Source organism: Duganella sp. Root198D2 (assembly GCF_001428585.1).
In the GTDB taxonomy this organism is placed as follows: Bacteria; Pseudomonadota; Gammaproteobacteria; order Burkholderiales; family Burkholderiaceae_D; genus Rugamonas.
The window spans coordinates 113410-170052 of the sequence record NZ_LMIC01000044.1 but is presented as its reverse complement, the minus strand read 5'-3'; the positions used below and the strand labels follow the sequence as shown (position 1 = coordinate 170052).

49 protein-coding genes and 1 riboswitch (2 of these 50 cut by a window edge) are annotated in these 56643 nt (G+C 61.7%); of the genes, 22 read left to right on the top strand and 27 right to left on the bottom strand.

Annotated elements, in window-relative coordinates; translation table 11 throughout:
* The 6 genes in view from fliJ to ASE26_RS22640 are tightly spaced (at most 36 nt apart) and all read right to left on the bottom strand, a layout consistent with a single transcriptional unit that may run on beyond the window.
* Positions 1-48, bottom strand: the 5' portion of a protein-coding gene (gene fliJ, locus ASE26_RS22665) for a flagellar export protein FliJ (RefSeq protein ID WP_055924575.1). Its footprint begins 384 nt before the window's first position; the window shows 48 of its 432 coding nt (coding positions 1-48); the start codon lies at positions 46-48; its stop codon lies beyond the left edge, outside the window.
* Positions 45-1355: a flagellar protein export ATPase FliI gene (gene fliI, locus ASE26_RS22660; protein ID WP_055924572.1), complete on the bottom strand. Its 1311-nt coding sequence runs from the start codon at positions 1353-1355 to the stop codon at positions 45-47. Before fliI ends, fliJ begins: the two co-directional genes overlap by 4 nt.
* On the bottom strand, positions 1352-2062 hold the full coding sequence (gene fliH, locus ASE26_RS22655) for a flagellar assembly protein FliH (protein ID WP_055924569.1): 711 nt from the start codon (positions 2060-2062) through the stop codon (positions 1352-1354). Before fliH ends, fliI begins: the two co-directional genes overlap by 4 nt.
* Positions 2062-3084: a flagellar motor switch protein FliG gene (locus tag ASE26_RS22650; RefSeq protein WP_055924567.1), complete on the bottom strand. Its 1023-nt coding sequence runs from the start codon at positions 3082-3084 to the stop codon at positions 2062-2064. Before ASE26_RS22650 ends, fliH begins: the two co-directional genes overlap by 1 nt.
* Entirely contained in the window at positions 3065-4834 is a 1770-nt protein-coding gene (gene fliF / locus ASE26_RS22645; protein WP_055924564.1) for a flagellar basal-body MS-ring/collar protein FliF, read from the bottom strand. The genes ASE26_RS22650 and fliF overlap by 20 nt, the downstream gene beginning before the upstream one ends.
* Positions 4835-4870: 36 nt before the next feature.
* Positions 4871-5221 (bottom strand): flagellar hook-basal body complex protein FliE, encoded by a 351-nt coding sequence (locus ASE26_RS22640; protein WP_055924561.1) that lies wholly within the window; start codon positions 5219-5221, stop codon positions 4871-4873.
* A gap of 389 nt (positions 5222-5610) precedes the next feature.
* Here ASE26_RS22640 and ASE26_RS22635 point away from each other — a divergent pair, with 389 nt between their 5' ends.
* The 10 genes from ASE26_RS22635 (at position 5611) to ASE26_RS22590 (ending at position 15250) form a co-directional block, all read left to right on the top strand.
* Entirely contained in the window at positions 5611-6465 is an 855-nt protein-coding gene (locus tag ASE26_RS22635) for a hypothetical protein (RefSeq protein WP_229207026.1), read from the top strand.
* A 2-nt stretch (positions 6466-6467) separates the two neighbouring features.
* The gene (locus ASE26_RS22630; protein ID WP_055925283.1) at positions 6468-6842 is read left to right on the top strand and encodes a FliM/FliN family flagellar motor switch protein; all 375 of its coding nucleotides are present in this window, start codon (positions 6468-6470) and stop codon (positions 6840-6842) included.
* Positions 6839-7585: a flagellar type III secretion system pore protein FliP gene (gene fliP / locus ASE26_RS22625; protein ID WP_057246989.1), complete on the top strand. Its 747-nt coding sequence runs from the start codon at positions 6839-6841 to the stop codon at positions 7583-7585. Before ASE26_RS22630 ends, fliP begins: the two co-directional genes overlap by 4 nt.
* A gap of 8 nt (positions 7586-7593) precedes the next feature.
* Entirely contained in the window at positions 7594-7866 is a 273-nt protein-coding gene (gene fliQ, locus ASE26_RS22620) for a flagellar biosynthesis protein FliQ (protein WP_055924555.1), read from the top strand.
* Positions 7867-7872: 6 nt separating this feature from the next.
* Complete coding sequence (locus tag ASE26_RS22615; RefSeq protein WP_057246988.1) at positions 7873-8655, top strand: flagellar biosynthetic protein FliR; 783 nt, start codon at positions 7873-7875, stop codon at positions 8653-8655.
* Positions 8648-9793, top strand: coding sequence for a flagellar type III secretion system protein FlhB (flhB, locus tag ASE26_RS22610; RefSeq protein WP_055924550.1), 1146 nt, complete (start codon positions 8648-8650; stop codon positions 9791-9793). The genes ASE26_RS22615 and flhB overlap by 8 nt, the downstream gene beginning before the upstream one ends.
* Positions 9790-11883, top strand: a complete 2094-nt coding sequence (locus tag ASE26_RS22605) for a flagellar biosynthesis protein FlhA (RefSeq protein WP_055924547.1) — start codon at positions 9790-9792, stop codon at positions 11881-11883. The genes flhB and ASE26_RS22605 overlap by 4 nt, the downstream gene beginning before the upstream one ends.
* Before the next feature lie 117 nt (positions 11884-12000).
* Positions 12001-12151: riboswitch (FMN riboswitch) on the top strand.
* 102 nt (positions 12152-12253) lie between these two features.
* Positions 12254-12895, top strand: coding sequence for a 3,4-dihydroxy-2-butanone-4-phosphate synthase (gene ribB / locus ASE26_RS22600; RefSeq protein ID WP_055924544.1), 642 nt, complete (start codon positions 12254-12256; stop codon positions 12893-12895).
* Between the two features lie 267 nt (positions 12896-13162).
* Positions 13163-14230, top strand: coding sequence for an NAD-dependent epimerase/dehydratase family protein (locus tag ASE26_RS22595; protein WP_057246987.1), 1068 nt, complete (start codon positions 13163-13165; stop codon positions 14228-14230).
* 3 nt (positions 14231-14233) lie between these two features.
* Positions 14234-15250, top strand: a complete 1017-nt coding sequence (locus ASE26_RS22590) for an AraC family transcriptional regulator (protein WP_057246986.1) — start codon at positions 14234-14236, stop codon at positions 15248-15250.
* Here ASE26_RS22590 and ASE26_RS22585 read toward each other — a convergent pair.
* The 6 genes from ASE26_RS22585 to ASE26_RS22560 all read right to left on the bottom strand — a co-directional run bounded on the left by ASE26_RS22585 (position 15180) and on the right by ASE26_RS22560 (position 23994).
* Positions 15180-15881: an aquaporin gene (locus ASE26_RS22585; RefSeq protein ID WP_057246985.1), complete on the bottom strand. Its 702-nt coding sequence runs from the start codon at positions 15879-15881 to the stop codon at positions 15180-15182. The two genes, ASE26_RS22590 and ASE26_RS22585, sit on opposite strands and share 71 nt — an antisense overlap.
* A 2-nt stretch (positions 15882-15883) precedes the next feature.
* A complete protein-coding gene (gene xdhB / locus ASE26_RS22580) occupies positions 15884-18229 on the bottom strand; it encodes a xanthine dehydrogenase molybdopterin binding subunit (RefSeq protein WP_055924533.1) in 2346 nt (781 codons plus the stop codon).
* Entirely contained in the window at positions 18226-19713 is a 1488-nt protein-coding gene (xdhA, locus tag ASE26_RS22575; protein WP_055924529.1) for a xanthine dehydrogenase small subunit, read from the bottom strand. The genes xdhB and xdhA overlap by 4 nt, the downstream gene beginning before the upstream one ends.
* A 17-nt stretch (positions 19714-19730) precedes the next feature.
* Positions 19731-21032: an NCS2 family permease gene (locus tag ASE26_RS22570; RefSeq protein ID WP_055924526.1), complete on the bottom strand. Its 1302-nt coding sequence runs from the start codon at positions 21030-21032 to the stop codon at positions 19731-19733.
* A gap of 144 nt (positions 21033-21176) precedes the next feature.
* Positions 21177-22928, bottom strand: coding sequence for an allantoate amidohydrolase (locus ASE26_RS22565; protein WP_057246984.1), 1752 nt, complete (start codon positions 22926-22928; stop codon positions 21177-21179).
* A gap of 130 nt (positions 22929-23058) precedes the next feature.
* Complete coding sequence (locus ASE26_RS22560) at positions 23059-23994, bottom strand: LysR family transcriptional regulator (RefSeq protein WP_055924519.1); 936 nt, start codon at positions 23992-23994, stop codon at positions 23059-23061.
* 232 nt (positions 23995-24226) lie between these two features.
* Here ASE26_RS22560 and ASE26_RS22555 point away from each other — a divergent pair, with 232 nt between their 5' ends.
* The 3 genes from ASE26_RS22555 to ASE26_RS22545 all read left to right on the top strand — a co-directional run bounded on the left by ASE26_RS22555 (position 24227) and on the right by ASE26_RS22545 (position 28455).
* Positions 24227-25507: a urate hydroxylase PuuD gene (locus tag ASE26_RS22555; RefSeq protein WP_055924515.1), complete on the top strand. Its 1281-nt coding sequence runs from the start codon at positions 24227-24229 to the stop codon at positions 25505-25507.
* An 11-nt stretch (positions 25508-25518) separates the two neighbouring features.
* Positions 25519-27141 carry a histidine ammonia-lyase gene (gene hutH, locus ASE26_RS22550; protein ID WP_055924512.1) on the top strand — a complete coding sequence of 541 codons (1623 nt, stop codon included), beginning with the start codon at positions 25519-25521 and terminating at the stop codon, positions 27139-27141.
* A 78-nt stretch (positions 27142-27219) separates the two neighbouring features.
* Positions 27220-28455: a hypothetical protein gene (locus ASE26_RS22545; protein ID WP_055924509.1), complete on the top strand. Its 1236-nt coding sequence runs from the start codon at positions 27220-27222 to the stop codon at positions 28453-28455.
* Positions 28456-28832: 377 nt separating this feature from the next.
* On the opposite strand, the gene ASE26_RS22540 is transcribed toward ASE26_RS22545, so the two are convergent.
* Both ASE26_RS22540 and ASE26_RS22535 read right to left on the bottom strand, forming a co-directional pair.
* Positions 28833-31301, bottom strand: a complete 2469-nt coding sequence (locus tag ASE26_RS22540) for a hypothetical protein (protein ID WP_156409995.1) — start codon at positions 31299-31301, stop codon at positions 28833-28835.
* A 175-nt stretch (positions 31302-31476) separates the two neighbouring features.
* Entirely contained in the window at positions 31477-31926 is a 450-nt protein-coding gene (locus ASE26_RS22535; RefSeq protein ID WP_055924503.1) for a DUF6130 family protein, read from the bottom strand.
* On the opposite strand from ASE26_RS22535, the gene ASE26_RS22530 reads away from it, so the two are divergent.
* From ASE26_RS22530 to ASE26_RS22520, 3 genes are all read left to right on the top strand, one after another.
* Complete coding sequence (locus ASE26_RS22530; RefSeq protein WP_200953742.1) at positions 31925-33673, top strand: esterase family protein; 1749 nt, start codon at positions 31925-31927, stop codon at positions 33671-33673. The genes ASE26_RS22535 and ASE26_RS22530 overlap by 2 nt on opposite strands.
* A 142-nt stretch (positions 33674-33815) precedes the next feature.
* A complete protein-coding gene (locus ASE26_RS22525; protein WP_055924500.1) occupies positions 33816-34742 on the top strand; it encodes a hypothetical protein in 927 nt (308 codons plus the stop codon).
* 124 nt (positions 34743-34866) lie between these two features.
* The gene (locus tag ASE26_RS22520; protein WP_055924496.1) at positions 34867-35232 is read left to right on the top strand and encodes a DUF3060 domain-containing protein; all 366 of its coding nucleotides are present in this window, start codon (positions 34867-34869) and stop codon (positions 35230-35232) included.
* A 31-nt stretch (positions 35233-35263) separates the two neighbouring features.
* On the opposite strand, the gene ASE26_RS22515 is transcribed toward ASE26_RS22520, so the two are convergent.
* From ASE26_RS22515 to ASE26_RS22505, 3 genes are all read right to left on the bottom strand, one after another.
* A complete protein-coding gene (locus ASE26_RS22515) occupies positions 35264-36643 on the bottom strand; it encodes an 8-oxoguanine deaminase (RefSeq protein WP_055924493.1) in 1380 nt (459 codons plus the stop codon).
* Between the two features lie 112 nt (positions 36644-36755).
* Positions 36756-38108, bottom strand: a complete 1353-nt coding sequence (locus ASE26_RS22510) for a uracil-xanthine permease family protein (RefSeq protein WP_057246982.1) — start codon at positions 38106-38108, stop codon at positions 36756-36758.
* A 107-nt stretch (positions 38109-38215) separates the two neighbouring features.
* Positions 38216-39037, bottom strand: a complete 822-nt coding sequence (locus tag ASE26_RS22505) for a hypothetical protein (protein ID WP_057246981.1) — start codon at positions 39035-39037, stop codon at positions 38216-38218.
* A 129-nt stretch (positions 39038-39166) separates the two neighbouring features.
* Between ASE26_RS22505 and uraH the strand changes: the two genes are divergently transcribed.
* Together uraH and guaD are read left to right on the top strand one after the other, a co-directional pair.
* Complete coding sequence (gene uraH / locus ASE26_RS22500) at positions 39167-39520, top strand: hydroxyisourate hydrolase (protein ID WP_055924484.1); 354 nt, start codon at positions 39167-39169, stop codon at positions 39518-39520.
* A 9-nt stretch (positions 39521-39529) separates the two neighbouring features.
* Positions 39530-40831, top strand: coding sequence for a guanine deaminase (guaD, locus tag ASE26_RS22495; RefSeq protein ID WP_057246980.1), 1302 nt, complete (start codon positions 39530-39532; stop codon positions 40829-40831).
* A gap of 178 nt (positions 40832-41009) precedes the next feature.
* Here guaD and pyk read toward each other — a convergent pair whose 3' ends face one another.
* From pyk to gcl, 5 genes are read right to left on the bottom strand one after another with little or no spacing between them, the layout of a single operon-like run.
* On the bottom strand, positions 41010-42431 hold the full coding sequence (gene pyk / locus ASE26_RS22490; protein ID WP_055924478.1) for a pyruvate kinase: 1422 nt from the start codon (positions 42429-42431) through the stop codon (positions 41010-41012).
* A gap of 28 nt (positions 42432-42459) precedes the next feature.
* Complete coding sequence (locus tag ASE26_RS22485; RefSeq protein WP_057246979.1) at positions 42460-43731, bottom strand: glycerate kinase; 1272 nt, start codon at positions 43729-43731, stop codon at positions 42460-42462.
* A 1-nt stretch (position 43732) separates the two neighbouring features.
* The gene (gene glxR / locus ASE26_RS22480) at positions 43733-44620 is read right to left on the bottom strand and encodes a 2-hydroxy-3-oxopropionate reductase (protein WP_055924472.1); all 888 of its coding nucleotides are present in this window, start codon (positions 44618-44620) and stop codon (positions 43733-43735) included.
* A 17-nt stretch (positions 44621-44637) separates the two neighbouring features.
* On the bottom strand, positions 44638-45417 hold the full coding sequence (gene hyi / locus ASE26_RS22475; RefSeq protein ID WP_055924469.1) for a hydroxypyruvate isomerase: 780 nt from the start codon (positions 45415-45417) through the stop codon (positions 44638-44640).
* A gap of 11 nt (positions 45418-45428) precedes the next feature.
* Complete coding sequence (gene gcl, locus ASE26_RS22470) at positions 45429-47171, bottom strand: glyoxylate carboligase (RefSeq protein ID WP_055924466.1); 1743 nt, start codon at positions 47169-47171, stop codon at positions 45429-45431.
* A 124-nt stretch (positions 47172-47295) separates the two neighbouring features.
* On the opposite strand from gcl, the gene ASE26_RS22465 reads away from it, so the two are divergent.
* Complete coding sequence (locus tag ASE26_RS22465; protein WP_055924463.1) at positions 47296-48264, top strand: LysR family transcriptional regulator; 969 nt, start codon at positions 47296-47298, stop codon at positions 48262-48264.
* Here the strand turns inward: ASE26_RS22465 and ASE26_RS22460 are convergent.
* The 3 genes from ASE26_RS22460 to ASE26_RS22450 form a co-directional block, all read right to left on the bottom strand.
* Complete coding sequence (locus ASE26_RS22460) at positions 48194-49153, bottom strand: hypothetical protein (RefSeq protein WP_055924460.1); 960 nt, start codon at positions 49151-49153, stop codon at positions 48194-48196. The genes ASE26_RS22465 and ASE26_RS22460 overlap by 71 nt on opposite strands.
* 74 nt (positions 49154-49227) lie before the next feature.
* Entirely contained in the window at positions 49228-50109 is an 882-nt protein-coding gene (locus ASE26_RS22455; RefSeq protein ID WP_055924457.1) for a flagellin, read from the bottom strand.
* A 175-nt stretch (positions 50110-50284) separates the two neighbouring features.
* Positions 50285-51901 (bottom strand): electron transfer flavoprotein-ubiquinone oxidoreductase, encoded by a 1617-nt coding sequence (locus ASE26_RS22450; protein ID WP_055925277.1) that lies wholly within the window; start codon positions 51899-51901, stop codon positions 50285-50287.
* 211 nt (positions 51902-52112) lie between these two features.
* On the opposite strand from ASE26_RS22450, the gene ASE26_RS22445 reads away from it, so the two are divergent.
* Positions 52113-52889 (top strand): SDR family oxidoreductase, encoded by a 777-nt coding sequence (locus ASE26_RS22445; protein WP_055924453.1) that lies wholly within the window; start codon positions 52113-52115, stop codon positions 52887-52889.
* A gap of 7 nt (positions 52890-52896) precedes the next feature.
* Here ASE26_RS22445 and ASE26_RS22440 read toward each other — a convergent pair whose 3' ends face one another.
* Positions 52897-53442 carry a PAS and helix-turn-helix domain-containing protein gene (locus ASE26_RS22440; protein ID WP_055924450.1) on the bottom strand — a complete coding sequence of 182 codons (546 nt, stop codon included), beginning with the start codon at positions 53440-53442 and terminating at the stop codon, positions 52897-52899.
* Positions 53443-53524: 82 nt separating this feature from the next.
* Here ASE26_RS22440 and ASE26_RS22435 point away from each other — a divergent pair, with 82 nt between their 5' ends.
* Together ASE26_RS22435 and ASE26_RS22430 are read left to right on the top strand one after the other, a co-directional pair.
* Positions 53525-54223, top strand: coding sequence for a CoA transferase subunit A (locus tag ASE26_RS22435; RefSeq protein ID WP_055924447.1), 699 nt, complete (start codon positions 53525-53527; stop codon positions 54221-54223).
* Positions 54224-54235: 12 nt separating this feature from the next.
* Positions 54236-54880: a 3-oxoacid CoA-transferase subunit B gene (locus ASE26_RS22430; RefSeq protein ID WP_082591453.1), complete on the top strand. Its 645-nt coding sequence runs from the start codon at positions 54236-54238 to the stop codon at positions 54878-54880.
* A 94-nt stretch (positions 54881-54974) separates the two neighbouring features.
* Here ASE26_RS22430 and ASE26_RS22425 read toward each other — a convergent pair whose 3' ends face one another.
* Positions 54975-56643, bottom strand: partial view of a pilus assembly protein gene (locus ASE26_RS22425; protein ID WP_057246977.1) — the 3' end only. It continues 1685 nt past the right edge of the window; the window shows 1669 of its 3354 coding nt (coding positions 1686-3354); its start codon lies off the right edge, out of view; it ends in the stop codon at positions 54975-54977.

Genomic DNA, 56643 nt, shown 5'->3' with positions numbered 1-56643 from the left:
GCGCATGTCGACCAGGGTCGACAGGCTGCGAATCGTGGTAGTCGTCATGCCATCAACCTTTCAAGTTGGTCTATGCAATTGGCGTAGGGGGCCGGTTCCTTGGTTCCCTGGCACAGGAATTCTTCGATATGCGGATGCAGGTTGACTGCCTTGTCGGTGACCGGGTCGGCGCCGGGCACGTAGGCGCCCAGCGGGATCAGGTCGCGCACCCTTTCGTGGCGCGCCATCGAGGCTTTCAAGGCGCGCGATGCCAGCATGTGCTCGCGCGTGATCACGTGGTTCATGCAGCGGCTGATCGAAGCGGCAATATTGATCGCCGGGTAGTGGCCGCGTTCGGCCAGTTCGCGCGTCAGCACGATGTGGCCGTCCAGGATCGCACGCGCGGTGTCGACCACCGGGTCCTGCTGGTCGTCGCCTTCGGCCAGCACGGTGTAGATCGCACTCATGCTGCCGTAAGGATTCTCGCCATTGCCGGCCGATTCGACCAGCTGGGGCAGGGCGGAAAACACCGATGGCGGATAGCCTTTGGTGGCCGGCGGTTCGCCCAGTGCCAGCGCCACTTCGCGCAGCGCCATCGCATAGCGGGTCAGCGAGTCCACCAGCAGCAGCACGTTCTTGCCCTGGTCGCGGTAATGGGCCGCGATCGAATGGCACAGTTCGGTGGCCATGATGCGCATCAGCGGCGACTCATCGGCCGGCGCGATCACCAGCACGGCCTTCTTCAAGCCTTCCGGTCCCAGCGACATTTCGATGAACTCGCGCACTTCGCGCGAACGTTCGCCGATCAGTCCGACCACGACCACGTCGGCCACGGTCTGGCGCGTGATCAGGCCCAGCAGCACGGACTTGCCAACGCCGGAGCCGGCCATCAGGCCGACGCGCTGGCCCTTGCCCAGCGTCAACATGGAATTGATGGCGCGTACGCCGACGTCGAGGGCATCGACCACCGGTTGCTTCTTGAGCGGGTTGATGCGCGGCGGCTGGGTGTCGAGCGGGTAATCGCCGCCCAGCTTGCCCAGGCCATCGATGGCTTCGCCGATGCCATTCACCATGCGTCCCAGCCAGCTGTCGCCGATCTGCAGGCTCGACTTTTCGGCCGACGGCAGCACGCGCGCGCCGGTGGTCAAGCCGGCCGCTTTCTTGAACGGCATCAGGAAAGTCAGCTTTTCGCGGAAGCCCACCACTTGCGCGTCGAGCCATTCGCCATCGACTGTCTCGATCTGGCAACGCTGGCCGGTATGCAGCTTGCAACCCGTGGCCTCCAGCAGCAGGCCGGATGCGCCCACCAGCCGCCCGGTCGGGGTGGCCAGCGGTACGTCATCGAGTTCCAGTTTGCGCAGTGCGTCGGCAATCATTCTTCACTCTCGGCGTCGTCACCGCCATCGGCGGCCTGCAACTGATTATCGACCTGTTCCATGACAGCAGCAAGACGCTGATGGCAGCCGGCATCGACTTCGCTGTCGCCGGCACGGATGCGGCATTCGCCAAGGTCGAGGCGGGCGTCGCCGATCAGGTTCCAGCGCTTGGCGCGCTTGGGATCGACTTCCATGATGCGCTTGACTTCTTCCGGGTTGAGGAAGACATCGATCTCGTCGCGCGTCGGCGGCATCGAGGCCAGGGTCTCGTCGACCAGGGCCATGATCTGCACCGGCTGCAGCGCCAGTTCGGCGCGGATCACGTTGCGCGCCACTTTTGCCACCAGGTCCACCACTTCCTTGCGCTGCGCCGCGCGGTAGTCGGTGCGCAGCTTCTTCAGCGATTTCAGCATGCCGTCGACCGGGCGCGCCAGGTGGTCGAAGCCGACCAGGGTTTCCTGGCGGCCTTCTTCACGGCCCAGTTCAACGCCCTGCTGGCGGCCGGCTTCGAAGCCGTCCTCCTGGCCGCGCTGCAAGCCGATTTCATAACCGTCGCGCTGGCCCTGCTCGAAGCCTTCGCTGACCGAAGCCTGCCACTGGGCGGCGTCGGCCATGTGGCCCTGCCCGGTAACGCGCTGGCCGTTGGCGCCGTGCGAATGCACGTACTGCTGCAAGGGCGGGAAGCGGTAGGGGCGGAACTGTTTCATCATTCCACCACCGTCTCGGCGAACAGCTGCACTTCGACTTCGCCGGCATCGGCCAGCGCTTTGACGGTGGCCATGATTTCCTGGCGCGTCGCTTCGATGCGCGACATCGGCACCGGACCGGCGCGCCGCATCATGTCCTCGAAGGCCTGCGCCTGGCGTTTCGGCATGGTCTTCAGCACCGCGTCGCGGATCGCCTGCTCGGCGCCCTTGAGCGCGATGGCCCACTGCTCGAGCGGCACTTCTTCGATGATGCGGGTGAGGGTGACTTCGGTCTGGGTCGACAGGATCAGGAAGTCGTACATCTGCATCTCGATCTGCTGCACCACCTCCGGATCGTGGGCGCGCAGCAGTTCGACGATCTGGGCCCGGTTGCTGGGCAGTCGGTTCAGGATCTCAGCCACCTGGCGCACCCCTTCCACGCTGGTCGACTGCGAGTCGAACGAGGACAGGCAGCGGTTCACCAGCTCATCGAGTTCCAGCAGCAGGTCGCGGTCGATCTCGTCCAGGCGCGCCATGTTCAGCAGCACCAGGTCGCGCCCCTCCAGCGGCAGCGCGTCGAGGATCTGGCCGGCCAGCGCCGGCGGCAGGAAGGCCAGGAACACCGCCTGCATCTGCACGTGCTCGTTGGCGATATAGTCGGCCAGCCATTTGGGCGACGCCCACTGCAGGCGCGCCATCTTCGGCCGCAGCTCGTCGCCGTAAATGCTGTTGAGCACGGTGTTTGCGATATCGCCGCCCAGCGCCAGGTCGAGCGAGCGCTTGAGGAAGGAGCGCGAGGCGCCGTGCACGCCCGATTGCTGGCGGTAATCGTCGAAGAAGGTCTGCATCGCAGTCTTCACTTCTTCCACCTTGATGCCGCTCATGCGCGACATGACCTGGGTCACTTCCAGCAGTTCTTCGCGCGACAGGCAGCGCAGCACGGCGGCAGCCGGTTCTTCGCCGATCGACAGCAGCACGATGGCGGCTTGCTCGACCGGGCTCAAGCCCTGTTCCTGGTCCAGGTTATTGTTGATGTCGGCCATTTTTCTGCATCCATTGTTTGACGACTTCGGCTACGCGCTCCGGCTCTTTCTCCGCCAGTACCTTGAGGTGGTCCACCATCACGTCCACCGGCGAACCGGCCGGCGGCAAATCGTAGTTTTCCAGCAGCGGCACCACCGGCATCTGGCTGCCTTCCAGCGCGCCCGGCTTGGCGGCGGCAGCTGGCGGCGCTTCCGGAGAGCCTAGTGCAGCTGCCGGCGCAGCGGCGCCCGGCACGGCGCCGCCAGTGCCCGGCACCGGCGTTGCTTCGGCCTGGCGTGCGGCAGCGCCTGCCAGCGCCGGCTTGCCTGCCTGGGCCGGCGCGGCGGGCGCAAAGCGCGCGGTCAGCAGGCGCAGCAGCGGACGCGCCAGCAGCAGGTAAGCCAGCAGCAGTGCCACCGCATAACCGAGCCAGTTGGCGGAGTCGACCACCGTATCGCGTTCCTGCCACCACGGCAGCTCGGCCGTCCTGGCCGGGAAATTCATGGCGCTGACCACCAGCTTGTCGCCGCGCTCTTCGTTGATGCCCAGGCCGCTGCGCAGCACCTTGTCGATGTTGGCGATTTCGGGCGCGCTCCAGCCAGTCTTGGGGAACGGGGCTGCAGCTTGCGCCAGCACCACCGCCACGTTCTGCCGCACCAGGCGGCCGCGGGCGCGCCTGGTCTGGGTGATGCTGCGGTCGTAAGCGTACTGGCGCGTGGTGGCGTTCTTGCGCGCCGTGCCTTCCGGGGCCTGGCCCGGCGCCGCAGCGCCGCCTTGGGCCGCCGCGGCATCGGCCGCCTGCTGTTGCGGCGGACGGTTGGACAGGGTGCCCGGCACGCCCATCGCGATGCGGTTGCGGTCCTGCTCCTCGCGCATGGCCTCGCTGGTTACCTTGGGATCGGCGCCATATTTTTCAACGGTTTCTTCGACCTTGTCGTTGTCGACATCGGCCGTCACGCTGACCCGGAAATTGCTGTCGCCGACGATCGGGCCCAGCAGGCCTTTGATGTTGCTGCGGATTTCGTCCTGCTGCCGCTTGGCGTTCTCGTTGCTGGAAGTCGATGCGTCGAACGCTTCGCTCAGGTCGACGTGCGAAGACAGCAGGTTGCCGGACTGGTCCACCAGGCTCACGCGCGCCGGGTTGAGCGAGGCAACGCTGCCGGCCACCATGTTGACGATGGCGGCGATGTGTTCAGGCGCCAGCGTGCGTCCTGCTTTGGTAGCGATAACTACAGAAGCCGACGACTTTTCGCCATCGCTCGCGACGAAGGAGGTCGACTTGGCGATCGACAGGTGCACGCGCGCATGCGCAATCGCATCGAGCGTCATGATCGATTGCGCCAGCTCGCCTTCCAGGCCGCGGCGGAAGCGTACGTCCTGCACGAATTGCGAGACGCCCAGCGGGTCGCTCTTGTCCATCAATTCCAGGCCGGCCGGCAATTGCGCGGTCACGCCCTTGGCCGCAAGCAGCATGCGCACCTGGCCCAGCTTGCCCTCCGGTACCAGCACCTGGCCGGTTTCCGGATGAATGCGGTAGGAAATTTTTTCCGTGTCGAGCACGCTCATCATGTCGGCCGTTGCGACTTTTTCGCGCTGGCCGAAGATGGGCTTGTAGCCGCTCTGGTCCTTCCACAGGACCATCAGCACCAGCGCGGTGACGCCGACGGCCAGCAGCAGCATGGGATACAGGTTCTTCAGGACAGCAGGCGGCATGGTTGGTGCCGCAGCGCCGCGCCAGCGTCCGAGGGCGGACTTGAGGTTAGCAATCACGTCAGGTCTTTCGAGAGGGAAGGCGGAAACAACAGCTTACAGCGGAAGCTTGATCAATTCATCGACCGCACCCATTACCTTGTTGCGCACCTGCATCAGCATCTGGAACGACAGGCTGGCCTCCTGGCTGGCCAGCATGGCGCCCACCAGGTCGTCGCTGCGGCCGGCATCGACATCGGCCATTTTTTGACCGGCATCGAGGTCTTGCGCATTGACGCCGGCAACGGCGTCCTGCATCGTTTGGGCAAAGGAAAAGGTGGCGCCAGGCTGCGCCGCATTGAACTGGGCGGCAGGCGCAATGAGGTTGGCGTGCTGCGCGAGCTCGGCGGCCGCGTTATTCAGGGATGCCAGGTCGGCCTTGATCAGGCCAGCGAATTCATTTGCCATAAATCACCTCAGGTTGGGTGCGCCGAGGCGGCGCACTGTCGTTACCAATACAACAACAAGATTAACTTCCAGTTACTAACCAACAAGCTGGACTAAATGTTAAATGGTGCCGTACGGGAACATGCATAGTAACCCGATTTCGGGATCGTAACAACCGCTTACAAATTGCAAAACATCTTATAAATCATGCACTAAGGATCGTTTTTGCAACCAACTGATGTTACCTTGCAATAATTAAGCTTACCGTTTGGAAACTTTTATGTAAAGACTTTTTGACCAACGGGGTACTTGATTCATGGCAATACTGAGGGATTTGAGTTATTCTACGCTTCCAAGATCATCCTGAGCGTATAACTTTGCGATAGGATTGCAGCAGACGGATGGCCAATATGACTACCTCTCAAAGCACAGTGCGATACGAAGTACTTGACCCTTGCTTGCTGGGGCGGCCGGTGCACCGGCTGCCTGAGTTTGCCGCGCAGCTGCGCGAAGACCTGGCCCAGGCCATGCGCCTGAACGTACATCGCCGCTATTGGGGCACATTCCAGGTGGACGATGTTGCCTTCAGCCGCCTTGAAGGCAGCGAAGCGCGCCAGCGCTGGCTCGGTTTTGCCGCGCCTTCCGGACAACTCGCTTTCGCGCTGGAGCGTAAAATCCTGCTCGGGGTATTGAATTACCGTTATGGGCGCGCCACCCGCGCCGATGCCAATGTTGACGAACAGGCAGTTCGAGTTACCGCTACCGAAGAGCGCCTGGCTGTGGTTCTCGGGCAACAACTGGTCAGCATCCTGGCCGCGCGGATTGAAAGTAACCTGCCCGCCGGCGGCCGCGAACTTGGCGAAGAAGAAAGCATCAAAGCCAACAGCGCCACCCAGCCCGGCAAGGGAAGCTGGGTGGTCACCGTTTCGCTGAGCGATGGCGAGCTGCAGGGCAAGGCCTGGTTTGCACTCGACAAGCAGGTCATGGGCAATGTGCTGGGCGGCCTGATGCCCGAGCGCGATGCCGGCAAGAAGGGCAGCAAGAATCCAGGGCCGCTGGCGGCGCGGCTCCAGGTTGGCCTGAGCGGCCGGCTGGTTTCCAAGGAAACCACGCTGGGCGCCATGTTCGACTTGCGTGTGGGCGATGTCATCCCGGTCAGCCTGCACAGGGCAGACGTTATGCTTGAAGAATCCCGCCTGTTTACAGCCGCGGTAACTGAGCACAAGGGCAAACTCTGCTTAACCTCTTTTGAAGATATCGAATGACCATGATGAATAACCCGAACGGTTCCAACGACTCCATGCTGGACGATATGTCGGAAGAAATGATCATCGACCAGGTGGCGCAGGATCTGGGCGACGTGCCGGCACCGCGTGCCGGCCGGCGCGACCTGCCGGCCATGATGCGCAAGATTCCCGTCACGCTGACGCTGGAAGTAGGCTCGGCGCGCCTGTCGCTGCAAGACCTGATGCAGATCGGCCCGGACAGCGTGGTGGAGCTTGACATGCTGGCCGGCGAACCGCTGACCATCAAGGTCAACGGCACCGCAATCGGCCGCGCCGAGGTGGTGGTGGCCGGTGAAAATTACGGCTTGAAGGTTATCGATCTGGACGGGTTGAACCTCGACATGATGGCGCCATGACCGTGCGCCGCCTGGTGCCTGGCCTCGCGGCCGGGGCAGTGCTGTTATGTGCCTGCGCGCCCGCGTGGGCGCAGGACTTGCTGGGTGGCGTAGTCCCCGGCGCGAAGACCGAGCTGTCGGTCAAGATGCAGATCCTGGTTATCATGACCCTGCTGGGCTTGCTGCCCATCATGGTGATGATGATGACCAGCTTTACCCGTTTCGTCATCGTGCTGTCGCTGCTGCGCCAGGCCCTGGGCCTGCAGCAAGGCTTGCCCAACCGTATCATCACCGGCGTAGCCCTGATCCTGACCCTGCTGGTCATGAAGCCGATCGGCGACGCCGTGTGGCGCGACGCGTTCCTGCCTTACGACCAGGACAAGATCGGCCTGCAGGATGCGCTGAAGATTGCCGAGAAGCCGATTTCGCGCTTCATGCTGGCCCAGACCAGCAAGGCATCGCTCAAGCAGATCGCCCACCTGGCAGGTGAGGACGCAATTACCGATCCGGCCGGCCATGCTTTCACCGTCAAGCTGGCGGCGTTCGTGCTTTCCGAATTGAAGACCGCATTCCAGATCGGCTGCCTGCTGTTCATTCCCTTCCTGATCATCGACCTGGTGGTATCGTCGGTGCTGATGGCAATGGGTATGATGATGCTGTCGCCGCTGGTGATTTCGCTGCCGTTCAAATTGCTGCTGTTCGTGCTGGTGGACGGCTGGACATTGACTGTCAATACGCTCGTGACGAGCATACAGGCCTATTAGGTGATGCGATGCTGACGCCCGACGTGGCCGTCGACCTGATCGTCGAGGCCCTGCATATCGTAATGATCATGGTCATGGTGCTGGTGGTGCCAGGGCTGGTGGCGGGCTTGCTGGTGGCGCTGGTGCAGGCCGCGACGCAAATCAACGAGCAGACGCTGAGCTTCCTGCCGCGCCTGCTGGTCACGCTGCTGGCCATTGTCCTGACCGGGCGCTGGATGTCCAGCTACCTGATGGATTATTGCGTCTCGATTTTCCAGCGCGCGGCAACACTGGTCGGGTAGCGAGCCATGGAACAGGTCCTGGCAAACCTGCTGGTGTGGCTGACGGCAATCTGGTGGCCCTTCGTGCGCTGCATGGCCATGCTGAGCGCGGCGCCGGTGCTGGGCGAGATGATGGTGCCGGTCACGGTGCGGCTGCTGGTGTCGCTGGTGCTGGCGGTCATCCTGCTGCCGCTGACCCAGGGCCAGGTGGTGCAGGGCATCGACCCGATTTCGGTGCAGGGCATTGCGGTCACGCTGGAGCAGGCGGTGATCGGCGGCGCGATCGGGCTGGCGTTCCACTTTTCGATGTCGGTAATTGGCGTTCTTGGTTACCTGGTCTCGAGCCAGGTCGGCTTTTCGATGGCGGTGATGAACGACCCGCTGAACGGCACTTCGTCCGACGTGGTGTCGGCGCTGCTGTCCATGTTGGCCATCGTGATCTTCTTTTCGATCGACGGCCACCTGGTGCTGGCGGGCGTGATCGGGCAAAGCTTCAAGGCCTGGCCGCTGGGCGGCGGCTATTCGGCGCTGCTGCTGCAGACGGTGGCCTGGAACGTGGCCTGGATCTTTTCGGCCGCCATGCTGTTAGCGATACCGGTCGTGTTTTCGGCGCTGGTGGTGCAGCTTGGCTTCGGTTTCCTGAATCGCGTGGCGCCGACGCTGAACCTGTTTGCGCTGGGCTTTTCGGTGATTACCATTTTCGGCCTGCTGATGCTGGGCCAGGTGGTGCGTTTCATCCCGCAGCATTACATTCGCATGTCGGCGCGCGTGCTCGACATGATCCAGCAACAGATGGTGCCACATGGCTGACGACAGCGGCGGCGACAAGTCAGAGAAGGCTTCAGCGCAGAAGCTGAAGAAATCCCGCCAGGAAGGCCAGGTGGTGCGTTCGCGCGACCTGGCGACCGCGATCGGCATCCTGGTGTCGCTCAAGCTGTTCGTGTACATGCTGCCGACCTATTTGCTGGACTTTCGCGAGATCTTCCACCAGGCGTTTGCGCCACTGGAAGGCGAGGGCGCTTTGGACAACGTCATGAGCACCGTCTGGCTCAGTTCCGCGCTGCTGCTGGTGAAGATGCTGGTGCCGCTGTTCGTGGTGCCGCTGTCTATCGTGCTGGGCGCCATGGTGCCGGGCGGCTGGGTGATGAGCAGCAAAAACCTCGAGCCCAAGTTCGAGCGCTTCAACCCGGTGACCAACCTGGGGCGCCTGTTCTCGAAGAAGCACGGTTTTGAGCTGCTGGTCTCGATCGGCAAGGCAGCTGTGCTGGGCTGGGTGCTGGTGCACATCGGCACCAGCACCATCAATGAATATACGCGCCTGCAGGGGCTGGGGCTGAGCGAGGCCCTGACTTCCGGCGCCAACCAGATGCTGAACGGGATCATGGCCATGGTGGCCGTGTTCATCATCTTTGCCATCATCGACGTACCGGCCCAGGCCTACTTCTTCAGCGAGCAGCAGAAGATGTCCAAGCAGGAGCTGAAGGAAGAATACAAGACGCAGGAGGGCCGCCCTGAAGTGCGCCAGCGCATCCGCCAGTTGCAGCGCGCCATGGCCGAACGCTCCGCGCGCAAGATCGTGCCGGGCGCCGACGTGGTGATCGTCAACCCGGAGCATTACGCGGTGGCGCTGAAATACGACGACAAGCGCGCCGAGGCGCCGTACGTGCTGGCCAAAGGCGTCGATGAAATGGCGCTATACATCAAGCGCCTGGCGCAGGAGCACGGGGTCGACGTGCTTTCGCTGCCGCCCTTGGCGCGCGCAATTTACAATACCAGCCAGGTCAACCAGCAGATTCCCGTGCAGTTGTACCAGGCTGTTTCCATGGTCCTGCATTATGTGCTGCAGTTGAAGGCGTTCCGTGAGGGGCGCCGTCCGTCGCAGCCAAATCCGCTGGAAGCGGGGCAGGTACCGGTTCCAACTTCCATGAGTGAGGCAGCAACGACATGAATTTCCTGAAGGGCTTGTTCGCAGAAGCGGGACGCCACAAATTCGCCACGCCGGTCTTCCTGCTGGCGATCCTGGCGATGATCATCCTGCCATTGCCGCCTATCCTGCTGGATGTCCTGTTCACCTTCAATATCGTGCTGGCGCTGATCGTGATCCTGGTCAGCGTGAACGCCAGGCGGCCGCTGGATTTCTCGGTGTTCCCGACGGTGATCCTGGCCACCACGCTGCTGCGCCTGACGCTGAACGTGGCCTCGACCCGCGTGGTGCTGCTGCACGGCCACGAAGGCACGGACGCTGCCGGTAAGGTGATCGAGGCGTTCGGCCAGGTGGTCATCGGCGGCAACTACGTGGTCGGCATGGTGGTGTTCGTGATCCTGATGATCATCAACTTCGCCGTGGTGACCAAGGGCGCCGAGCGCATCTCGGAAGTATCGGCCCGCTTCACCCTGGACGCCTTGCCGGGCAAGCAGATGGCGATCGACGCCGACCTGAATGCCGGCTTGATCAACCAGGAAAAGGCAATCCAGCGCCGCAGGGAAGTGTCGACCGAGGCGGACTTCTACGGCGCCATGGACGGTGCCGCCAAGTTCGTGCGCGGCGACGCGATCGCGTCGATCCTGATCCTGATCATCAATATCGTCGGCGGCGTCGCCATCGGTACCGTGATGCAGGACATGAGCTTCGGCGACGCGTTCAAGCAGTACGCGCTGCTGACCATCGGTGACGGCCTGGTGGCCCAGATCCCGGCGCTGCTGCTGTCAGCCGCCGCGGCGATCATCGTCACCCGCGTGTCGGAGACCGAAGGTGCCGATTTCGAAGTCCAGGTGGGCCAGCAGCTGCTGGCATCGCCCAACGTGCTGTTCAGCGCAGCGGCGGTGATGGTGATCCTCGGCCTGGTGCCGGGCATGCCGAAGCTGAGTTTCCTTACCTTCGCGGCGGTGCTGGCCTATGTCGGTTGGCGCCTGTACCTGCGGCAGGGCGCGCCGGTGGTCGACAATATCGCCGCCATCGAAGCGGCGCTGCGTGAAGAAAAGGTGCCGGAACTGGAATGGCAATCGCTGCCCGTGGTGCAGCCGCTGCAGGTTTCGCTGGGGTACAAGCTGGTGGGCATGATCGACAAGGCGCATGGCGAAGTACTGACCAAGCGCCTGCGCGGAGTGCGCCAAAGCCTGTCCGAAGCGATGGGCATGGTGCTGCCCCAGGTTAATGTGCGCGATGACCTGGCGCTGAAGCCAACCCAGTACGCGGTGGTACTGGGCGGCTCCACGATCGCGCTGTCCGAAGTGTTTGCCGACCGCCTGATGGCCATTCCCTCGCCCAATGTGTACGGCCAGATCGACGGGATCCCTGGCGTGGAGCCAGCTTACGGCATGCCGGTGACCTGGATCGAAACCAAGGACAAGGCGCATGCGCTGGGCCTGGGTTACCAGGTGGTGGAAGCGCCGAGCGCCATCGCCACCCATGTGTCGAAACTGATTCGCGAATACCTGCCCGAGTTGTTCCGCCATGAAGACGTGGCCGCGCTGATGGATCGCCTGACCGCGCTCTCGCCCAAGCTGGCGGGCTCGCTCGACAAAGCGCTGACCCATACCCAATTGCTGCGCGTATTCCGCGTCTTGCTGCTGGAGTCGGTATCGCTGAAGGATATCGTGCCGATTGCCACGACCTTGCTCGATTCCTCGGAAACTACCAAAGACCCGATCCTCCTGGCAGCTGAAGTGCGTTGCGCCTTGCGGCGCCAGATTGTGTCCGGCTTGTTCGGGCAGAAGACCGAGATGCTGGCGTTTAACCTGGGCGGCGAACTGGAAAACATGCTGCTTGGTTCCCTGAACCAGGCTCGCCAGACCGGCAAGGTGGTGCTGGATAACTACCCGATCGACCCGCATTTGCTGGCGCAGCTGCAGGTGAATATGCCGGTGGCGCGCGAGCAGATGAAGCAGCAGGCCACACCGCCGCTGCTGCTGGTACTGCCGCAGATCCGCCCCCTGCTGGCGCGTTACGCCCGTTTGTTCGCGCCGGGGCTGCATGTGCTGTCGTATAACGAAGTGCCCGAGAATCGCGAAGTGTCGATCATCGGCACAGTCGGCTAAACCCGGCACGGTTTCCGGGCTGCGGATTGCGGTTGTGCGATGTTGCCCGTACCCGGCTTTACCGGTTTTCAAAAACACTGCTAAAATCCCGCCGCCTGCACCGTGCAGGCAAAATAATTACGTCTTCGGGGCGGGGTGCGATTCCCCACCGGCGGTAAGAGCGGCAACGTTCGAGCCCGCGAGCGCCTGCCTGGCAGCAACGGGCAGGGTCAGCAGACCTGGTGAGATTCCAGGGCCGACGGTATAGTCCGGATGAAAGAAGATGTGCGCTGTCGCGCGTATTCCCTGCCAGCCTTGGCGGTAAGGGTAGCCGCGCCTATTCGCTTGCCCTGGAGCGTTTTTCGTTAACTTTTAGCGAGGAGCGTTTCCTATGTTGTCCCCTGAATTTATCCTTCAAAGTACCGACCTCGAAGCCCGCATGCACGCGGCGCTGGACGCCATGCGCGCCGGTGTTCCCGTTATCCTGCTGGATGATTTCGACCGTGAGAACGAGGCCGACCTGATCGTCGCCACCGACCGCCTGACAGTTGAAACCATGGCCCTGATGATCCGCGAATGCAGCGGCATCGTGTGCCTGTGCCTCACCGCGGAAAAGGTGCGCGAACTCGAATTGCCGCCGATGGCCGCGGAAAATGGCAGCAAGTACGGCACGCCGTTCACGGTATCGATCGAAGCGCGGCATGGTGTCACAACCGGTGTATCGGCCGCAGACCGCGTCACGACGATCCGCGCCGCAGCCGCGCATGGCGCAAGTCCGGAAGACGTGGTGCGTCCCGGCCACGTCTTCCCGCTGCGCGCCACGCCTGGCGGCGTATTGATGCGAGCCGGCCACACGGAAGGCTCGGTCGACCTGGCAAGGATGGCAGGCCTGTCCCCGTCCGCCGTGCTGTGCGAGCTGATGAACCCCGACGGCACCATGATGCGCGGCGAAGCGATTGAACGATTTGCCCAGCTGCACAGCATGCCGATCCTGACGATTGCCGAGCTGATCGAATGGCGCAAGCGTGGCTAAAATTCGGTGCCAGGTCTGTCATTCGGACACGCTGCCTGCACCTTTGATCTAAATCAAAACACCCGCTCCGACGCAATCGGCCAGCGGGTGTTTTCTTTTGAGGTGGAAAGTACTGATAAATGTCAAAGGTGTGTCGTGCGTGTCCAAATGACAGACCTGGCACCGACTTTTCGGCACGCATTGCGTGCGGGTTGGCGCGGTTTGCTAGTGACCTGGGTGCAGGGTAGCGATAAGCTCTCCCTATCGCTGACTATTTAGGAACCAAACATGAGCAAGTTGGAAGTTGATAAAACCAGGCCCGTCCTGGTCACCGGTGCCACCGGTTATGTCGCAGGCTGGATCGTGAAGCGGCTGCTGGAGGAGGGCGTTACCGTCCACGCGGCGGTGCGAAATCCCGATGACCGCAGCAAAATCCGGCACCTGGATGAACTGGCTGAGAAGCTGCCGGGCACCATTCGCTATTTCAAGGCTGACCTGCTCGATAATGGTTCGTTCGACGACGCCATGGCCGGCTGCGGCATCGTCTTCCACACCGCGTCGCCATTCACCCTGAATATCCGCGATCCGCAAAAAGAGCTGGTCGATCCGGCCCTGCTTGGAACCCGTAACGTCCTCGAAACGGCGAACCGCACCGATTCCGTAAAGCGCGTGGTGCTGACCAGCAGCTGCGCTGCCATCTACGGCGACAATGCCGATATCAATACGACCCCGGATGGCGTGTTTACCGAGGAGGTGTGGAACAGCAGCTCGTCCCTCGGTCATGCGCCGTATTCCTACTCAAAAGCAGTTGCCGAACGCGAGGCGTGGGAAATCGCCAGGCGCCAGTCGGCGTGGCAACTGGTGGTGCTCAATCCAAGCCTGGTGATCGGCCCTGGCGTGAACCCGCACGGCACTTCGGAGAGTTTCAACATCGTGCGCCAGATGGGGGATGGACGCATGAAATCCGGCGTCCCCGACCTGGGCCTTGGCGCGGTGGATGTGCGCGACCTGGCGGACGCACATTTGCGCGCCGCCTACCTGCCGCAGGCGAAGGGCCGCCATATCATCTCTGGCCATAACACTTCGCTGCTGGGCATCGCCAAAGCGCTCCTGCCCAATTTTGCTGCCTACCCTGTGCCGCGCCGTACACTGCCGAAGTGGCTGGTATGGCTGGTCGCGCCGATCGTGGATAGATCCACCACGCGCAAGTTTGTGTCGCGCAATGTGGGCTTTTCGTGGTTTGCGGACAGCAGCAAGAGTGCGCGCGAACTGGGCATGGTGTATCGTCCACTGGAGTCGTCGATCCGCGATATGTTCCAGCAGATGATCGACAATGGCCTGATTCCTAAACCTTAAAGCATGAGACATCCCTCGCATTTCGCCATCCAGCCCGGCTGGAAGCTTCTGCTTGCAGACATGGGCATCGATCCGGCGCGGGTATTGCGCCTTGCGGGCCTTCCTGCGGACTTGTTCGCACGCCAGGATGCTTCGATTTCGCCGGCGCAGTTCTTCCAGCTATGGCAGGTGATCGAGGATACGTCAGGTGACGATATGGTGCTGCCGCTCCGGATAGGGCAGGCAATCTCGGTGGAAGCGTTCGATCCGCCGATCTTCGCCAGCTTGTGCAGCCCTAACCTGAATATCGCCTTTCAGCGCTTGTCTGTCTTCAAGAAGCTGTTTGGACCACTGGCCTTGCTGGTCGAAATCACGGACAGCGGCACCTCGGCGACGCTGGAGTGCTATGCGGACGCGGGGCCGATCCCGCGCAGTATGGCGGCTGCGGAGACAGTCTTCCTGACCCAGTTGGTACGCCTTGCGACGCGCCATCGCGTGGTGCCGATCGCAGTGTCGATGCCGGAGCTGCCGGATCGTACCGAGGATTACAGGGAGTATTTCGGTGTCATGCCGGGAGCCGGCAATGGGGTCACCGTCACGTTCTCCAGGGAGGATGCGGCGCGCCATTTCCTCACCGCGAACGAGGCGATGTGGACGTTCTTCGAAGCCGGCTTGCGCGAGCGCCTGGGTAACTTGAATGCATCGGCGACGATGAGCGAACGGGTCAAGGCCGTGCTGCTGGAAGGGCTGCCGGCCGGCCAGTACACGGTGGACGATGTGGCGAAGAATCTCGCCCTGAGCAAGCGCAGTCTGCAGCGGCAGCTGAGCGAGGAGTCGGCTACATTCAAGGGCATCCTGAACGCGACGCGCAGGCAGCTTGCCGTGCACTATCTGCGGAAGCCGGGCATTGCACAGGGGGAGATCGCGTTCCTGCTCGGCTTCCAGGATGTCAATTCATTCATCCGTGCCTTCAAGGATTGGCAGGGTGTGACGCCCGGTGCATTTCGGCTGGAACCTTCGCTGGACTATGCAGCCATGTAATGAGTACTGTCGCTGCGATGGCGCCGAGCATTTGGGCGGCGACGTAACCGGTTACGTCTTCCAGCCGAATACCTGCCACCGTACTGGTCGCGGTCCGCGCCAGAGTGAGCGCGGGATTGGCGAACGCGCCCGATGCGGTGAACCAGTACGCTGAGACGATGTAGGCGGCGACGGCAAACGGCGTGATCGCCGGCCGGCTGCGCGCGCAGCCGCTGATGACGAGAATCAGGCCGAAGGTGGCGACGAACTCGCTCCACCACTGCGCCGCACCGGTCCTGGCGTGGACAGCTGCGGCGAAGACCGGCTCGCCAAACATTGCGTGGGCGGCCGCGACGCCGGCGAAGGCGCCGCAGACCTGTGCCGCTGCATAGGGCAGCGTATCGCTCCACCTCATGCCGCCTTGCCAGGCTTCGGACAACGTAACAGCGGGGTTGAAATGGGCGCCGGAAACGGTGCTGAACGCAAGGATCAGCGCCAACAGGCCGCTGGCGCTTGCGACCGAATTGGCGAAGAGGGCGATGGCGGCGTTGCCGCCGGCCAGCCGGTCGGCCGCGGTGGCGGACCCCACCACCACGGCCAGCAGCAGCGCCGTGCCCAGTGCCTCGGCGGCAAGGCGTCTTGCGAGCGTCATGCCTATGCCTGCGCGCGAACAGCGTCCACCGCGTCGAGGATTGCTTCACCGGTCGCAGGAGCCCGCAGCGGCGGGTTGATGCGATAGTTGCCGACCGAGGCGACGGCGTCGCGAATGGCCAGGAACACGGAGAACGGCAGCAGCAGCGGCGGTTCGCCGACCGCTTTGGAGCGGTGGATGCTGTCGAACGGGTTGCGGTTCCTGAACAGGCGCACATTGAAGTCTTCAGGGCAGTCGGACACGCCGGGAATCTTGTAAGTCGACGGCGCATGCGTCATCAGCTTGCCCTGCTGGTTCCACCATAGCTCTTCGGTCGTCAGCCAGCCCATGCCCTGCATGAAGGCGCCTTCCACCTGGCCGACGTCGATGGCGGGGTTGAGGGAATTGCCGGCGTCGTACAGGCAGTCTGCCTTCAGCAGCTTCCATTCGCCGGTCAGCGTGTCGACGATTACTTCCGATACCGAGGCGCCGTAGGCGTAATAGCCGAACGGATTGCCGCTCATGGTTTCGCGGTCCCAGCTCAGGCCCGGCGTGGCGTAGAAACCGTCGGACCATAACTGCACGCGCGCCAGGTAGGCTTTTTGCACCAGGTCGGCGAACGGAATGACGGTTTCGCCGGCGAATACGGTGCCGTTGGCCAGGATGACTTCTTCGGCTGTCACGCCAAATGATTTCGCGGCGAATTCCACCAGGCGCCTGCGCAGCGTGTGGGCGGCGTCCTGCGCTGCCTTGCCGTTCAAATCGGCGCCGGTGGAGGCGGCGGTGGCGGAGGTGTTGGCGACCTTGCTGGTGTCGGTGGCGGAGGCGCGCACGCTGGACAGCGGAATGCCCAGTTCATGCGCCACCACCAGGCACACCTTGGTATTGATGCCCTGGCCCATTTCAGTGCCGCCGTGGTTCACCAGTACCGAGCCGTCGACGTAGATGTGCACCAGCGCGCCGGCCTGGTTGAAGTGGGTGACGTTGAAGGCGATGCCGAATTTCACCGGCGTCAGGGCCAGGCCTTTCTTCAGTACCGGGTTGCTCGCGTTGAATTTGTGTACAGCCTCACGGCGGGAGCGGTATTTGGTGTCGCTTTCCAGCTGCGCCACCAGCTCGTGGATCACGTTGTCGACCACCTTCTGGCCGTATTGCGTGACGTTGCGGCCTTCTTCGTCGTTGCGGCCGTAGAAGTTCAGCTTGCGGACGTCCAGTGCGTCCTTGCCGAGGTTGCGGGCGATCTCGTCGATGATGTACTCGATCGCGATGGCGCCTTGCGGGCCGCCGAAGCCGCGGAACGCGGTGTTGGACTGGGTGTTGGTCTTGCCGGCCATGGCGCGGATATCCACATCCGACAGGTAGTAGGTGTTGTCGAAGTGGCAGATGGCGCGCGTTGCCACCGGCGCGGACAGGTCGGCAGAGAAGCCGGCGCGGGTCACCATCTGCACTTTGGCAGCGGTGATCAGGCCCTGGTGGTCGTAGCCGATCTCGTACTCGTAATAGAAGCAGTGGCGCTTGCCGGTGACCATCATGTCGTCGTCGCGGTCGGCGCGCAGCTTCACGGGGCGCTTCAGGCGCGCGGCGCTGACGGCGGCGCAGGCGGCCCACAGCGCGGACTGCGATTCCTTGCCGCCGAAGCCGCCACCCATGCGCCGGCATTCCACCACCACGGCGTGCGAAGGGTAGTTCAGGGCGTGCGATACCACGTGCTGCATTTCGGTCGGGTGCTGGGTGGAGCAATAGACATGCATGCCCTTGCCTTCCTTCGGGACGGCGTACGAGATCTGGCCTTCCAGGTAGAACTGCTCCTGGCCGCCTACGTGCAGCTTGCCTTCCAGGATGTTCGGGGAGCGCTCGAAAGCCGCTTGCGCGTCGCCGCGCGTCAGGCGCATTGGGGGAACCACGAACGATTCGGCATCGCGCGCCGCTTCCGGCGTCAGGATGGCTGGCAGCTCTTCATACTGGATGTCGGCCTTGCGCGCGGCGCGGCGCGCGTTGTCGTGCGTGTCTGCGACCACGATGAAGACTGGCTGGCCGACGTACTCCACTTTCTGTTCGGCGAGGATAGGGTCGTCGTGGATGATCGGGCCGCAGTCATTGGTGCCGGGGATGTCCTTGCAGGTGTACACGGCCACCACGCCCGGCATGGCCTTCACCGGCTCCAGGTTGAGCGACACGATGCGGGCATGCGCTTTCGTGGACAGGCCCAGTGCGGCGTGCAGCGTACCTTGCGCTTCGGGGATGTCGTCAGTGTAGACGGCTTCACCCAGGACGTGCAGGATAGCCGATTCATGCGGGTGGCTCTGGCCCACTTCAGACCAGCCTTTGGCGGCGCCGAGCGTCATGAACTGTTCGGACTTGCTGTTCATGCAGCGGCTCCTTCCTTGAATGCGTAAGCGTTGACGTAAGTGCCAGGTATTGCGTCTTCGGGACGAGTCTCCATCCAGAAGCGGCGCAGCAGGTTCTGCGCAGTGCGCATGCGGTAATTGGCGGAGGCGCGCATATCGGTCAGCGGGGTGTAATCTTTTGCCAGCGCTTCCATGCCGGCACGCAGCGTGGCCTCGTTCCATGGCTGGCCGTTGATGGCAGCTTCGGCCAGCGGTGCGCGGCGCGAGGTCGCGGCCATGCCGCCGTAAGCGATGTGGGCGTTGCGGACAACGCCGCTATCGACTTCGAGCGAGAAGGCGGCACAGACTGCAGAAATATCCTGGTCGTAGCGCTTGGCCAGTTTGTAGGTGCGGAATTGCTGGCCGGCTTTCGGCGCCGGGATGCGCACGGCTTCCACGAATTCGCCCGGTTGCCAATCCTTCTTCATGTAATCGAGGTAGAAGTCCTGCAGCAACAGGACGCGCTGGCCTTTGTCGGAGCGCAGTACGATTTCGGCGCCGAGCACAATCATCCATGGTGCGGAGTCGCCGATCGGCGAGCCGTTGGCGACGCTGCCGCCCAAGGTGCCGGTGCTGCGGATCGGCTGCGAGGCGAAGCGCTGCCACAGTTCGTGCAGCGAATCGTTCGGATACAGTTCCAGCACGGCTTGGTAGGCATCGTCCAGCGATACGGCGGCGCCGATTTCCAGCTTGCCGTCGACGGTAGCGATGCGGTGCAGTTCATGCAACTGGCGGGTGTAGATCACGTCGCCCAGGTTGCGCATCTGCTTGGTGACCCACAGGCCGACGTCGGTCGAGCCGGCGAGGATGGTGGCGGCCGGCTTGGCGGCCCGCAGGGCTGCCATCTCGGCCAGGGTGCGCGGTGCGTGGAAAGTCTGGCCGTCGTGGGTGTAGCTGAACATGGTGTCTCGTTGCAGTCCTTGCAGGACTGCCTTCAATGCTGCGCGGTCGAAGCCGACCGCCGGCAGCTCGCCCATGCGGGCGGCTGCATCAATAATCGGGCGGTAACCGGTACAGCGGCACAGGTTGCCGGATAATGTCTCATCGATCGTTTTGCGGCATGGCGGCGCGCTCTGCCCCTCCTGCTTCAGGTACAGGCTCCACAGCGACATGGCGAAGCCGGGGGTGCAGAAACCGCATTGGGAACCATGGCATTCCACCAGGGCTTCCTGCACCGGATGCAGGCTGCCGTCCGGCTGTTTCAGGTCTTCCACCGTGAACACTGCCTTGCCGTCCAGCGTCGGCAGGAACTGGATGCACGAATTCACGTTGCGCATTTCCAGTTCGCCGTCCACCAGCGAGCCGATCACCACGGTGCAGGCGCCGCAGTCGCCTTCGGCGCAGCCCTCCTTGGTGCCGGTGCAGTGCAGGTCTTCCCGCAGGTGTTGCAGCACCGTGCGGGTCGGGGCGGCGGAATCGACTTCCTGCACGCGCCCCTGGTAGAAGAAACGAATCGGTTGGGACATCTTTGCTACTCCTTGCTTCATCCTGCGATGTAGATTGTTTTGAACAGGAACACGCCAGCGACACACCAGATCATGGCGCTGACTTCTTTGTACTTACCGGTGAGCAGTTTCAGGGCGGCGTAGCTGATGAACCCCAGCGCCAGGCCGTTGGCGATCGAGTAGGTGAATGGCATGACCAGCGCGGTGACGACGGCAGGCACGCTTTCCGTGGTCTCGGCCCAGTTGATCTCCGACATTTCGCGCAGCATCAGGCAGGCGACGAAGAACAGGGCAGGTGCGGTGGCGTAAGCCGGTACCACGCCGGCCAGCGGCGCGATGAACAGGGCGGCAAGGAACAGCAGTGCCACGATGACGGCGGTCAGGCCGGTGCGGCCGCCTGCCTGCACACCGGCAGCGCTTTCGATGAAGGCGGTGGTGCTCGAGGTGCCCATCACGGCGCCGGCGATGATGGCGCCGGAGTCGGCCAGCAGGGCCTTGTTCATATTGGCCGGCAGTTTGCCGTCTTTCATCAGGCCGGCACGCTGGGCTACGCCCATCAGGGTGCCGGTGGCGTCGAACAGTTCAACCAGGAAGAACACCAGCACCACGTTGAACAGGCCGTGCGAGATGGCGCCCATGATGTCCAGTTCGAAAGCGGTCGGGGAAATCGAAGGCGGCGCCGACACGATGCCGTGGAAGGCGTTACCACCAAAGAAGAAGCTCAGCACGGTCACGGCCATGATGCCGATCAGCAGGGCGCCGGTGACCTTCAGGCGGTCCAGCGCGACGATGACCAGGAAACCGACGATGGCCAGCACGGGAGCTGGCTTATGCAGGTCGCCCATGGTGACGAAGGTGGCAGGGCTGGAGACCACGATGCCCGCGTTCTTCAGCGAGATCAGCGCCAGGAACAGGCCGACACCGGCCGGAATCGCGATACGCAGCGAGGCCGGAATCGCATTCATGATTTTTTCACGGATGCGCAGCAGGCTGACGATCATGAAGCAGCAGCCGGAGATGAATACCGCGCCCAGGGCGGCTTGCCATGGGAACCCCATGCCTGCCACCACGCCGTAGGCGAAATAGGCGTTCAGGCCCATGCCCGGCGCCAGGCCGATAGGGAAGTTGGCATACAGGCCCATGATCAGGGTGCCGACGGCCGCCGCCACGCACGTGGCCACAAAGACCGAGTCTTTCGGCATGCCGGCGTCGCCGAGGATGGATGGGTTGACGAAAATGATGTACGCCATCGTCAGGAAGGTGGTAATACCGGCCAGCACCTCGGTGCGCACGTCGGTGCCATGCGCACTGAGCTTGAAATATTGTTCCAGGAATTGCATTTTGGTGTCTCCGTTTAGTTTTTAGCGCCCGAAATTCCGCCTCTCCGGGCGGACAAATATGGCGTCCTCGTTCTCTTTGTTTTAACAATATCGTTGATGGCCTCCCATTCGGCTTATATGCCGTGGCATATCATCTATCTCGGTTTAGCTATAGTTGCGCAGGAAGCTGAGCAGGATGCGGGCCGACAGGTCGGCGTCGTCGTCCGTCATGGTCTCCAGCGGGTTGTGGCTGATGCCGCCGTTGCCGCAGCGGGTGAACAGCATGGCGACGTCTGTGAGGCGCGCCATCAGCATGGCGTCGTGTCCGGCACCGGAGGCGAGTTGGAAGGCTGGGATGCCATTCCGCTCCACCGCGGCAGCCAGCTGCTGCATCAGGCGCGGCGCGCAAGGGGCGCAGTCGGCGGCGACTGTTTGTTCGACCTGCACTGAGATGTGGCGCTTTTCGCACACTTTTTCGATGTGGGCGAGGATGTCGGCCACTGCGGCATCGCGCGCGGCATTGTTGGCCGCGCGGATATCGAGCGACAGGGTGCAGGCGCCTGGAATGACATTGGTCGAGCCGTTTGGCACCTGCAACTGGCCCACCGTGCCGACCAGGGCGGAATCCTGGTCCTGGGCGCAGCGCTGTTCCACGTACAGGATGATTTCGGCAGCGGCCGTGGCGGCGTCCTTGCGCATTGGCATAGGCGTAGTGCCGGCGTGGCTGGCAACGCCTTTCAGCTCCACCAGGTAACGCTTGCTGCCGGCGATGGAGGTCACCACGCCGACCGGCAGGCCGCGCTCGAGCAATACCGGGCCTTGTTCGATATGGACTTCGACGAAGCCGAGCAGGTCAGCCGGATCGCGGGCGATATCGGCAATCGCATTGACGTCATGGTCGGCGTCGGTCAGTACGTCGCGCAGCAGCTGGCCATCGCGGTCGCGCAAGTCCAGCAGCTTGGGATCGAACTGGCCGATCACGGCGCTGCTGCCGAGGAAGGTGCTCTTGAAGCGGACGCCTTCTTCTTCCGCGAAGCCGATTACCTCGAGGTGGAAGGGCAGGGTCTCGCCGGTTTCATACAGGTGCTTGACCACCGCGATGGCGGTCAGGATGCCCTGGCGGCCGTCGTACTTGCCGCCGTTGCGCACCGTGTCGTAGTGCGAGCCGGTGAGCAGCGTGCGTGCCTGCGGATCGGTGGACAGGTAGCGGCCCACCACGTTGCCCACCGCGTCGATATGGACGTGCATGCCGGCTTCGCGCATCCACTTCGCCAACTGGTTAGCGGTGCGGCGGTGGGTCGGCGTCATGTAGGTGCAGGTCAGGCCTTGTTCGTCCTCGCTGATGGCGCCGATTTCCTCGGCCCATTCAATGATGTCGCGGCCCATGTGAGGCACGTAGGAAAGCAGCGCGTTCAGGCGCATCTCGGCGATGCGGTGGATCTGGCGCAGTGCCTCGCGCAGTTCGTCGTCGGCCTGGTTGCGCAGGCGGCGGCGGAAGGCGGCAATGATGGCCTGCCGCGACAGGCCTTTGCCGTCGCCGCCCTTGACCGCCAGGATGAAGGGGAAGCCGAATTTGCCGTTATAGGCACTGTTGAGTTCCTGCAGCGCTGCGAATTCTTCCTTGCTGCACAAGTTCAGGCCGGCCTTGGCCTGTTCGCCGGTGGACTCCGGCGTCAGTTCGCCAGCAACGGCGGCTTTACCGGCCAGTTCCGGGTGGGCGCGGATCAGGCCCAGTTGTTCCTCTTTGCCGGCTTCCGCTACGACCTTCTGCAGGCCCAGTTTCAGCTCGTCGATGGTACGGAAAGGGCGCTGTGCGGCGGCGCGCTGGGGAATCCACGGGGAATGCTCGTACAGGCCATGCAGGATCTCGGTAAAAGTCCCTGCGTCGCAGGTGTTCAGTCGCTTCAGGCTCGTCATCGTGCTTCGGGGCGCCGACTGGCGACGGCCCGCTCCAAGTAAGGTGTTCTGGGGGAATGGCGAATTGATAATAGGGGCCCGGCAGGCGCGAGATATAACGCTGGGCCGATAGCGGCTATCCGGTGCTGTTCTATTTCACCAGCAGGCGGGCGGCGGCGCTGACCTGGGCGCGCAGCCATTTATGTTCGGTGGCGTGGTGGGCGCGCTCGTGCCATAGCTGGTAAAAGCTCAGCGGCGGGAAGTCCAGCGGTACTTTGTAGGACTTCAGGCCCAGCAGGTTTTCGTAGAAATTGGCGAATTGTTTGCCACTCGTCAAAACTAAATCGGTCTGCTGCACGATGTAGGGCAACATGCGGAAGTGTGCCGATTCCACCACAATATTGCGCTCCATATCGCGCTCTTCGAGGAAGGAATCGATGTTGCCGTGGTAGCCAGGCAGGATCTGGGCCGGCGCGACATGGGGCAGGGTGAGGTATTCCTCCGGCGTCATGCCGTCTTTCGGCGTGCGGCGGGCATAGGCGCTGTTGGCGCGCATCAGGCACACGATCGGGTCGTCGAACAGCTTGGAAATGTGCAGATGCTGCGGCGGTTCGTCCCAGTTGCCGACCACCAGGTCCAGGTCACCGTCCGACAGCAGGCGCACGTAATCGATGTCCGGGCCCAGCGAGTGGATTACCAGGCGGCTGCGCGGGGATTCGCGGCGCAGGCGGGCAATCACCTCGGTGAAGAACTGGGTGTTCATATAGTCGGGCGCGGCGAGATGGAAAGTGCGCGCCTCGTCCTGCGGGACGAACGCAGTCTTGGGACTGAACAGGCTTTCGGTTTCATCCAGGATGCGCTTGGCGGTCTTCAACAGACTCTCACCGTGTTGCGTCGGCACCATGCCGCGGCCGCCGCGTACCAGCAGCGGGTCGCCGGTCAGGTCGCGCAGCTTGCGCAGTGAGCCGGAAATGGAGGGCTGCGGCTGGTTCAGTTTAAGCGCCACGCGCGATACGTTCTTCTCCACCAGCAGCAGGTACAGAATACGGATCAGGTGGATGTCTAAGTGTTCTGGCAATCTGGACATCATGGTCTCCGAATATTATTTATTTAGATTTATGGATGAGAGGTTCGCACCTTCCGGCCCGCGAAACTATATCTCTGGGACTATGCGAGTTATATAGGAATTGGAAGGTCTCCCGCGCCCGCAACCGATATCGTTCCATCCATGCAGGTCGTAGCGGCGGCGGTATGACGACCGTTTGGTTCATCTGAAGTGCCCGCCAGAGGCAGGTGAACGGACTTAATGGATAAAAATCATGGAGACTTTATTCGGCCCTTACGGGGTGGAATGGCTTAACTTGCTCGTGCGATGGCTGCACCTGATCACCGGTATCGCGTGGATCGGCGCCTCGTTTTACTTCGTCTGGCTGGACAATTCGATCCGCCCGCCCAAGCCTGGCAGCCCGCTTGCCAGGAAGGGCGTGATGGGCGAATTGTGGGCGGTGCACGGCGGAGGCTTCTATAACCCGCAAAAATACCTGGTTGCGCCCGATGAGCTGCCGGAAGACCTGCACTGGTTCAAGTGGGAAGCCTATGCCACCTGGCTGAGTGGATTTGCCATGCTGTTCATCGTCTACTACTTCAACGCTTCGGCGATGATGATCGATAAGAACGTGGCCGACCTGAGCTCCCTGCAAGCGGTGGCCGTCGGCCTGGGCACGCTCGCCGGCGGCTGGCTGGTGTACGACACGCTGTGCAAGACCGCACTGGCCGAGAAGCCTGCGGTACTTGGATCCGTAATGTTCGCGCTCATCGTTGGCGCTGCCTATGTGCTGACGCATACCCTGAGCGGCCGCGCAGCTTACATCCATGTGGGCGCCATGATCGGCACCATGATGGTCGGTAACGTGCTGTTCGTGATCATTCCTGGCCAGCGTAAGCTGGTGGACGCCATGGCCAAGGGCCAGTCGCCTGACCCGATCTACGGCAAGCGTGCCAAGGTGCGCTCGGTGCACAACAACTACTTCACGCTGCCGGTGTTGCTGATCATGATCAGCAACCATTACGCGATGACCTACAGCCACGCCTACAGCTGGCTGGTGCTGGCGGCCATCATGGCTGCGGGCGTGCTGATTCGTCATTTCTTCAACCTGCGCCATGCGGGCAAGGTGTCGCCTGCGTTCCCGATTGCCGGCGTGATCCTGCTGGCTGGCGTGGCGCTGGCAATCGCCCCTGCGCCGCGCAAGGCCGTGGCAGCACCGGCGGCTGCAGCCGCAGCGCTGGACGGCGATGGTCATGCCGCGCAGGCCGTCGTTGCAGTTGCCGTTGCCCCGGCCGGCCAGGCCAGCCTGTCCAGCGTCCAGCAAGTCGTAACGCAGCGCTGCGCGTCGTGTCACTCCGCGACCCCGACCCAGGCGGGTTTCGCATCAGCCCCGGGCGGCGTGATGCTCGATACCGAGGCCCAGGTTAAGCAGCACGCCGCCAAGATCTACCAGCGCGCGGTGCAGAACAAGGATATGCCGCTGGCGAACATGACCCACATGACCGATGACGAGCGTCAGCTTATCGGTACCTGGTTTGAGACCAGCGCGAACTGAAAGGAAAAGCAATGAACAACGTAACTATCGACGGCTTCAACCTGTCTGCCGAAGACGTGCTGGCCGTGGCGCGCGACGGCGCTAAAGTCGAACTGTCCGCCACCTCGCGCGCCGCGCTGAAGGAAAGCCGCGACTACATCGAATCCACCTGGATGCACGACGAAGCGCCGATGATGTACAGCTTCAATACCGGCGTCGGCCTGCTGAAAGACACCCGCATCGCAGTCGAGCACATCGAGCTGTTCCAGACGCAGCTGATCAAAGCCCACAGCGGCGGCATCGGCGAGCCGTTTTCGGAAGAAGTGAGCCGCGCCACCATGCTGTTGCGCGCCAACGCCTTCGCCAGCAACTACTCGGCGCCGCGCGTCGAAGTGGTGGACCGCCTGCTGGCCTTCATCAACGCCGGCATCCACCCGATCATGCCGCAGAAGGGGTCTGTCGGCGCCTCCGGCGACCTGGCGCCGCTGGCCTACCTGGCTGCGGCCATCGCTGGCTTCGACGAGGCGGAAGTGATGTACAAGGGCCAGCGCATGGCGGCTTCCGAGGCGATTATGCGCGCCGAAGTCGGCCCGGTGAAGTTCGACCTGAAGGCCAAAGATGCATCGGCCCTGATCAACGGCTGCACCGCATCGCTGGCCGTGGCCGTGCTGGCTGCCAAGGACGCACGCGACCTGCTGACCGACGCCTGCCTGTCCCTCGGCCTGACGCTGGAAGCCATGCGTGCGGAGATGTCGGCTTTCGACCCCCGCATCCAGCAAGCGCGCCCGCATCCGGGGCAGGTCAAGACCGCCTCCGTCGTGCGCAAGCTGCTGAAAGGTTCTACCCGCACCACCCATGAAGCGCGTGCGGTGCAATTTCCGGACGAACTGCGGCGAACCGACATCCCCTATACCCCGCGTATCCAGGACGTGTACTCGTTGCGCTGCACGCCGCAAGTCTATGGTCCCGTGTTCGATGCGCTGGACTACATTGACACCATCGTAAGGAACGAGATCAATTCCGCCACCGATAATCCGCTGATCTTTGGCAAGGATGGTGGCGGCTTCGAGATCATCTCGGGCGGTAACTTCCACGGCCAGTACCTGGCGCAGGCGATGGATTTGCTGGCCATGGCGATCACGGATCTTGGCAGCATCTGCGAGCGCCGCGTGGCACGGCTAATCGACCCGACGCTGTCATGGGGCCTGCCACGCAACCTGATGTCCGGTTTGCGTGGCGTGAACACTGGCTACCCGGTGGTGCAATGTTCCCTCAGCTCCCTCGTAATGGAGAATCGCACGCTGTCGATGCCGGGCAGCGTGGACTCGATTCCCTCGAAAGCCAACAGTGAAGACCACATCTCCAACTCCACCTGGTGCGCGCGCAAGGCACACACCGTGGTGCAGAACACGCAGTACATTGTGGGCGTGGAGTTGCTGCTGGCGGCACAGGCGCTGAGCATGACCGAGCATTTGCTGCCAGGCTTCAGGCTGGGCGAGGGCACGCAGGCTGCCTACGACGAAATCCGCAAGCAGATCCCGGCCTGCCTGGACGGCGACCGCTGGTTCCATAACGACATCCAGGTCGCACACAGCTTTGTCACCAGCCGCTCGGTGCAGCAAGCAGTGGCCGCGAAGGTCGGCGCATTCGTCTGACGTTTCGCAGTTCCCCGGAAAACGGCCCGCATGGGCCGTTTTTTGTGCCGCGCTTCGAAAACAATGGAGTAGATCTGAATGACAAAGCTGAAGTTGTTGTTAAAGATGGTGGCAAGCTTTCTTGCGTTGCTCCTCCTGCTGATCGCATTCGTGTTCTTTATAAATCGCGAAGACAAACCCCCGTCCGAGTCCGTCATTAAATTGCAAGGCATTGAAACTGCCACTACGCCCGTCGGTGATCGTGACAATGCCTACGTGTATGTAATGGGCTTCTCCGCACCGGACAATTCAGACGTGATGTCGGAAGGCGTCGACCGCGTCGAGCAGATGCGCAAGTCAATGGGAACGTCTGTGGCGACCGGCTTCCGCGAAATGCCTGGCGAGAAACAGGGTCGACGCGAGCCTGCCCAGTTGATTGAACGCTACGAACACCTGCTGGAATTCAAACAGTGGCGCGAAGTCTTGCCGGGTGACGCGCGCTTGCAGGGTGCCGCATTCAATCAGGTCCTTGAGGCTCAGCGCCTGATGTATCTCAGGGCCTTGTCGCAGGAGGTCAAAGCGGATGCAGGCGATTGCAAACGCATGTTGGAAGAGGACTATCGGTTCTGGCGGATGGTCCTGGCCGAAAGTATCAGCGCTAACGTCAAAATGCTTGCAGCGCGCAGCATTGAACTGCATTTCGAAATGGGCAATCTTGTCGTCCGCCGTTTCCCGGCGACGCTGACGATGACGGCGATTCCTGAGGGCTGGCGGGAACCCTTCTCCAACCGCGAACGGTCACTGGCGAAGATCATGGCCCACGAGTGGACATCTTCCGACTTGCGGCCCGACGACGAACGCTCCGGGAACGTGTTGGCAATGCTGTTCGGAAGTTTCCTATACCAGCCGCAAGCGACAAGCAATGCCAACGCCGATCGTATGCTTCGTGTGGTCGAACTGTATGACCGCGACTACGCGGCGATTCCGCAGGCGGCTGCCACTTTCCTGGCGTCCTATGGGAATGAGAAGAAGGCCGCAGCCGACATTGGCGTCTACAACCCTGTTGGCAGGATCCTGCTCAATATGCAAGGTATGGATGCGTACACCACGTATGGATTCCGGGTCGTCAATCTGGAAGGAATGCGCAGGGTAGCGCTGCTGGCTGCTCAACTCCGAAGCAGCGGCGCCAACGGCAATAAGGTGGCTGAAGGAGTGCGAACAAGCGAACTGCGCGACCCTTACGATGGCGAGGAATTCGCCTGGGATCCGGAACACAGTTCCCTCTTGTTCAGTCGAACGCTCGAGGGAAAGCCGGATTTCAAGATCCTCTATTAAGGTGATATGCTGCTGCCATAAAGATTTCCCGCAATCCGACCCGCCAAGGCATCCGTCTCCACTGACATCTGCTGCGTCTTGCAGCTATCTATAATCCGGTTGGAAGTATTCTCGTCGACCTGATGGATGTGAAGACCTTCGTGCCTTATGGCTTCAGGATAGCGGACTTGGAGGGCGGGCGCAGGCTGGCGCCGTTAGCCGCCCAAATGCGAGGACAAAATGTGGACCTTGAAGAGATCACAGGCAAGTTGGGCAGGGCTGGCCTGCGCGATCCTTACGATGGCAGCGCATTCTCCTGGAATTCAAAAGAAAGCAGCTACGTGTTTCGCCGGACGCTGTCGGGGAAGCCTGATTTGAAACTCGCCTATCGAAGATGCTTAATTGACTGCATGCCACTGGCCGTCATCCCACCATTCGACGGCCAGGATGGTCTTTACCTCATAAGCTTCATCATCGTCGCGATAAATATCAAGTCCGAGGGAGCGCGCGAGCGCGGTGTCAAAACGTCGGAATGCCTGCAGTACTTGTGCGCTTACTGATTGGGGATAGACCTCGAAACAAACCAGGCGCTCACGCTCGTCGATGGCAATCAATTGCCGGGCAACGACGCGGCCAGAGGCGTCTCGAGCGTAAACCACCTGCTTGTTTGCGTCGACCAGGCAAGCCACCGAAGAATACTGGCAAACTCCGCCGAGTCCCAGGCAGCTGCCCACATAGCTGCCCAGCATCAGGATTTCCAGTGGGTCCGTTTCTATTGCGAGCTTGATAGCACCATTCTCCGTGGATTCATGGAGTTTATTGGTACTCCATATCGCAGCGTCAACGCGCTGATGGCGAACGTACCATTCCCGATTCAGCGGATGATCCAGGTAAGCATGGATGCCGCCATCGGCGTAGCCCTGAAGAAAGCGCCGCAGGGCCTTCTTGTTGCCCCCATCAATGCTGGCGTGCAGCCGAACCGCATGACTCGCGGCTGTCGAATGATCACGCAGGTTGAACGGGCCGTCGATCTGCCGCCAGGCCATGGCCTCCAGCGCCGCGAGTTGAACGGACGGCAAGCGAGCAATGGTGACGCGGCAATGGCGGGCAAGTTGCGCCTCATTGAGATGAGCCGTTCCCATGAGGTGCGCGCGCAGGCGGCGTGGCAACGGGCTGTCCAACCCATACTCAGCACAAAGCGCAAGGATGCTTTTGCAAGTGGCGAGGGCGGGCATTGCCGCCCACTCGGTGGCAAACCACGGCGTGCGCGCCGCCTGGGCAAAAAAACGCCGGCGTGAGTGGTATTCAAGACAGCCAATCAAGGCGACGGACTGCATCAAGGGCTTCGGCGCAAACCTCAAAGCGTGCAGGGCAAAATCCGGCATCGCCTCCGTCAATCCATAGAGCCCATGCCGAATCAGCGTTGCGACATTGTCGCGGCGGCAGGCGCGCTCGATCGTAAGCCAGATATCGTCGCCTGTTTCGGCAAACTGGTGCAACCTGGCGCCGCGCAGGTGAACGGCCATTGACGACAAAGCGCCGTTGCCTGTGGCCTTGGCCGGGAACCGGGGGCCGCAGAGCCGAACTTGCAGTGGCAAGACAATTGGCCAACTGCTTTCCAAGGTGGCCGGATCGTCCCAGCCGCAGACATAGTCAACTTGCATTGCGGCGAAGCGGTCGCGCCGGTCCGGAGGTAAAGCGAGCATTTGCTGATGGAGTGCTGGAAACATGGCAAGGCGAACCCGCCATTGAGCGGCGAACAGCTCCGGGTTGTCGAAGTCCCACTCCGTAACCGTAAATAGCGACAGCCAGCGATTGGCCTCCTGGCTGCTCAAAACTTCCCAATGGGTTTCCGTAAGCACGCGGGCAAAGCCGGGCTGCGTTGCGCAGCTTTTCCACGCGCTCCGTGCCCAATGCATGCCATCCTCGCCAAGAGTGGCCAACATGCGCTCAATGTCTGCGACCGGAACTTCATCTGCATGAACCGCGACGCGAAGGTATATGGAATCGGGGTTTCTGTCCCGGGCAGGCAGTTGGCAACCAATCAGGGTGTAAGCCGCGCTCACTCCACGCGAGAGGTTGTCGAGCATGGTATCGAGGTAGATCCGGAAATGCGCATCATCTTTACTGAGTGTATTCACGGCGCTGAGCTGCTCGGCACTCAATTGGGAGGCCGGCAAGCGATAGGCCTTATGCTGGAGAAGATACTGGAGGAAAGCGGCCTGTCTTGGCTTTGGCAAGTTCAGTGACAATTCAGCCCAGCCATGGGCCGCACTATCCAAAGCGCACAGGCGCGCCAGAATGGACAGGAGTTCTCCATGCGACGGCGCGCCTAGTGCACGCCATAACCTCAACCAGGCGAGGCTCTTCTCAGCGGACTCCTTGCGCAATACCCATAGAAAATGGCGTCTGAAAACGACGGGCGTACTTCCGCTCCATCCCTGCAGGCCTGTTAGTTGCGAAACTGTCGGTTGGCCATTTTCGAACAGGCTGGATGGCAAGGCTTGGCCATCTTGTCCTAATGCTGGCCGTCTGACGAAGTCGTGTCGCGAAAAGAATCCATCCAGCAGGCGGTCATCCGACATCCAGACATGCAAGTCCAGGTCGATCTGCGCCGGCTTCGGTGGTTGGAATTTTGTGCCGCGGAATGCCCGCGGATGGGCCGCTGTGGCGATCGGCTTCGCGCGCGGCATGACCTGTTGCGGCATTGCGGCGGGCGCAGATTCCTGGACCTCTGAAAGAGTCGCCCAGAAAACTCGCCAAAACGCGGGCCACACAGGTCCAATATCGCGGGCATTGCCAAGCGTCCGCCAGTCTTCCAGTAGCAGGGCTTTGCCGTGCAGTACAGCACTGCTTACTTCGTCCAAGCGGTGATCGACAACGGTGGGAATTTCCCCATCGCTGGGCGTGCCACTCACCCAGGCACGAATGCCATCGCGATGCCGAATCAGGCTTATTAAGATTGGTGTGAGCAATTTAAAATAATCTATATTTTCTCGACGGTGAGTTGTCCTGACATGATATCCGATGCGGGCCCTTCCTTCAGTGCTGGTGAGACTTGTCCGTTTTAGTGTCTGGCATGGTGACGTTGACAGTCTGGCTTGTCAGGATTTTATGATTGGGGTCGGCCAATTCGAGCAGGATCTTGTGCGTCCCGGGAGTCAGCCCGACCAGGATGACCGGATCGCCGCTGGTGTGCGCCCACGTGCCGTGCCAATCGTCGACCGTGACGTGCATGTGGCCCAGGTGCGGAGACACATCAACGGCCTTTGGGCCGAAAACCGGCATGATGCGCAGGTTCTCGGTGCGGAACTGGAGGATCACAACGCCCCTTGCAAGCGCCTCTGGCTGCGGTGGGTAAACAACCAGCCTGGCTGCTGCCTCGGAGGCGACGGGAATGACTGGCGGCGGTTGATCCACCTGTGCCAGGGCGCTTGCGGAAAGTACTGCGCCAGTGATGGCGCCAATCGCAATGCAGTACAGGTTTGGCATGACTTTTCCTTTCAAGGATAAGTTAATGTCTGCTGTGGGCCGCGACAATTCGATAGATTACACCTCCAGAAGGTCTATACAATCCCCAGAACCGAAAACCGAGGAGGCACGCATGAATATGCGCTTAAAGACGGCGGCATTGCCGCTTATCCTGGCGCTGGCCAGCGTAGCAAGTGCACAGGCGGCCACTGCCCCAGGCAAGCAGTTCATCAAGGTCCAGCTGGACGCAAGCGCCAGCCAGGCCAGCAATGGCCGCCTGCTGGTATTTGCCAGGGACGCCAAGTCCGCCGAATCGGAAGCGTTTGAGAAATCCAAGCAAAAATCCAGTGAAGTGACCATGGTGGACGCGGATCCTTTCGCCGCGACTGCAACCGCGGTGACGGCACGTGAGATCAGCCGCATCCAGCCCGGCCAAAGCGTGGATATCGATGGAGACGACCTTGCATTCCCCACGCCATACTCGCAGCTTCCCCCCGGCGATTATTACGTCCAGGCCGTGTTGGACGTGGATCACAGCTACAACTACACCGGCCGCGGCACGGGTGACTGGGTCAGCGATGTCGTCAAATTGCACCTGCCAGCTGCAGTTGCGCCAACGCTCCGCTTGATCAAGACCTTGCCTGCGAACGATCCGTGGAAGCGCGAATCTGCGTCGGATAGCGAACGCGCTGCATTGGAAGCGGTGCGTCCGAATGCTCAGTCGATTGATTTCACAAGTCCGGGCCTGAGTGCATTCTGGGGCCGCCCAATAAAGATGGATGGGTGGGTGTTGACGCCGCCAGGCTACGACGCCAAGGGAAAAGCGAGCTATCCAACGGTCTATTTCACGCATGGCTTTGGCGGCAACGCGCCGCGCCTGGTGCCATTGCTGGCGGAACTTTACGCGGCTATGGCCAGTGGCAAAATGGCACCCATGATCTGGGTGCTGCTGGATGAATCCAGCCCAACCGGGACCCACGAATTCGCCGACTCGGTCAACAACGGCCCGTGGGGCCAGGCCTTGACCGCCGAACTGATTCCCCACCTGGAGAAGAACTTCCGCATGGATGCCAAGGCCAGTGGCCGTTTCCTGAACGGCCATTCATCGGGCGGTTGGGCAACGCTCTGGCTGCAGACGCGCTATCCCCAACTGTTTGGCGGCACCTGGTCGACGTCGCCGGACCCGTCTGACTTCCGCGATTTCACCGGCGTCGATCTTTATGCGCCGCAGGCCAATGTCTTCCGCAAGGCTGATGGCAGTGCTTATCCATTGGTGCGCGACCACGACAAGGTGCTGGGAACTTTCGAGGAGTTCGCGAAGCTGGAGCGCGTGCTGGGCGCCTATGGGGGCCAACTCGCCTCGATGGAGTGGGTCTTCTCTCCGCGTAGCCAGGCCGGCGGCCCGCAGCAGATGTTTGACCGCGATACGGGGAGTGTTGACCCGGCTGTCGTCGCCTATTGGCGCGAGAATTTCGACATTGCCCACCGCATGAAGCGCGACTGGCCTGCGCTGAAATCCGACCTGGATGGAAAAATCCACCTGTTCGTAGGCACCGCAGATACCTTCTACCTGGATGGCTCCGCGCAAAAGCTCCAGGCAGTAATGGAGGGGCTGAACGCTAAAACAGATTTCCGGTTCATCCTGAACAAAACTCATTTTGACCTCTACCAGCAGGGCGGGAACAAGATGGCGTTGCTGGATCAGATCAGCTGGGAGATGTACGCGGTGGCGCGGCCAAAGTCCGTCTTGACGCCTGCCTCGAAATAATCGCGATATGAACAGACCATTCCACTTGGTAGTCGCACTTTCGGCCGTGATCCTGTGCTCGTTCGCGCCGTCCCATTGCACTGCTGCGCTTCCCGTGTGCGGAAGTATTGAGCCTGAAGGGAAGCATGTAGCACTGGCGTCAATGCGGATCAAGACCCCGGTCTATTTCATGCGCCGCGAAGGGCAGTTTCTCAAGGCAGACTTGACCAATCAGAGCAGCAAGCACCTGGCTGAACATGGATTCGGGAATGGCGTGAGCATGACGCAGTCTGCGAATGGCCGTTGGATAAGCTATTTGGGAGTGCGTGCTGGCGGCACTAGAATGCAGTATTGGCTGTTTGACCGGCAGACCGATTCCATTCGCCTGGTCTACGAGCATCCCACTTTTGGAGCACGTGCCCCTTCGTTCTCACCTGACAGCAAATACCTCGTCATCGGTGTATCGACAGATCCGCGCCGGCCAGACGCTGAAGGTGGACTCTTCCTTTTCGATGCTGCGACATTGCGGCGGACAAAGTTAAAACTGCCGGTTTCGATTCCGGAAAAGGAGATAGGGACTTCGACCATGTGGTCGGAAGACGGTTCTGAGTTGTTGATCCTGGTGCGCAGCATGCTTCATAACGGATATGAAGTCCCTATCGAGTACCTCTCTTATCGGCCTGCGTCGAAATCATTGGAAAAGGTCGCAGGCAGGTTCGAATCGCAAAGCGCGCGCCGTGCGTTCTTGCGAAACGGTAAGGAGATTCCCCTTTTCGAAGATTTGCTTCCTCGCTCTGCGCGCGCGCCAAAGTCGGAAGACTCCCCGGGAGGAACGTGGCACGCGTTTGTCGAAAACAAGGCTGGTTCAGAACAGTATGTGCTCAAGATTCGAAACCGAAATGGCATGACCAAGACGGTTGCCGGCATAGGCGTCGCCTATTGCGGACACATGCTCATATCCGGGTGGCTGGATGAAGACCATCTCGTCATCAGGCATCGCTTCGATCAACACCTCGTATATGAAGCGAGCAGCGGCAAGATGGCGGAGCTTCCAGGGGAGTTGAAAACGTCCGAGAGCTTTACCTGGTAGCGTGCGGGCCGCGCTTATTTTGTACCGGGCGAGCTGCCTTTCGCGCAATCGTACGCGCCTGATTTTATCGCCCCACTAGAATTATCGCTTTTATAACTTTGTGAGAGTTGGTATGAAACTTGGAATGCAAAAAGCAGTGGCTGCGAGCGTCGTAATGATGGTGATGGCCGGCGCCTACGCGCAGGAAGACGCTGTTGGCGAGGTAGAAGTGACCGATAAACTGATCAGCGTCAGTGGTAGCGGGCATCAGCGCACATTCCCATGCGACGGCCGCAAGCTGGAAGTCGTCGGCTCTGGCCACATTGTGACGACTACCGGGGTTTGCGGAGCGGTCGAGATTCTGGGAGTTGGCAATACCGTGACTGTCGAAGTAAAGCCCAAAGGCCGCCTGGAAATCACCGGAACAGACCATACGGTGCGCTGGAAATCGGAAGGCAAGATTGCGCAATCCGTTACTGGGACGGGGCACAGCGTTACCCGCATCAAGTAACCAGGTCTGAGTTCCGGCGATTGGCTGCGAATTAGCGCGCGACTTTGCGCGAGTTCGTCGCCAGCGCCAGGTCGGCGGCCAGTCGATTATGGCGTTCGATCGTCAATGGCAAGTCAATGGTTTGCAGGATGCTGTCCTTCACCACGACTTTGCCGTTGATGATGCTGTAGCTGACGTTTGCCGGCGTGCAGAAAACCAGCGCCGCGACTGGATCATGCAAGGCGCCGGCAAAGCCGATCTGGTCCAGCTTGAACGTGACGATGTCGGCGGACATGCCGGGCTTGAGTGCACCGATGTCGTCGCGGTTCAGTACTTTTGCGCCGCCTAGCGTTGCCAGCTCCAGCGCCTGGCGTGCTGTCATCGCGTCTGGACCAAAGCCGACACGCTGCAGCAGCATGGCCTGCCGCACTTCGCCCAGCATGTGGGCACCATCATTGGACGCGGAGCCGTCAACGCCCAGGCCGACCGGAACGCCTGCGTCGACCATCTTGCGGACTGGCGCAATGCCAGATGCCAGTCGCATGTTCGAGCAAGGGCAGTGTGCGACACCTGTGCCGGTACGCGCGAACATGTAGACGCCGTCCTCATCGAGCTGCACGCAGTGGGCGTGCCACACGTCGTGGCCCACCCAGTCGCAGTCCTCTGCGTATTCAGCTGGCGTCATATTGAACTTCTCGCGGCTGTAGGCGATGTCGTTGACGTTCTCCGCCAGGTGGGTGTGCAACGATACGCCATGGCTGCGTGCGAGTGCGGCAGCTTCTTTCATCAGGTCGCGCGAGACGGAGAATGGAGAGCAGGGCGCGACGACGATGCGCTGCATGGCGTGGCGTTCTGCGTCGTGATATGTCTCGATCAGGCGCTGGGTGTCGCGCAGGATCGCTTTTTCATCTTCAACCACGCAGTCCGGCGGCAGGCCGCCTTTCGACTGGCCAACACTCATGGAGCCCCGGGCAGCGTGGAAGCGCATGCCGATCTTGCTTGCGGCTTCGATGCTGTCGTCGAGCCTGCAATCGTTCGGGTAGATGTACAGGTGGTCGCTGCTGGTGGTGCAGCCGGAGAGGATCAGTTCAGACATGGCTGTCAGCGTCGACACGTGCACCATCTCTGCATCCAGGTTGGCCCAGATCGGGTACAGGTTGGTCAGCCAGTTGAATAATTCGCCGTTCTGCGCGGTGGGGATGACGCGCGTCAGGCTTTGGTACATGTGATGGTGGGTGTTGACCAAACCTGGCATCACCACGTGGCCGGCAGCGTCAATGACTTCGTCGGCCGATTGGGGCAGCTCGGCCGTCGGCCCGACTTGTTCAATGACGTTGTCGCGCACGAAGATGGCGCCGTTGTCAATCTCGCGGCGCTGTTCGTCCATCGTGACAACCACGCGCGCATTTTTGATCAGGAGAGTTTTGCTCATTCAGTTCTTCTCGAAATGATTAAACACTGCGGAAACAATGCGCGCGGCAATGCGGAAACAATGTCAGGGAAAGGATCGGTCCTGTTACCTGCAAGTGCAGGACCGGGGAAGTTTAGCCGACTTTTGGAATCAGCATAGGCTGCGGCACATCGTCTTCCTCATCCTCGTCGTGTTCGGCGACCGGGCGATCCGGCAGCACCAGGTTCAGCACCACGGCGACAATGGCAGCGGTGGAGATGCCCGAGCCGAAGATTTCGTGCACGAAGGCCGGCAGTTTGGCTAGCAGTTCCGGACGGACCGATACGGCCAGGCCGCAGCCCACGGATACCGCGATCAGCAGGCCGGTACGCTTATCGTGTTCGACGTTGGACAGCATCTGTACCCCGGCCGCAATGATCATCGCGAACATCATCAGGCCCGCACCGCCCAGCACTGGTTGCGGAATCGTTACGACAATCGCGCCAAGTACCGGGAACAGGCCGGCAGCCGCCAGGAACACTCCGGTCAGCGCCACCACGTAGCGGCTTGCCACGCCAGTCAGCGAAATAACGCCAACGTTTTGCGCAAAGGTCGAAACCGGCGGCGCGCCCAGTACCGATACGAAGGCCGAACCCAGGCCGTCGCACAGCACGCCCCGGCACAGCAACTTGCCTTTCATCTTGGTGTTGGTGGCGGAGCCCAGCGCCATGAAGGTGCCGGTGGTTTCCACGATGGTCACCACGTACGCCAGTGCCATGGCCAGGATGCCGCTGGGTGGGAAAGTCATGCCGAAGTACAGCGGCTGCGGAAGGGCGAACACCGAGGCCTTCTGCACGGCCACGAAATTCACCAGGCCCATTCCCAGGCAAACGCAATAACCGATCGCAATGCCAATCACCACGGCGGAGGCGGAGATGATGCCTTTGCCGAATTGGACCAGTGCGATCACGGTGGCCAGTACGAACAGTGCGATGCCAAGATTCATCGGGTCACCATAGTTCGCACCTGCGTTCTTGCCGCCGGCTGACCAGTCGACTGCAACGGGGACCAGCGAAAGGCCGATCATGGTCACGACCACCGCCGTCACCTGGTGCGGGAACAGCTTGCGGATCTGGGGCATGAAGAAGCTGCCAAGGATCATGATTGCGGAGCCGGCCAGCGATGAACCAAGGATGCCGGGTACGCCATGTTCCAGGCCGACGCTGATGGCGGCGCCGACGAAGGCGAAACTGGTGCCCATTACGCAGGGCAGGCGGATGCCGACGCGGCCCACGCCGATACATTGGATGGTGGTGACGATGCCTGAACCCAGCAGGGCGGCGTTAACCAGTGCTACTACCTGGTCGGCGGGCAGTTTCAGGACTGCGCCGACTACCAGGGGAACGGCGATGATGCCGCCCAGGGCCGCCAGCATGTGCTGGGCTGCCAGCAGGGCGGTAGTAATTGGTGGTGGACGGTCGTCCACCTGGTATAGCAGGTTGTTCATGGTGTCTCCGTTACAGGATTTTGTCTGAACTACTTTTTCCGGTGCTATCCGGCATGCCGCGGCGGGTCAGGTCAGGGGCGGCTTATCGGCCGCGCCCCTGCATGAATTTAAAAATGGTATTCCGCGCGGATCATCGGCGTTTTTGCCGTGCTGCCGGGGATATTATGCGGATTACCGAATTTGTTGCGCCAGTATTGGTATTCCAGGCCGACTTTGAAGGTGTTCGGCTTGGCGCCCAGGTGGCCGCTCAGGTCATACATCACCTGCGCGTCGATGTTCACCTCCGGCGAAGTCTGGCCGCCGAATTCATCCTCGCCTTTGCTGCCGATCCAGTTGGCATAGCCCTCGAAGCTGAAACCGGAACCGAGCGGGATGCCCCAGGCGGCATTCAGCATGGCGTGCGTGTCGTATTTGTAGCGCTTGGCGATGCCTAGCGGCTGGTTGCTTTCCCACATGCCGAGCAGGCTCACATTCAGGAAACCCGGCACGTCCAGCATCAGGGTAGGGCCGGCCACGATCATGCGCTTGCGTGAGTTGTAGCTGTCGTCGTTCTTGGTATTCCAGTCGAAGCCCGCCGTGATGCCAACGCCGCGTACCGGGCCGAATTTGAAATCCCTGCCGCTTACTTTGCCCAGGTCCAGGGTGTGACGGTACAACAGGTAGGCTTCGTGCGCGTTGTTGTCTTTGCCGTCGGAACGCAGGAAGTCAAGATTCATGTAGTTGCCGCCGAATTTGTAGCCGTCGACGTAGGTCCAGTTCAGGATCTGCTTGTTGATGTCGTTCGGGTTGTACGGCTCTGCGAACTTGCTGCCGTAGCGATAGCCGACGGAGGTGTCGCTCCAGTCGGCGGCGTTGGCTTGCTGTGTGCCCATTGTGAGGGCCAGGACAGCGATGGTGCCGGCTGCCGCTACGCGTAATGCTTGCTGCATGGTGTCTCCTGTATTTTTTGATATGGAGTCCCGATTATGTCCGTGCACGTCATGGTTGATATTCACCACCGTGTATATATCGCAATGGCCTGCCGTATATGATTTTCTTCATTCACAAGAGGAGACCATATGGGCAAACTGAGTACACACGTCCTGGATATCACGCAGGGCAAACCTGGCGCGGGCGTAAAAGTTGAACTTTTCCGTGTTGAGGGCAACACAAAAGTGTTGTTGAAGACCGACACCACCAACCAGGACGGGCGCTGTGAAGCGCCTTTGCTGACTGGGGGCGAGGTCGTGGCGGGAAAATACGAGCTGGTTTTTGCTGCCGGCGACTACTTTGCTGCGCAAGGCGTGGCGCTGCCGGAGCCGCGCTTTGTCGATGAAGTGGTCATCGCTTTCGGCATTGCCGACGCTGATGCGAACTACCACGTGCCAATCGTGGTGTCGCCCTGGGCATATTCGACATACCGCGGCAGCTAGGAAGGCGTCATGACTACTTTGAAAGCTTTTCGCGCCAGCATCCTTCATTTCACGGCTGATCCGGCATTCCACACCGGCGCACATGCGTGGCATGAGGATGGCCTGCTGGTGATTAACGACGGCCACGTGCTTGCGGCCGGCGATTACGCGCTGCTGAAGGATACGCTGCCGCCGGATACGCAGGTGCGCGATTACCGCGGCAAGATCATCATGCCGGGCTTTATCGACACCCATATCCACTACCCTCAGACGGACATGATTGCCTCGCCGGCGCCTGGCCTGCTGCCTTGGCTCGATACCTATACTTTCCCCACCGAGCGCCAGTTCAATGATCCGGCGCATGCGGGTGAAGTAGCCGACTTCTTCGTCAGGGAACTACTGCGCTGCGGTACTACCACGGCAATGGTGTACTGCACCGTGCACCCGGAATCGGTGGATGCCTTCTTCGATGCAGCAGAGGCGCGCAACCTGCGCATGGCGGCGGGTAAGGTGATGATGGATCGCCATTGTCCCGGCTTCCTGCAGGATACGGCGGAAACCGGTGCGCGTGAGAGTGAGGAACTGATTCACCGCTGGCATAACAAGGGCCGCAATATGTACGCCCTCACGCCGCGCTTCGCACCGACTTCCACCGAAGAGCAGATGCATATGTGCGGTGAATTGGCGCGCGCCTATCCCGACACCTATGTACAGACGCACGTGGCGGAAAATACGGACGAGGTGGCGTGGGTGAAGTCCTTGTTCCCGGAAGCGCGCAGCTACCTGGACGTGTACGATAAATACGGCCTGCTGCGCCCGCGCTCCATGTACGCGCACTGCATCTGGCTGGACAACGAAGACCGTGCACGCATGGCTGCCACCGGCGCTGCCGTGTCGATGTGCGCCACTTCCAACCTGTTCCTGGGCAGCGGGCTGTTCGATTTCGCGGCGGCGGACCTGCATAAGGTTGCACTGTCCCTGGCGACCGACGTCGGCGGCGGCACGTCGTTCTCCATGCTGCAGACCATGAATGAGACCTATAAAGTCGCGCGTATGGGCGGCACCTATCTGCCGGCGCTGCGCATGTTCTACATGGCGACGCTGGGCGGCGCGCGCAGCATGCAGCTGGAAGGCAAGGTGGGCAATTTCACGGCCGGTGCCGAAGCGGATTTCATCCTGCTCGATCCGAAGGCGACGCCATTACTGGAGCGCCGCACCACGCGCTGCGACAGCCTCGATGAGCTGATGTTTGCCCTGGCCTTGCTGGGCGATGACCGCGCTATCGCGGCGACCTATGCGGCCGGCGTGCAAGTACATCAGCGCGGTGAGTGACAGAACGAAGCCCTTGACGTGAGTGAATCGGGTCGGACCCTTGGGTCACCCTGCATTGCCGGGGGTATGCACATCGGAACCCGGTAAACCTGGGTCAGACCCAAGGGTCAGACCCAAAAGCGAAAAAAGACGCCGGTTGGAGGACCGGCGTTAAAAGAGAAAGTCTGTACTTTGAAGCTTATTGGGGCCAGATTTCGGCCAGGCGCAGCAGGTTGGTGCTGCCAGGCTGGCCAAACGGCGTTCCTGCTGCGATGGCGATCTGGTCGCCAGCCTTCACAAATCCTTCACGCAGCGCGGTCCGGCATGCCGCCGCCACCATTTCATCCACGCTGTTCACGTCCTGGCTCACGGTGCTGTGCACGCCCCATGCCAATGCCAGGCGGCGCGCCGTCTCCAGCTTGGGCGTAATGCTGACGATCGGCGCCATCGGACGCTCGCGTGCCGTGCGCAGGCTGCTATGACCGGAGGTGGTGTAGGCCACCATGGCTTTTGCACCCATGATGCGCGCCGCGTCGCGCATGGCGGCGCTGATGGCGTCGCCCTTGTTTGGCAGGGGCGCCTGGTGCTGGGCCTCAATCATGGCCGGGTACAGCGGATCGCGCTCAACTTCGGAGATGATGCGGTCCATGATCGATACCGCCTGCACCGGATAGGCCCCGCTGGCCGATTCGGCCGACAGCATGACCGCGTCGGCGCCTTCGTACACGGCATTGGCGACGTCGGAAGCCTCGGCGCGGGTCGGCACCGGTGCGCTGACCATCGATTCCAGCATCTGGGTGGCGACGACAACCGGCTTGCCGTGTTTGCGGCACAGGCGCACGATGCGCTTCTGTACGCCGGGCACGCGCTCCGGCGGCAGCTCGACGCCGAGGTCGCCGCGCGCCACCATGATCGCATCGGACACGCTGACAATCTCTTCCAGCCGGTCCAGGGCTGCCGGCTTTTCCAGCTTGGACAGCACGCCGGCACGGCCTTGCACCAGTTCCTTGGCCTGCACCACGTCTTCCGGCAGCTGCACGAAGGACAGAGCGATCCAATCGACGCCCAGGCCAAGCGCGAACTCCAGGTCAGCCTTGTCCTTGGCAGTCAGTGCAGGGATGGGCAGCACGGCATCGGGCACGTTGACGCCCTTGCGGTCGGACAGCACGCCGCCGTTCACCACGCGGGTGCGAATGACCTCCGCATCGCTGGCCAGCACTTCCAGCCGGATGCGGCCATCGTCCAGCAGCAGCGATTGGCCGGCATTGACGGCTGCGAACAGCTCAGGGTGCGGCAAGCGCACGCGCGAGTTGCTGCCCAGCGCCGGCGCCTGGTCCAGCTGGAACTCCGCACCGGCTTCCAGCGTCACCTTGCCGCCGTCGAACTGGCCGATGCGCAGTTTGGGGCCTTGCAGGTCGGCCAGGATGGCGATCGGGCGGCCCAGTTCCTTTTCGATGGCGCGCACGATAGCGTGGCGGGCCTGGTGGTCGGCATGGCTGCCGTGGCTGAAGTTGAAGCGGAAAACGTCGGCCCCTGCCTCGAACAGCGCCTTGATGGTGCCGTATTCGCTGCTTGCAGGGCCGAGGGTTGCTACGATTTTTGCTTTGCGTTCACGACGCATATCGGTGTCTCTCTCTATTCTCAAAAATTCAAAGAATCAGGATGGCGCGGAAGTCGTTCACGTTGGTGCGTGTCGGTCCGCTGACCACCAGGTCGTCCAGGGCGCTGAAGAAGCTGTAGGCGTCATTGTTGGCCAGCAGGTGTTTGCCGCTGACCCCCTTTGCTTCGGCGCGTACCAGCGAGTCCGGCGCATAGACGGCCCCTGCGTTGTCTTCGGAACCGTCGATGCCGTCGGTATCGCAGGCGATTGCATGCACTCCGGAGGCGCTTTCCATGGCCAGCGCGAAGCTGAGCAGGAATTCCACGTTGCGGCCGCCGCGCCCGCTGCCGTGCACGGTCACCGTGGTTTCACCGCCGGACAGGATCACGCATGGCCGCTGGAAGGGCTGGCCGCGCGTCAGCACCTGGCGCGCCAGGGCAGCGTGCATCAAACCTATGTCGCGCGCTTCGCCCTCGATGCCGTCGGACAGTATGTATGGTGCCAGGCCTGCTTCGCGGGCCTTCTCGGCCGCCGCCTCCAGCGCGTGCTGCGCAGTGGCGATGATGTGGTGGCTATGGCCGTCGAAACGTGTATCGCCTGGCTTCGGCGTTTCGCTGGCATCCGATTGAAGGTGCGCCAGCACGCTTTTCGGAATCTCGATCCGGTACTTGCACAGGATTGACAACGCTTCCTGGCTGGTGCTGGCGTCGGGCAGGGTAGGGCCGCTGGCAATCACGCGCGGATCGTCGCCCGGCACGTCGGAGACCAGCAGCGTGACGACGCGTGCCTTGCCGCAAGCCAGTGCCAGGCGGCCGCCTTTGATGGCGGAAAGATGCTTGCGCACACAGTTCATTTCGCCGATGGTGGCGCCGCTTTTCAAAAGCGCCTTGTTCAGGGCCTGCTTCTCGGCCAGCGAGATGCCTTCTGCCGGCAGCGCCAGCAAGGCCGAGCCGCCGCCGGAAATCAGGCACAGGACCAGGTCATTCTCGCTCAGGCCCTGCACCATTTCCAACATGCGGGCAGCGGCTTTCTGGCCCGCGTCATCCGGCACGGGATGGGATGCTTCCACCACTTCGATATGCTGCGTGTCCGCACCATGGCCATAGCGGGTGACCACCAGCCCGGACAACGGGCCTTGCCAGCTACGTTCCACCGCTTGCGCCATGGCTGCCGCACCCTTGCCGGCGCCGATCACCAGGGTCCTGCCATTGGCGGGCGGCGGCGGCAGGTAGTCCTGCACCAGGTTGCGCGGGTGGACCGCAGCAATTGCTGCGTGATACAGGTCGAGCAGGAGCTCGCGTGGGGCTGGTGCGGACGTCATATCAGGCCTGCGAAATGCGGTGGTTGGACATCAGTTCGATGGCCTGGCACAGCGCGGAGTGATCGAGACCGGACAAACCGTTGGCGGCGCAGGCGTTCATCAGTTCCTGCGTGGCCGAGGTGTTTGGCAGCGATACGCCCAGCGCCTTGGCGCCTTGCAGGGCCAGGTTCAAATCCTTCTGGTGCAGTGAGATGCGGAAGCCCGGATTGAAGGTGCGCTTGACCATGCGCTCTCCGTGCACTTCGAGGATGCGCGAGGAAGCGAAACCGCCCATCAGGGCTTCACGCACCTTCGCAGGATCGGCGCCGGCTTTGGAGGCAAACAGCAGCGCTTCGGCCACGGCCTGGATGTTCAGCGCCACGATGATCTGGTTGGCGACCTTGGTGGTCTGGCCATCGCCGTTGCCGCCAACCAGGGTGATGTTCTTGCCCATCAGGTCGAACAGCGGCTTGACGGTGTCGAAGGCTTCCTGCGGGCCGCCGACCATGATGGTCAGCGAGGCCGCTTTGGCGCCCACTTCACCGCCGGACACCGGAGCGTCCAGGTAAGCGCAGCTCTTCTTGTTGATCTTCCTGGCGAATTCCTTGGTGGCGATCGGCGAGATGGAGCTCATGTCGACCACGATCTTGCCGGCGCTCAGTCCCGCGGCAATGCCGTCTTCAGAGAACAGTACCTCTTCCACCTGCGGCGTATCGGGCACCATCAGGAAGATGATGTCGGCACGCTTTGCCGCTTCCATCGCCGAGGTGCAGACGGTGGCGCCAGCTTCAACCAGGTTGGCAGGCGGGTTCTTCACGTCGTGCAGGTACAGTTTGTGGCCGGCTGCCTGCAGGTGTCCTGCCATAGGGCCGCCCATGATGCCGAGGCCAATGAATCCGAGTTTTTGCATAATGTGTCTCCTTTAGTTTAAGCAGTCAATTCTTCGCGCCAGCCAAGGCCTGCTTCGGTGCCGGACTTTGGCTTGTATTCGCAGCCCACCCAGCCTTCGTAGCCGGCTTCGTCGAGGAAGTTGAGCAGGAAGCGGTAATTGATCTCGCCGCTGCCGGGCTCGAAACGGCCCGGGTTGTCGGCCAGCTGCACGTGCTTGATGACGGACAGGTGGTTCTTGATCGTGTTGGCCAGTTCGCCCTCCATGCGCTGCATGTGGTAGATGTCATACTGCAGGAACAGGTTGTCAGAACCCACCGACTCGATCAGCTCCAGGCCCTGGCGGGTACCCGACAGGAAGAAGCCAGGGATGTCGAAAGTGTTGATTGGCTCGATCAGCAGCGGAATGCCGGCCTTTTTCAACGCGGTCGCTGCGAATTTCAGGTTGCTGACCAGGGTGGCGCGGGCGTCGGAATCGGCCACGCCTTGCGGCTTGATGCCGGCCAGGCAATTGATGCGCTGGGTGCCCAGCACGCTGGCATAGGCGAGGGCAGTTTCCACACCCTGCTCGAATTCGGGAATGCGGTTCGGGTGGCAGGCGATGCCGCGCTCGCCACCGGCCCAATTACCGGCAGGGAGGTTGTGCAGCACCATGTCCAGCTTGTGCTTTTCCAGCTGCTCGTGCACTTGCTGCGGTTCGAATTCATAAGGGAACAGGAACTCCACGCCCTTGAAGCCGTTGCGCGCGGCGGCGCCGAAGCGATCCAGGAAAGGCTGCTCGTTGAACAGCATGGTCAGGTTGGCGGCGAATTTTGGCATTGCAGTTCCTCTTATGCGGCGTCGATGATGTCGTTGAATTCGTTGATGGCGTTGATCTCGGTCCCCATCGCGATATTGGTCACACGCTCCAGGATCACTTCCACCACCACCGGGACGCTGAACTTGGCCATCAGCTCGCGGGCTTGCTCGAAGGCCGGGATAATGTCGTCCGGCTTGTGCACGCGGATCGCCTTGCAGCCCAGGCCCTCAACTACGGCGACGTGGTCGACGCCGTAGCCGTTCAGTTCCGGCGCATTCACGTTCTCGAAGGACAGCTGCACGCAGAAGTCCATGTCGAAACCGCGCTGCGACTGGCGGATCAGGCCAAGGTAGGAGTTATTCACCAGCACGTGGATGTAAGGCAGCTTGAATTGCGCGCCCACCGCCAGTTCTTCGATCAGGAACTGGAAGTCGTAGTCGCCCGAAATGGCCACGATATCGGTGGTCGGGTCTGAGGCTCGCACGCCCAGCGCAGCAGGGATGGTCCAGCCCAGCGGGCCCGCCTGGCCGCAGTTGATCCAGTTGCGCGGCTGGTAGACATGCAGGAATTGCGCGGCGGCGATCTGCGACAGGCCGATGGCCGACACGTAGCGCGTATTGCGGCCGAAGTATTTGTTCATTTCCTGGTACACGCGCAGCGGCTTGACCGGTACATTGTCGTAGTCGGTGCGGCGCAGCATGGTGCGCTTGCGGTGCTGGCACTGGGCCACCCAGCCGGTGCGGTCGCGCAGCCTGCCGGCGGCTTTCCACTCCTTGGCCACTTCGACGAACAGTTCCAATGCATAGCCGGCGTCGGACACGATGCCCAGGTCGGGGCCGAAGACGCGGCCGATCTGGGTCGGCTCGATGTCCACGTGCACGAAGGTACGGCCTTCGGTGAACACGTCGACGGAGCCGGTGTGGCGGTTGGCCCAGCGATTGCCGATGCCGATGATGAAGTCGGAGGCCAGCACGGTGGCGTTGCCGTAGCGGTGGCTGGTCTGCAGGCCGGCCATGCCCGCCATCAGCGGGTGGTCGTCGGGGATGGTACCCCAGCCCATCAGGGTCGGGATCACCGGCACGTTGACGATTTCGGCGAACTCCTGCAGCAGCGCGGAAGCGTTGGCGTTGATGATGCCGCCGCCGGCGGTGATCAGCGGGTGCTCCGCGTCGTTCATCATCTCCAGCGCCTTCTCGACCTGGGCGCGCGAGGCGCGCGGTTTGAAGGCGTCCAGCGGGGTGTAGGTCTCGGGATCGAATTCGATCTGCGCCATCATCACATCGAACGGCAGGTCGATCAGCACCGGGCCCGGACGGCCGGAGCGCATCAGGTGGAAAGCTTGCTGGAACACGCGCGGCACCTGGGCCGGTTCCAGCACGGTGGTCGCCATCTTGGTGACCGTTTTGGCGATGGAGGCGATGTCCACGGCCTGGAAATCTTCCTTGTGCAGTCGGGCGCGCGGCGCCTGGCCGGTAATGCACAGGATAGGAATCGAGTCCGCTTGCGCCGAATACAGGCCGGTGATCATGTCGGTGCCGGCGGGGCCGGAGGTGCCGATGCAGACGCCGATATTGCCCGGCGCGGCGCGGGTGTAGCCTTCAGCCATGTGGGAGGCGCCCTCGACGTGGCGGCCCAGGATGTGCTTGATCTTGCCGTTTTTTTTCAGTGCTGCGTACAGCGGATTGATGGCGGCGCCCGGTACGCCGAACGCGACCGAAATGCCTTCTTTCTGCAGTACATGGACAGCTGCTTCAGCTGCCGTCATTTTTGCCATGGTGATCTCCTGATATGCATGAAGCGTGTTGTTGATGTTTTGTATGCTATCGGCGAACCGTTCCCCTGATAAGACGACAAAAAATCGTTTCATTCGATACTCGAGGTATGGAATAATCAGATCCATGGACAAACTCAAGCAAATCGAGGCCTTCGTGGCCGTGGTCGAGAAGGGCAGCCTGGCGCGCGCCGCGCTGGAACAGAACATCACGCCGGTGATGCTTGGGCGGCGAATTGATGCGTTGGAGAAACGTTTGGGTGTGAAACTGATGCACCGCACCACGCGCCACCAGACGCTCACGGAGCAGGGCAATGTGTTCCTGGAGGATTGCCGCAAACTGCTCTCTGACATGGATATCGCCGAGCGCAATATTTCGGAAGGCCGGCACAAGGCGACGGGCCACCTGATCGTGTCCGCGCCGGCCTCATTCGGGCGCCAGCATGTTGCGCCGCACGCGCCGGCCTTCTTGGCCGCCAATCCGGACGTGCAGCTGTCCTTCAACCTGACCGACCAGGTGATCGACCTGGTGCGCGAAGGTTATGACCTGGGCATTCGCATTGGCGGCGTTATCGACCCGAGTTTCGTGGCAGTGCGGCTGGCGAAGAACCGCCGTGTTGTCTGCGGCACACCGGAATACTTCGAGCGCCACGGCATCCCGCGTACGCTGGACGACCTGGCGCAGCACAACTGCCTGGCCTTCAACCTGCAGGGCGGGCAGCAGCGCGGCTGGTATTTCCAGCAGGGCGGCAAGCCTGTCACGGTAAGGGTGCAGGGGAACCTGGATTGCAATGACGGCGAGTTGCTGCACCGCTGGGCGTGCGAGAGCCTGGGCCTGGCGTGGCGTTCAACCTGGGAGATCCAGGCGCAACTGGCGGAGGGCAGCCTGATTACGGTGCTCGATGATTTTGCGCTGCCCGATTACGACATCATGGCCGTCTACCTGCAGCAAAGGCATTTGCCGGCGAAGATACGCTTCTTCATCGACGAACTGAAGGAGGTGTATGCGCAGCCGGGATATTGGACTAGGCCGACAGCGCTTGATCGGGCAAACGCGGCTGCGAAAGGAACACGGCAACTTCCGCCATCGCCTTGAACAGGGCGGAAGTCAGCAGCGCAACTTGGGTGCGCGACGGATCGTTCTCAAGATGGTTGACCGGCGTCAGCTCGCGCATCAGGCGCGCACGCACGATCTGCAGGCCGCAATGACCGATGATGGTGGCGATGCGCGGCAACAGCTCGCGCATCTGCTGCATGGCTTCATTGCTGGCGGCGCCGATTTCCAGCACCACCCCAAGTTCACTGGGCTCCATCTGCACCACTATTTTGCCGATGTCGGGCAAGTTCATTTCCAGGCGCAGGGCCACGCGCGGCTTGCGGCGGCGCTGCTCCGGCGGCCCTTCGTCCTGGCCGGGGTCGCGCGCCACGACGCGCAGCGTGAGCTTTTCCGCGCCCCAGGCGTAGACTGCGAAACGCCAGGCATCCAGCTCCGACACCAGGCCCGGATAAGGGCGCCCATCGCGCAGCACCGGCGGTGGCGGGTCGGCCATGAACAGGCTGGAGGGGACATGGCGGCCCTCGTTCTGCTGCTGCAGCGCGGCGCGCTGCTCGCCATAGGTGCGCACCATGACTTGCCAGGACGCGGCCAGCAGATTGCTATCGGGGGTGTGCCAGACCATCTGGCGCAGGGGGAATAACTGGTTGGGCTGCATCGACAGCGCTTCCTGCGACAGCAGCGCGCCGATGGTGGCGGCAGTGGCAGCACTGCTGCGCACCAGCTGGTTTTGCTGTGCACCTTCCATCGCCTCGATCAGCGCGCCGACGGAGGCGGGCAGGCCGCTTTGCAGCGCGAACTCGGGCGCATCGCCCGGCGGCTGGGCCACCGGCGGAACCGGCTGGGCATTGACCTGGCCGGGATTTTCCCGGACCTGGCGGTCATGGATGCTCAGGCTCGCATTGGAAGAAGTGACGCGATCGATTGCCATACAAACTGATAGTAATACGGCGATATAAAAAAAGCCAACCGCGCACGGTTGGCTTTCTCAGGCCACCCGCGAAATTACTGCAGCAGGGACAGGACCAGGGAGGACTGGCTGTTCGACTGTTTCAGCATTGCGGTGCCAGCTTGCAGCAGCATCTGCGAGGAGGTCATCTTCGCCGATTCGGAAGCGAAGTCGACGTCCATGATGCGGCCGGTTGCGTTCTTGGTGTTGGTCGAGATGTTGGCCAAGTTGTTGTAGACGTGGTCCAGGCGGTTCGACACGGCACCCAGGTCGGAACGCAGGGCCGACACTTTGTCGATCGCGGTAGCAACGATGTTGATGGTTGCGTTGGCGGCTGCGGTCAGTTCGGTGGTAGCACCGCCGGCTGCGGCACCGGTTGCGCCGTCGTAGTCGGCCGATACGGCTTCCAGGGCGGTGTCGATGGCGGTCAGGCTGGTGTCGAACTTGGCGTTCAGCTTCTCAGCGGAGTCAGCACCGATCTGGAAGTCAACACCTGCAGCCACGGCCAGCTTACCGGTGGTCTTGGTCAGCAGGGAGGTGCCGCCGAACTTGGTGTTGGTCATGATGTTCGACAGTTCGCTGGTCAGGGAGTTGAACTCGCTCTGCATTGCGGTCTTGTCGTTGGCGGTCGAGGAACCGTCAGCTGCCTGGGTTGCCAGGTCTTTCATGCGGCTCAGGATCGAGGTCACTTCGTCCAGCGCGCCTTCAGCGGTTTGCAGCAGGGAGATCGAGTTCTGGGTGTTGCGCATTGCGACGTTCATGCCGCTGGTTTGCACTTTCAGGCGGGTTGCAATCTGCAGGCCGGCAGCGTCGTCCATTGCCGAGTTGATGCGGAAGCCGGTGCTCAGGCGGGTCATCGAGGTCGACAGGGTGTTCTGAGTGCGGGTGATCGAGTTTTGGGCGGACAGGGCCGCTGCGTTGGTGTGAAGGCTCAGCATGATAACTCCTGGGTGGTTGGTTCAAATCGAGCAGCGGATCTTTTTCTGCGCTCTCAGAAGTACAAGACGACCGTGGGACCGGGAGCATTAAATGCCGAGTGGAAATTCTTTTGATTTATTTTGCTCGTGCGAGACTAGCAATAAAAAAGGGAGCCGAAGCTCCCGTGGTCATGCCTTACATATTTGGATAGTTCGGGCCGCCGCCGCCCTCTGGTGTGACCCAGACGATGTTCTGGGTCGGGTCCTTGATATCGCAAGTCTTGCAATGCACGCAATTCTGCGCGTTGATCTGCAGGCGGTCCTGGCCTTCATCGGTTTTGATGAATTCATATACGCCGGCTGGGCAGTAGCGCGATTCCGGACCTGCAAATTTAGCAAGGTTGACATTCACCGGCACCGAATCGTCTTTCAGCGTCAGGTGGACAGGCTGGTCTTCCGCGTGGTTGGTATTCGAGATGAATACCGACGACAGGCGGTCGAAAGTCAGCTTGCCATCCGGCTTGGGATAGGTGATCGGGGCGAATTCCGAAGCCGGGCGCAGGCAGGCGTGGTCCGGGGTCGAGTGGTGCAGGGTCCAAGGCGCTTTGCCGCGGAATACGATCTGGTCGATGCCGGTCATCAGCGAGCCCAGGTACAGGCCCTTCTTCAGCCATGGCTTGACGTTGCGCGCCACGTGCAGTTCCTCATGCAGCCAGGATTGCTCGAAAGCGGTCGGGTAAGCGGCCAGCTCGTCGGCCGAGCGGCCGGCGCCCAGCGCGGCCACTACCGCTTCAGCGGCCAGCATGCCGGACTTGATCGCAGCATGAGAACCCTTGATGCGGCTCATGTTGAGGAAGCCGGCGTCGCAGCCGATCAGGGCGCCGCCCGGGAATACCAGCTTCGGCAGCGATTGCAGGCCGCCGGCGGTGATTGCACGTGCGCCGTAGGAAATACGCTTGGCGCCTTCGAAGAAGGTACGGATTTCCGGGTGGGTCTTGTAGCGCTGGAATTCTTCGTATGGCGACAGGTACGGGTTCTCGTAATCAAGGCCGACCACATAGCCGACCATCACCTGGTTGTTTTCCAGGTGGTACAGGAAGGAGCCACCGTAAGTCTTGCTGTCCAGCGGCCAGCCAGTGGTGTGGATCACCAGGCCAGGCTTGTGCCTGGACGGATCGATTTCCCACAGCTCCTTGATGCCGATGCCGTAGGACTGGGGATCCTTGCCCTTGTTCAGGTCGAACTTGGCCATCAGCTGCTTGCCCAGGTGGCCGCGCGCGCCTTCCGCGAACAGGGTGTACTTGCCGTGCAATTCCATGCCCAGCTGGAAGTCAGGGCCTGGTTCGCCATCGCGCTTCACGCCCATATTGCCGGTCGCCACGCCTTTAACCGAACCATCGTCGTTATACAGTACTTCGGCGCCGGTGAAGCCAGGGAAGATTTCCACGCCAAGGGCTTCGGCCTGCTGGCCCAGCCAGCGCACCACGTTGCCCAGCGAAATGACGTAATTGCCGTGGTTCTCGAAACACTTCGGCAGCATGAAGTTCGGGGTCTTGAACGCCTTGCTTTCAGTCAGGAACAGCACGCGGTCTTCGGTGACTTCGGTGTTCAGCGGAGCGCCCAGCTCTTTCCAGTCAGGGATCAGTTCGGTCAGGGCTTTCGGGTCCATCACGGCGCCGGACAGGATATGGGCGCCGAGCTCGCCGCCTTTTTCCAGCACGACCACGGAGGTATCCGCGTTCATCTGTTTGATCTTGATCGCTGCCGCCAGGCCAGCAGGGCCGCCGCCAACGATCACAACGTCGTACTCCATTGCCTCGCGCGGGCCGTACTGTTCTACAAGGTTGCTCATAGTGTTTTTGTAAGAATGAAGGGAAATTCGATGCTGGAAATAGAACGAGTGTGCTCTTTTTTCCCGGGTATTGCAACGGTGGCGCCATTGTGAGGGCTAATATTAGACGTGGCAATCTAATAAGGAGGTTTTTTGTGTCATCATGGCGGAACGGAATCAAAAGGAGTAGCCGGTGGGGATCGAAGTAAATTTTGAGGGCAAAATCGCCCTGATCACGGGTGCCTCCAGCGGGCTTGGCGCCCGGTTCGCCAAGGTGCTGGCCAAGGCCGGATGCCAGGTGGTGCTGGCCTCGCGCCGCAGCGAACGGCTGAAAGAACTGCGTGCAGAAATCGAAGCCGACGGTGGCGCCGCCCATGTGGTCACGCTCGACGTGACCGACTATGCGAGCATCAAATCGGCCATCGCCCACGCCGAAACCGAGGCCGGGCCGATCGACATCCTGGTCAATAATTCCGGTGTGTCTATGACGCAACGTCTGCTTGACGTCTCGCCGGAAGATTATGACTTTGTCATGGACTGCAACCTGCGCGGCGCCTTCTTCGTGGCGCAGGAAACCGCCAAACGCATGATTGCGCGCGCCAAGGGCGATCCGCGCAAGCAGCACCGCATTATCAATATCGCTTCAGTGGCTGGCCTGCGGGTGCTGCCGCAGATCGGCGTCTACTGCATGAGCAAGGCAGGCGTGGTGCAGATGACCAAGGCCATGGCGGTGGAGTGGGGCAAATATGGCATCAACACTAACGCCATTTGCCCGGGTTATATCGAGACCGAGATCAATGAGGACTATTTTGCCAGCGACCAGGGCAAGCGCCTGATCGATATGCTGCCGCGCAAGCGGGCCGGCAAGCCGGAAGACCTGGATGGCTTGCTGCTGCTGCTGGCGGGGGATGAAGCGCACTTCATCAACGGCGCCATCATCTCCGCCGATGACGGGATGATGGCTGGTTAAGCGGTTTTCAGCGCGCCCCAGCCAGCTTGTGCACCAGCTCGGTCGCTGTGGCAGCCCCAAACTTCCGCATCAAACTGGCCCTGTGCATCTCTACAGTTCGCGGCGACAATCCCGTATCCCGCGCGATCATCTTGCTGGTCTTGCCTTCCACCAGCAGCGCCGCAATTTCCCGCTCGCGCGGCGTGAGTGCCGCCGACACCGGCCTTTGTTCCGACACATCTTCAAACGTCCAAATGCCCGCGCCCAGCGGCTGGGCCGCATCCAGCGCGCGCCCGGTCACGTGGCACCAGAACAATTCCCCATTGGCGCGGCGCATAATGCGCTCATCCGAATAACGCCCCTTGGCATTCATGATAGGGATGATGCGGTCGCCGGTGCGCAGGTATTCATCCTGGGTGGGGTACAAGACCTGGAACGATTGCCCATCCAGTGCGCCGGCGCCGTAGCCGAACATGGCGGCCAGCGCATCGTTGCTGGTTCTGATCACGCGGTTGTCCGATACGCACATGCCTACCGGGGCGAATTTGAAGATGGATTCGTAATTGATCGGCATTGCGGTATTTCTACGGTATTGAAGTTTCGGCGCGCGTATTCTATCCTCAATCGCCTTCTGGCCATTTGAACAAGGAGACATAATGAACAAGATTTACCCGGATGCCAAGGCCGCCCTGGCCGGCATCGTGGCCGACGGCCAAACCATTGCGGTCGGCGGTTTCGGCCTGTGCGGCATCCCGGAAGCGCTGATCGCCGCCCTGCGCGATAGCGGCGCCACCGGCCTGACCGCGATCTCCAACAACGCCGGCGTGGACGGCTTTGGCCTGGGCCAGTTGCTGGAAACCCGCCAGATCAAGAAGATGATCTCCTCCTACGTGGGCGAGAACAAGGAATTCGCGCGCCAGTTCCTGGCCGGCGAACTGGAACTGGAATTCACCCCGCAAGGCACCCTGGCTGAAAAGCTGCGCGCCGGCGGCGCCGGCATTCCAGCCTTCTTCACCAAGACCGGCGTCGGCACCATCGTCGCCGATGGCAAGGAGATTCGCGAATTCGACGGCGAACAGTACGTGATGGAGCGCTCGCTGGTGGCCGACGTGTCCCTGGTCAAGGCCTGGAAGGCCGACAAGTCGGGCAACCTGGTATTCCGCAAAACCTCGCGCAACTTCAACCCGAACGTGGCTGCCGCCGGCAAGGTCTGCGTGGTGGAAGTCGAAGAGATCGTGGAAGTCGGCGCCATCGATCCGGACGCCGTGCACCTGCCGGGCATCTACGTGCACCGCATCGTGCTCAACGCCTCACCGGAAAAACGCATCGAACAGCGCACCGTGCGTGCCAACTAAGGAGAAGACAACATGGCATGGACTCGTGATGAAATGGCCGCGCGTGCGGCGAAAGAGCTGCAGGACGGCTTTTATGTCAACCTGGGCATCGGCCTGCCGACCCTGGTGGCCAACTATGTACCGCAAGATGTCGAAGTATCCCTGCAGTCGGAAAACGGCCTGCTGGGCATCGGCCCGTTCCCGACCGAAGCGGAGGTGGATGCCGACCTGATCAACGCCGGCAAGCAGACTGTGACCGCACTGCCAGGCGCAGCTTACTTCAGCTCGGCCGATTCGTTCGCCATGATCCGCGGCGGCAAGATCAACCTGGCGATCCTGGGCGCGATGCAGGTGTCGGAGAAGGGCGACCTGGCCAACTGGATGATCCCGGGCAAAATGGTGAAGGGCATGGGCGGCGCGATGGACCTGGTGGCCGGCGTCAAGAAAGTGGTGGTGCTGATGGAGCACGTCGCCACCGCCAAGGATGGCTCGACCTCGCACAAGCTGCTGAAGAAATGCGACCTGCCGCTGACTGGCGTCGGCGTGGTGGACATGATCATCACCGACCTCGGCGTGATGGAAGTGACCCCGACCGGCGTCAAGGTGACCGAACTGGCGCCCGGCGTAACGCGCGAGGAAATCGCCGCAGCGTCCGGCGTCGAGCTGTCATTCGCCTGATCCCCACATCTAGCTCGCAATAAGAAAGTCGGGGTCAGCTCCGGCAATCGGACATTTTGTCCGATTGCCGGAGCTGACCCCGACTTTCATTTACTTATTGGCCTTTGACGTAGGTGTATTTACGTTTGCGGATCGAGCTGATGTTCGGGTTGATCCGTTTCGACTGGATCGCCGATGGCGGGCCGCCGGAGCCGATCACCACCGATACACGGCGATCGGGGGCGTTCGGGTTCCTTGGGTCAGATGGTGGGCGCACCAGCACGCCGCGCGCCAGCACCGGCGAAGGCGGCAGGCCGCCGCCGGCAAACACCGAGGAGCGGCTGCCGCCGCAGAGGCCGTCGGCGCCGATGGTGCCTGAAGCATTGAACAGGTTGACCACGTAGCCGCGCGCTTCACCTAAAGCGGTGGAGCAGCTGGAAGCGTTGCCGACGATCGGGCGGTTGGTGCTGAACATCACGGTGCCGCCGGCGATCAGGGAGGAGGTCACGACCTGCTCGCCCTTTTGCAATTCCATGAACCAGCCACGGCTGCTGCCGTTCGGCAGCACGTTCGGCGAATTACAGTCGGTTGGCGAAGTGCTGTTGGTCAGGCTGGCGTCCATGTTCAGGCCGGCCTCGTCAGTCGTTGGACGGCTGCTCAAGTCGTCCAGCGCCACGTAGAAGCGGTTGGATGTCGACTCGTACGGGTATTGCCAGGACAATGGGTGTTCGCGGTCGCCGCTGCCCAGCGTCACGTAGACGAATCCCTTGTTGTACAGCAGTGCCGGGCCGAACATGAATTTGCGCGGGCTGGTGGCCTGGTTGGTGTAGGCCACGCGGTACATGCGCCAGCTGCTGGCGTTCAGGGCCGCCTTATTGGTCGGCGTATCGATGAAGTCAATGCGGTAGACGTTGCCGCCCAGGTCGGCCGCATAGGCATAGTCGACCGTTCCATCGTTGTCGATATCGATCATCGAAACGTCGCCGACGATGCTGCGCTTGGTCTTGAAGCTGGCCAGCAGCGAGCCGGTTTCCGCGTCCATGATGTAGACGAAGCCGCCTTTGCCGGAAACACAGGTTGGCGCGCCGGTGTTGGCATCTTCGCAGTTGTCGTAGCCGCCGCCCATCACGATGAGCGGGCGGGTCGCGGAATAGCCCTTGACGAAGGCCACCGATGGAATCGACCAGGTCTGGCCGATGCCGTCGAAGCCAGGGGTGCAGTTGCTGTCGTTGGCCAGGTTAGGGCAACCAACCGACCACATCAGGCGTGGACTGTCGATGCTGCTGACGTCCAGGCCGTATACCATGCGGCCGCCCCGGCGCATGGTTGGGTAGATCCAGATCTTCTTGGCTTCGCTGGCATCGATCGGCTGGTTCTGGTACACGCCGGTGGAACCGTCGAAGAAGTAGTCCTTCGGGGTGCCGACTGCAGCCACGTCGCCGGGGCCGGCCACGTTCGGGTAGTTCACCAGCGGCGTCTGGTCCTTCAGGCGCGACAGGCGGCTGAAGAATTCAGGGGCGACGAAGGCCCAGCGTTCCTTGCCATTGCTGGCGTCCACGGCGCGGAAGAAACCGTCGTTGGAGCCGTAGAACACGAAGACATTGTTATCGTCATAGGCCAGCGGCAGCGGGCGCGAGTGGATCACGTCGCCGTGGATCGAAGGGCGGGTGGTGGTGGTCGGCATATCCGCGCCGCGCTCTAACGTGACGTCCGCGCCTTTGATGAAGTTGACCAAGTCGGCCGACAGGCCGCTATTGGTGGTGTTGAAGGCTACCAGCGAAGTG

What these genes read in the sequence shown, in the direction of transcription:
- ASE26_RS22565 (WP_057246984.1), bottom strand. Translation starts at nt 22,928, where the DNA reads ATGACGAGCCTGAAGCGACTGAACACCTGCGACGCAGGGACTTTTACC.
- ASE26_RS22465 (WP_055924463.1), top strand. Translation starts at nt 47,296, where the DNA reads ATGGACAAACTCAAGCAAATCGAGGCCTTCGTGGCCGTGGTCGAGAAG.
- ASE26_RS22455 (WP_055924457.1), bottom strand. Translation starts at nt 50,109, where the DNA reads ATGCTGAGCCTTCACACCAACGCAGCGGCCCTGTCCGCCCAAAACTCG.
- fliQ (WP_055924555.1), top strand. Translation starts at nt 7,594, where the DNA reads ATGCTGACGCCCGACGTGGCCGTCGACCTGATCGTCGAGGCCCTGCAT.
- ASE26_RS22545 (WP_055924509.1), top strand. Translation starts at nt 27,220, where the DNA reads ATGACAAAGCTGAAGTTGTTGTTAAAGATGGTGGCAAGCTTTCTTGCG.
- ASE26_RS22560 (WP_055924519.1), bottom strand. Translation starts at nt 23,994, where the DNA reads ATGTCCAGATTGCCAGAACACTTAGACATCCACCTGATCCGTATTCTG.
- ASE26_RS22515 (WP_055924493.1), bottom strand. Translation starts at nt 36,643, where the DNA reads ATGAGCAAAACTCTCCTGATCAAAAATGCGCGCGTGGTTGTCACGATG.
- fliI (WP_055924572.1), bottom strand. Translation starts at nt 1,355, where the DNA reads ATGATTGCCGACGCACTGCGCAAACTGGAACTCGATGACGTACCGCTG.
- ASE26_RS22525 (WP_055924500.1), top strand. Translation starts at nt 33,816, where the DNA reads ATGCGGATCAAGACCCCGGTCTATTTCATGCGCCGCGAAGGGCAGTTT.
- ASE26_RS22505 (WP_057246981.1), bottom strand. Translation starts at nt 39,037, where the DNA reads ATGCAGCAAGCATTACGCGTAGCGGCAGCCGGCACCATCGCTGTCCTG.
- ASE26_RS22450 (WP_055925277.1), bottom strand. Translation starts at nt 51,901, where the DNA reads ATGGAGTACGACGTTGTGATCGTTGGCGGCGGCCCTGCTGGCCTGGCG.
- ASE26_RS22650 (WP_055924567.1), bottom strand. Translation starts at nt 3,084, where the DNA reads ATGGCCGACATCAACAATAACCTGGACCAGGAACAGGGCTTGAGCCCG.
- ribB (WP_055924544.1), top strand. Translation starts at nt 12,254, where the DNA reads ATGTTGTCCCCTGAATTTATCCTTCAAAGTACCGACCTCGAAGCCCGC.
- glxR (WP_055924472.1), bottom strand. Translation starts at nt 44,620, where the DNA reads ATGCAAAAACTCGGATTCATTGGCCTCGGCATCATGGGCGGCCCTATG.
- pyk (WP_055924478.1), bottom strand. Translation starts at nt 42,431, where the DNA reads ATGCGTCGTGAACGCAAAGCAAAAATCGTAGCAACCCTCGGCCCTGCA.
- ASE26_RS22530 (WP_200953742.1), top strand. Translation starts at nt 31,925, where the DNA reads ATGACTTTTCCTTTCAAGGATAAGTTAATGTCTGCTGTGGGCCGCGAC.
- hyi (WP_055924469.1), bottom strand. Translation starts at nt 45,417, where the DNA reads ATGCCAAAATTCGCCGCCAACCTGACCATGCTGTTCAACGAGCAGCCT.
- ASE26_RS22615 (WP_057246988.1), top strand. Translation starts at nt 7,873, where the DNA reads ATGGAACAGGTCCTGGCAAACCTGCTGGTGTGGCTGACGGCAATCTGG.
- ASE26_RS22440 (WP_055924450.1), bottom strand. Translation starts at nt 53,442, where the DNA reads ATGCCGATCAATTACGAATCCATCTTCAAATTCGCCCCGGTAGGCATG.
- ASE26_RS22595 (WP_057246987.1), top strand. Translation starts at nt 13,163, where the DNA reads ATGAGCAAGTTGGAAGTTGATAAAACCAGGCCCGTCCTGGTCACCGGT.
- ASE26_RS22590 (WP_057246986.1), top strand. Translation starts at nt 14,234, where the DNA reads ATGAGACATCCCTCGCATTTCGCCATCCAGCCCGGCTGGAAGCTTCTG.
- ASE26_RS22630 (WP_055925283.1), top strand. Translation starts at nt 6,468, where the DNA reads ATGATGAATAACCCGAACGGTTCCAACGACTCCATGCTGGACGATATG.
- gcl (WP_055924466.1), bottom strand. Translation starts at nt 47,171, where the DNA reads ATGGCAAAAATGACGGCAGCTGAAGCAGCTGTCCATGTACTGCAGAAA.
- xdhA (WP_055924529.1), bottom strand. Translation starts at nt 19,713, where the DNA reads ATGTCCCAACCGATTCGTTTCTTCTACCAGGGGCGCGTGCAGGAAGTC.
- ASE26_RS22485 (WP_057246979.1), bottom strand. Translation starts at nt 43,731, where the DNA reads ATGACGTCCGCACCAGCCCCACGCGAGCTCCTGCTCGACCTGTATCAC.
- guaD (WP_057246980.1), top strand. Translation starts at nt 39,530, where the DNA reads ATGACTACTTTGAAAGCTTTTCGCGCCAGCATCCTTCATTTCACGGCT.
- ASE26_RS22430 (WP_082591453.1), top strand. Translation starts at nt 54,236, where the DNA reads ATGGCATGGACTCGTGATGAAATGGCCGCGCGTGCGGCGAAAGAGCTG.
- flhB (WP_055924550.1), top strand. Translation starts at nt 8,648, where the DNA reads ATGGCTGACGACAGCGGCGGCGACAAGTCAGAGAAGGCTTCAGCGCAG.
- ASE26_RS22555 (WP_055924515.1), top strand. Translation starts at nt 24,227, where the DNA reads ATGGAGACTTTATTCGGCCCTTACGGGGTGGAATGGCTTAACTTGCTC.
- xdhB (WP_055924533.1), bottom strand. Translation starts at nt 18,229, where the DNA reads ATGAACAGCAAGTCCGAACAGTTCATGACGCTCGGCGCCGCCAAAGGC.
- hutH (WP_055924512.1), top strand. Translation starts at nt 25,519, where the DNA reads ATGAACAACGTAACTATCGACGGCTTCAACCTGTCTGCCGAAGACGTG.
- ASE26_RS22570 (WP_055924526.1), bottom strand. Translation starts at nt 21,032, where the DNA reads ATGCAATTCCTGGAACAATATTTCAAGCTCAGTGCGCATGGCACCGAC.
- ASE26_RS22585 (WP_057246985.1), bottom strand. Translation starts at nt 15,881, where the DNA reads ATGACGCTCGCAAGACGCCTTGCCGCCGAGGCACTGGGCACGGCGCTG.
- fliH (WP_055924569.1), bottom strand. Translation starts at nt 2,062, where the DNA reads ATGAAACAGTTCCGCCCCTACCGCTTCCCGCCCTTGCAGCAGTACGTG.
- ASE26_RS22460 (WP_055924460.1), bottom strand. Translation starts at nt 49,153, where the DNA reads ATGGCAATCGATCGCGTCACTTCTTCCAATGCGAGCCTGAGCATCCAT.
- ASE26_RS22640 (WP_055924561.1), bottom strand. Translation starts at nt 5,221, where the DNA reads ATGGCAAATGAATTCGCTGGCCTGATCAAGGCCGACCTGGCATCCCTG.
- fliP (WP_057246989.1), top strand. Translation starts at nt 6,839, where the DNA reads ATGACCGTGCGCCGCCTGGTGCCTGGCCTCGCGGCCGGGGCAGTGCTG.
- ASE26_RS22535 (WP_055924503.1), bottom strand. Translation starts at nt 31,926, where the DNA reads ATGCCAAACCTGTACTGCATTGCGATTGGCGCCATCACTGGCGCAGTA.
- ASE26_RS22520 (WP_055924496.1), top strand. Translation starts at nt 34,867, where the DNA reads ATGCAAAAAGCAGTGGCTGCGAGCGTCGTAATGATGGTGATGGCCGGC.
- ASE26_RS22635 (WP_229207026.1), top strand. Translation starts at nt 5,611, where the DNA reads ATGACTACCTCTCAAAGCACAGTGCGATACGAAGTACTTGACCCTTGC.
- ASE26_RS22605 (WP_055924547.1), top strand. Translation starts at nt 9,790, where the DNA reads ATGAATTTCCTGAAGGGCTTGTTCGCAGAAGCGGGACGCCACAAATTC.
- uraH (WP_055924484.1), top strand. Translation starts at nt 39,167, where the DNA reads ATGGGCAAACTGAGTACACACGTCCTGGATATCACGCAGGGCAAACCT.
- ASE26_RS22435 (WP_055924447.1), top strand. Translation starts at nt 53,525, where the DNA reads ATGAACAAGATTTACCCGGATGCCAAGGCCGCCCTGGCCGGCATCGTG.
- ASE26_RS22510 (WP_057246982.1), bottom strand. Translation starts at nt 38,108, where the DNA reads ATGAACAACCTGCTATACCAGGTGGACGACCGTCCACCACCAATTACT.